At 69.3% G+C, this 52,599-nt stretch carries 46 protein-coding genes and 12 tRNA genes; 22 read left to right on the top strand and 36 right to left on the bottom strand.

The genetic code is table 11. The annotated features are described in order from the left end of the window. Positions 1–515: 515 nt before the first annotated feature. Positions 516–926: a hypothetical protein gene (locus VFZ09_RS23155; protein WP_329729818.1), complete on the bottom strand. Its 411-nt coding sequence runs from the start codon at positions 924–926 to the stop codon at positions 516–518. Between the two features lie 804 nt (positions 927–1,730). Here VFZ09_RS23155 and VFZ09_RS23160 point away from each other — a divergent pair. Beyond that, positions 1,731–2,288: a hypothetical protein gene (locus tag VFZ09_RS23160; RefSeq protein ID WP_329729819.1), complete on the top strand. Its 558-nt coding sequence runs from the start codon at positions 1,731–1,733 to the stop codon at positions 2,286–2,288. Between the two features lie 189 nt (positions 2,289–2,477). Here VFZ09_RS23160 and VFZ09_RS23165 read toward each other — a convergent pair whose 3' ends face one another. The 6 genes from VFZ09_RS23165 to VFZ09_RS23190 all read right to left on the bottom strand — a co-directional run bounded on the left by VFZ09_RS23165 (position 2,478) and on the right by VFZ09_RS23190 (position 14,015). Continuing rightward, on the bottom strand, positions 2,478–2,774 hold the full coding sequence (locus VFZ09_RS23165) for a hypothetical protein (protein ID WP_329729820.1): 297 nt from the start codon (positions 2,772–2,774) through the stop codon (positions 2,478–2,480). Positions 2,775–2,937: 163 nt separating this feature from the next. Then, the gene (locus VFZ09_RS23170; protein ID WP_329729821.1) at positions 2,938–4,149 is read right to left on the bottom strand and encodes a hypothetical protein; all 1,212 of its coding nucleotides are present in this window, start codon (positions 4,147–4,149) and stop codon (positions 2,938–2,940) included. A 184-nt stretch (positions 4,150–4,333) separates the two neighbouring features. Continuing rightward, positions 4,334–7,513: a sensor histidine kinase gene (locus VFZ09_RS23175; protein ID WP_329729822.1), complete on the bottom strand. Its 3,180-nt coding sequence runs from the start codon at positions 7,511–7,513 to the stop codon at positions 4,334–4,336. Further along, complete coding sequence (locus tag VFZ09_RS23180) at positions 7,510–8,061, bottom strand: response regulator (protein WP_329729823.1); 552 nt, start codon at positions 8,059–8,061, stop codon at positions 7,510–7,512. The genes VFZ09_RS23175 and VFZ09_RS23180 overlap by 4 nt, the downstream gene beginning before the upstream one ends. 120 nt (positions 8,062–8,181) lie before the next feature. After that, the gene (locus VFZ09_RS23185; RefSeq protein ID WP_329729824.1) at positions 8,182–11,361 is read right to left on the bottom strand and encodes an ATP-binding protein; all 3,180 of its coding nucleotides are present in this window, start codon (positions 11,359–11,361) and stop codon (positions 8,182–8,184) included. A gap of 263 nt (positions 11,362–11,624) precedes the next feature. Next, positions 11,625–14,015 carry a PQQ-dependent sugar dehydrogenase gene (locus VFZ09_RS23190; RefSeq protein WP_329729825.1) on the bottom strand — a complete coding sequence of 797 codons (2,391 nt, stop codon included), beginning with the start codon at positions 14,013–14,015 and terminating at the stop codon, positions 11,625–11,627. A gap of 388 nt (positions 14,016–14,403) precedes the next feature. On the opposite strand from VFZ09_RS23190, the gene VFZ09_RS23195 reads away from it, so the two are divergent. Further along, complete coding sequence (locus VFZ09_RS23195; protein WP_329729826.1) at positions 14,404–14,679, top strand: hypothetical protein; 276 nt, start codon at positions 14,404–14,406, stop codon at positions 14,677–14,679. A 4-nt stretch (positions 14,680–14,683) separates the two neighbouring features. On the opposite strand, the gene VFZ09_RS23200 is transcribed toward VFZ09_RS23195, so the two are convergent. Next, the gene (locus VFZ09_RS23200) at positions 14,684–15,424 is read right to left on the bottom strand and encodes a lysophospholipid acyltransferase family protein (protein ID WP_329729827.1); all 741 of its coding nucleotides are present in this window, start codon (positions 15,422–15,424) and stop codon (positions 14,684–14,686) included. A gap of 65 nt (positions 15,425–15,489) precedes the next feature. After that, a complete protein-coding gene (locus VFZ09_RS23205; protein WP_329729828.1) occupies positions 15,490–16,029 on the bottom strand; it encodes a hypothetical protein in 540 nt (179 codons plus the stop codon). A 144-nt stretch (positions 16,030–16,173) separates the two neighbouring features. On the opposite strand from VFZ09_RS23205, the gene VFZ09_RS23210 reads away from it, so the two are divergent. Next, positions 16,174–18,393: a kinesin gene (locus VFZ09_RS23210; RefSeq protein WP_329729829.1), complete on the top strand. Its 2,220-nt coding sequence runs from the start codon at positions 16,174–16,176 to the stop codon at positions 18,391–18,393. Positions 18,394–18,402: 9 nt separating this feature from the next. Here the strand turns inward: VFZ09_RS23210 and VFZ09_RS23215 are convergent, their stop codons facing one another. Beyond that, on the bottom strand, positions 18,403–19,566 hold the full coding sequence (locus VFZ09_RS23215) for an SGNH/GDSL hydrolase family protein (protein WP_329729830.1): 1,164 nt from the start codon (positions 19,564–19,566) through the stop codon (positions 18,403–18,405). A gap of 81 nt (positions 19,567–19,647) precedes the next feature. Here VFZ09_RS23215 and VFZ09_RS23220 point away from each other — a divergent pair, with 81 nt between their 5' ends. Then, complete coding sequence (locus VFZ09_RS23220; RefSeq protein ID WP_329729831.1) at positions 19,648–21,573, top strand: ATP-binding protein; 1,926 nt, start codon at positions 19,648–19,650, stop codon at positions 21,571–21,573. A 22-nt stretch (positions 21,574–21,595) separates the two neighbouring features. Here the strand turns inward: VFZ09_RS23220 and VFZ09_RS23225 are convergent, their stop codons facing one another. The 17 genes from VFZ09_RS23225 to VFZ09_RS23305 all read right to left on the bottom strand — a co-directional run bounded on the left by VFZ09_RS23225 (position 21,596) and on the right by VFZ09_RS23305 (position 27,599). Continuing rightward, positions 21,596–24,424 carry an AAA family ATPase gene (locus tag VFZ09_RS23225; RefSeq protein WP_329729832.1) on the bottom strand — a complete coding sequence of 943 codons (2,829 nt, stop codon included), beginning with the start codon at positions 24,422–24,424 and terminating at the stop codon, positions 21,596–21,598. Between the two features lie 94 nt (positions 24,425–24,518). Then, complete coding sequence (locus VFZ09_RS23230; RefSeq protein WP_329729833.1) at positions 24,519–24,719, bottom strand: hypothetical protein; 201 nt, start codon at positions 24,717–24,719, stop codon at positions 24,519–24,521. 150 nt (positions 24,720–24,869) lie between these two features. After that, a complete protein-coding gene (locus VFZ09_RS23235) occupies positions 24,870–25,409 on the bottom strand; it encodes a cytochrome C (protein WP_329729834.1) in 540 nt (179 codons plus the stop codon). A gap of 181 nt (positions 25,410–25,590) precedes the next feature. Beyond that, positions 25,591–26,133: an HNH endonuclease gene (locus VFZ09_RS23240; protein ID WP_043394176.1), complete on the bottom strand. Its 543-nt coding sequence runs from the start codon at positions 26,131–26,133 to the stop codon at positions 25,591–25,593. 26 nt (positions 26,134–26,159) lie between these two features. Further along, positions 26,160–26,234, bottom strand: a tRNA-Leu gene (locus VFZ09_RS23245). A gap of 120 nt (positions 26,235–26,354) precedes the next feature. After that, a tRNA-Thr gene (locus tag VFZ09_RS23250) sits at positions 26,355–26,428 on the bottom strand. A 16-nt stretch (positions 26,429–26,444) separates the two neighbouring features. Further along, positions 26,445–26,517, bottom strand: a tRNA-Phe gene (locus tag VFZ09_RS23255). A 9-nt stretch (positions 26,518–26,526) separates the two neighbouring features. After that, positions 26,527–26,598 (bottom strand) — tRNA-Met (locus VFZ09_RS23260). Between the two features lie 10 nt (positions 26,599–26,608). Next, a tRNA-Arg gene (locus VFZ09_RS23265) sits at positions 26,609–26,683 on the bottom strand. A 35-nt stretch (positions 26,684–26,718) separates the two neighbouring features. Beyond that, positions 26,719–26,792, bottom strand: a tRNA-Pro gene (locus VFZ09_RS23270). 23 nt (positions 26,793–26,815) lie between these two features. Further along, positions 26,816–26,891: transfer RNA gene (locus VFZ09_RS23275), tRNA-Pro, on the bottom strand. A 6-nt stretch (positions 26,892–26,897) separates the two neighbouring features. Then, positions 26,898–26,969 (bottom strand) — tRNA-Asn (locus VFZ09_RS23280). Between the two features lie 6 nt (positions 26,970–26,975). Further along, a tRNA-Gln gene (locus tag VFZ09_RS23285) sits at positions 26,976–27,047 on the bottom strand. A 6-nt stretch (positions 27,048–27,053) separates the two neighbouring features. Continuing rightward, positions 27,054–27,127: transfer RNA gene (locus tag VFZ09_RS23290), tRNA-Gly, on the bottom strand. A gap of 5 nt (positions 27,128–27,132) precedes the next feature. Continuing rightward, positions 27,133–27,203 (bottom strand) — tRNA-Lys (locus VFZ09_RS23295). A 74-nt stretch (positions 27,204–27,277) separates the two neighbouring features. After that, a tRNA-Tyr gene (locus VFZ09_RS23300) sits at positions 27,278–27,358 on the bottom strand. Positions 27,359–27,446: 88 nt separating this feature from the next. Further along, complete coding sequence (locus tag VFZ09_RS23305; RefSeq protein ID WP_329729835.1) at positions 27,447–27,599, bottom strand: hypothetical protein; 153 nt, start codon at positions 27,597–27,599, stop codon at positions 27,447–27,449. Between the two features lie 108 nt (positions 27,600–27,707). On the opposite strand from VFZ09_RS23305, the gene VFZ09_RS23310 reads away from it, so the two are divergent. The 5 genes from VFZ09_RS23310 (at position 27,708) to VFZ09_RS23330 (ending at position 31,659) form a co-directional block, all read left to right on the top strand. After that, on the top strand, positions 27,708–29,054 hold the full coding sequence (locus tag VFZ09_RS23310) for a P1 family peptidase (RefSeq protein ID WP_329729836.1): 1,347 nt from the start codon (positions 27,708–27,710) through the stop codon (positions 29,052–29,054). Positions 29,055–29,165: 111 nt separating this feature from the next. Next, complete coding sequence (locus tag VFZ09_RS23315) at positions 29,166–29,351, top strand: microviridin/marinostatin family tricyclic proteinase inhibitor (protein WP_329729837.1); 186 nt, start codon at positions 29,166–29,168, stop codon at positions 29,349–29,351. A 37-nt stretch (positions 29,352–29,388) separates the two neighbouring features. Next, positions 29,389–30,384 carry an MvdC/MvdD family ATP grasp protein gene (locus VFZ09_RS23320; protein WP_329729838.1) on the top strand — a complete coding sequence of 332 codons (996 nt, stop codon included), beginning with the start codon at positions 29,389–29,391 and terminating at the stop codon, positions 30,382–30,384. A gap of 19 nt (positions 30,385–30,403) precedes the next feature. After that, positions 30,404–31,378 (top strand): MvdC/MvdD family ATP grasp protein, encoded by a 975-nt coding sequence (locus VFZ09_RS23325; protein WP_329729839.1) that lies wholly within the window; start codon positions 30,404–30,406, stop codon positions 31,376–31,378. Between the two features lie 47 nt (positions 31,379–31,425). After that, entirely contained in the window at positions 31,426–31,659 is a 234-nt protein-coding gene (locus VFZ09_RS23330; protein ID WP_043394185.1) for a hypothetical protein, read from the top strand. A gap of 1 nt (position 31,660) precedes the next feature. Here the strand turns inward: VFZ09_RS23330 and VFZ09_RS23335 are convergent, their stop codons facing one another. From VFZ09_RS23335 to VFZ09_RS23345, 3 genes are all read right to left on the bottom strand, one after another. Continuing rightward, entirely contained in the window at positions 31,661–32,239 is a 579-nt protein-coding gene (locus tag VFZ09_RS23335; protein ID WP_329729840.1) for a HesA/MoeB/ThiF family protein, read from the bottom strand. Positions 32,240–32,251: 12 nt separating this feature from the next. Then, positions 32,252–32,497: a hypothetical protein gene (locus VFZ09_RS23340; RefSeq protein WP_329729841.1), complete on the bottom strand. Its 246-nt coding sequence runs from the start codon at positions 32,495–32,497 to the stop codon at positions 32,252–32,254. A 125-nt stretch (positions 32,498–32,622) separates the two neighbouring features. Further along, on the bottom strand, positions 32,623–33,576 hold the full coding sequence (locus tag VFZ09_RS23345; protein ID WP_329729842.1) for a DUF1684 domain-containing protein: 954 nt from the start codon (positions 33,574–33,576) through the stop codon (positions 32,623–32,625). Between the two features lie 238 nt (positions 33,577–33,814). Between VFZ09_RS23345 and VFZ09_RS23350 the strand changes: the two genes are divergently transcribed. After that, the gene (locus tag VFZ09_RS23350; RefSeq protein WP_329729843.1) at positions 33,815–34,474 is read left to right on the top strand and encodes a DUF2231 domain-containing protein; all 660 of its coding nucleotides are present in this window, start codon (positions 33,815–33,817) and stop codon (positions 34,472–34,474) included. Positions 34,475–34,492: 18 nt separating this feature from the next. On the opposite strand, the gene VFZ09_RS23355 is transcribed toward VFZ09_RS23350, so the two are convergent. Next, complete coding sequence (locus VFZ09_RS23355) at positions 34,493–34,759, bottom strand: hypothetical protein (RefSeq protein WP_329729844.1); 267 nt, start codon at positions 34,757–34,759, stop codon at positions 34,493–34,495. Positions 34,760–34,890: 131 nt separating this feature from the next. Between VFZ09_RS23355 and VFZ09_RS23360 the strand changes: the two genes are divergently transcribed. The 4 genes from VFZ09_RS23360 (at position 34,891) to VFZ09_RS23375 (ending at position 37,484) form a co-directional block, all read left to right on the top strand. Continuing rightward, a complete protein-coding gene (locus VFZ09_RS23360) occupies positions 34,891–35,268 on the top strand; it encodes a hypothetical protein (RefSeq protein WP_329729845.1) in 378 nt (125 codons plus the stop codon). Further along, positions 35,160–36,710: a TIM-barrel domain-containing protein gene (locus tag VFZ09_RS23365; protein ID WP_329729846.1), complete on the top strand. Its 1,551-nt coding sequence runs from the start codon at positions 35,160–35,162 to the stop codon at positions 36,708–36,710. Before VFZ09_RS23360 ends, VFZ09_RS23365 begins: the two co-directional genes overlap by 109 nt. A gap of 46 nt (positions 36,711–36,756) precedes the next feature. After that, positions 36,757–37,125, top strand: a complete 369-nt coding sequence (locus VFZ09_RS23370) for a hypothetical protein (RefSeq protein ID WP_329729847.1) — start codon at positions 36,757–36,759, stop codon at positions 37,123–37,125. A gap of 92 nt (positions 37,126–37,217) precedes the next feature. Continuing rightward, complete coding sequence (locus VFZ09_RS23375) at positions 37,218–37,484, top strand: hypothetical protein (RefSeq protein ID WP_329729848.1); 267 nt, start codon at positions 37,218–37,220, stop codon at positions 37,482–37,484. Here the strand turns inward: VFZ09_RS23375 and VFZ09_RS23380 are convergent. Genes VFZ09_RS23380 through VFZ09_RS23390 form a run of 3 tightly spaced genes read right to left on the bottom strand, consistent with a single transcriptional unit; the run spans position 37,464 to position 40,639 of the window. Further along, positions 37,464–37,838 (bottom strand): hypothetical protein, encoded by a 375-nt coding sequence (locus VFZ09_RS23380; RefSeq protein ID WP_329729849.1) that lies wholly within the window; start codon positions 37,836–37,838, stop codon positions 37,464–37,466. The two genes, VFZ09_RS23375 and VFZ09_RS23380, sit on opposite strands and share 21 nt — an antisense overlap. A gap of 52 nt (positions 37,839–37,890) precedes the next feature. Continuing rightward, positions 37,891–38,850 (bottom strand): hypothetical protein, encoded by a 960-nt coding sequence (locus tag VFZ09_RS23385; RefSeq protein WP_329729850.1) that lies wholly within the window; start codon positions 38,848–38,850, stop codon positions 37,891–37,893. 16 nt (positions 38,851–38,866) lie between these two features. Beyond that, complete coding sequence (locus VFZ09_RS23390; RefSeq protein WP_329729851.1) at positions 38,867–40,639, bottom strand: vWA domain-containing protein; 1,773 nt, start codon at positions 40,637–40,639, stop codon at positions 38,867–38,869. Between the two features lie 369 nt (positions 40,640–41,008). Between VFZ09_RS23390 and VFZ09_RS23395 the strand changes: the two genes are divergently transcribed. From VFZ09_RS23395 to VFZ09_RS23405, 3 genes are read left to right on the top strand one after another with little or no spacing between them, the layout of a single operon-like run. After that, complete coding sequence (locus tag VFZ09_RS23395) at positions 41,009–43,300, top strand: ATP-binding protein (RefSeq protein ID WP_329729852.1); 2,292 nt, start codon at positions 41,009–41,011, stop codon at positions 43,298–43,300. Continuing rightward, complete coding sequence (locus VFZ09_RS23400) at positions 43,297–43,761, top strand: response regulator (protein WP_329729853.1); 465 nt, start codon at positions 43,297–43,299, stop codon at positions 43,759–43,761. The genes VFZ09_RS23395 and VFZ09_RS23400 overlap by 4 nt, the downstream gene beginning before the upstream one ends. Further along, positions 43,758–45,275 (top strand): sensor histidine kinase, encoded by a 1,518-nt coding sequence (locus tag VFZ09_RS23405; protein ID WP_329729854.1) that lies wholly within the window; start codon positions 43,758–43,760, stop codon positions 45,273–45,275. Before VFZ09_RS23400 ends, VFZ09_RS23405 begins: the two co-directional genes overlap by 4 nt. 27 nt (positions 45,276–45,302) lie before the next feature. Here VFZ09_RS23405 and VFZ09_RS23410 read toward each other — a convergent pair whose 3' ends face one another. After that, on the bottom strand, positions 45,303–47,642 hold the full coding sequence (locus VFZ09_RS23410; RefSeq protein ID WP_329729855.1) for an acyl-CoA dehydrogenase: 2,340 nt from the start codon (positions 47,640–47,642) through the stop codon (positions 45,303–45,305). A gap of 72 nt (positions 47,643–47,714) precedes the next feature. Next, positions 47,715–48,860 carry a HAMP domain-containing sensor histidine kinase gene (locus tag VFZ09_RS23415; RefSeq protein ID WP_329729856.1) on the bottom strand — a complete coding sequence of 382 codons (1,146 nt, stop codon included), beginning with the start codon at positions 48,858–48,860 and terminating at the stop codon, positions 47,715–47,717. A gap of 230 nt (positions 48,861–49,090) precedes the next feature. Between VFZ09_RS23415 and VFZ09_RS23420 the strand changes: the two genes are divergently transcribed. The 5 genes from VFZ09_RS23420 to VFZ09_RS23440 all read left to right on the top strand — a co-directional run. Continuing rightward, positions 49,091–49,393 (top strand): PRC-barrel domain-containing protein, encoded by a 303-nt coding sequence (locus VFZ09_RS23420; protein ID WP_329729857.1) that lies wholly within the window; start codon positions 49,091–49,093, stop codon positions 49,391–49,393. A gap of 555 nt (positions 49,394–49,948) precedes the next feature. Beyond that, entirely contained in the window at positions 49,949–51,115 is a 1,167-nt protein-coding gene (locus VFZ09_RS23425; protein ID WP_329729858.1) for a serine/threonine protein kinase, read from the top strand. Between the two features lie 8 nt (positions 51,116–51,123). Beyond that, positions 51,124–51,546 carry a helix-turn-helix domain-containing protein gene (locus tag VFZ09_RS23430; RefSeq protein ID WP_329729859.1) on the top strand — a complete coding sequence of 141 codons (423 nt, stop codon included), beginning with the start codon at positions 51,124–51,126 and terminating at the stop codon, positions 51,544–51,546. A 7-nt stretch (positions 51,547–51,553) separates the two neighbouring features. Further along, a complete protein-coding gene (locus VFZ09_RS23435; protein WP_329729860.1) occupies positions 51,554–51,931 on the top strand; it encodes a helix-turn-helix domain-containing protein in 378 nt (125 codons plus the stop codon). A gap of 57 nt (positions 51,932–51,988) precedes the next feature. After that, the coding region (locus VFZ09_RS23440) for a serine/threonine-protein kinase (protein WP_329729861.1) at positions 51,989–52,599 on the top strand (611 nt) is incomplete at its 3' end.

Here is a 52,599-nt window from a genome sequence, read left to right on the forward strand (position 1 = left end):
GGGTCTTCGGTACGTCGAGTGGGCAGGGCCGAGGACCAGAGGCCGTGCGTATGGGGAGGATTTGGGGTTCACGGGTGTGCGGAGCCGAGCGATGGTCATGGGACGCAAGTCCCCGCGAGAGCTCGAGGCATGAATGAGACAGGGGCACGAGCTGGGGTGCCAGAAAGCCGCGGCTTTGCATGACAGAGCGCCTGGCTCCGCTGCCCTGCTGGCCGGGTGGCAGTCGAATCTGTCGGCGCTCCGGGGCTCGTCCCCAGTCGCCTGCTTCTACCGCGAGGGACTACGCCGCTACTGGCAGGGGCGGAGTGAACTCCATGCCCCCGCAGCACAGCAGTATCATCGCCCTGAGTGCCTTGGGATTGCGGAAGCCATAGGCGCGACGGATGAGGGCTCGAAGGGGGCTTGCACGCAATCAACTCACGACGGAGCGGTGGCGGTGCGGACGGACTCCACCGCCACCGTCTCATCCTGCACCGCGAAGACCGCAAGGCGGCCTCCGCAGCAACAAGGCTCTACTAGAAGACGTACCAGGTGTAGGGCCCGTACGCATTGGGAACCTGGTGGGTGCCAACGGACAGGTCCGTGTACGCCTGGGTGAAATTCCACCACACGTAACCCGCGGTGTTGACGGTGTACGAACCGCCCGGCGGAATGGACTGCGTGACGAGGTACTGCCAGCAGTTGGTGCCGTAGTAGTAGAGGTCGATCGACTGGCTCCGCCTGTTGACGAACGTAACGGTCCTCGCGATTCCGCCGCTGCCCGAGCACAAGGCCTGATCGGTCTGGCCAATCTCCGAGGGAGCAGCGGCCGCCACGGGAGCAGCGGACGCCCCCTCCACACCCTCCTGCTCGGAGCCCGGACCACAACCGGCATTCGTCAGCATGGCGAAGCCCATCAAAAACACAAACAAAGGCGTCTTCTTCATGTTCAGCTCTCCTGAAATGGTACTGGCGATGGGATGGGATTGAAGCGCAGCGCGTTGGCTGCAGGACGAAAACTAGTGGCTGATGGTCATTGAATCAATGTCAAATGGTTGGATTTTTCTTGTGACGATGTCTGTTATCGCGCTGTGATGATGTCTGTGATTGTGCCGTGACGGTTCCTGTCACAGCGTCACGCCGGATGCCAGCAGGGCTCGGGCGGGTACCCCTTCCTACGGTGAATCCGCCAGCCCCCGGCTGTCTGGTGCACCGGAGGCTTGAAGCTCGTCGCTCGGGTGCGCCGTGAAACTCCTGGGGAAGCTGGAGGTGCACCATCACAGCGGCGTCACAGGCGTGTGTGATGCAGCCGTGATGGCGGGCATGTACAAGATTTCAAACACACTGTGCTCCCGGAAGGAGCCCCCGCATGTCACCGCATTTCCGTTTCCCCCGTGGCCGTCACCCCCTGGCGCTCGCGATGCTCCTGCTCGCACCGGCCCTGGCCTCGGCGCGTACCGTCTCCAACCCTGTCATCAGCGTCAGCGTCAGCGGCGGGCGCGGCGGTAGCATCGACTCGCTGCGCGTGCTGGGCGTGGAAACGATCGATACCACGGACCTCGGACGAGAAATCCAGGCATCCCTCTTCTTCCCGGCGCCCGCGGGCCAGAGTGGCTGCAACGGTGCCGCCGCGCCCACCTGGTTCAATCCCCAGGAGGCTGGCGACATCTGCGGCCGTGCCTCCCCGCTGTACGCCCTCAACAACGCGGACCCCGTCAGCACGGGGGAAATCCATGTTGGCGTCTATCCGTATGACTGGGCGGGCCGCGGGGCTGCGCATGGAAGGACACCACAAGGTGGGCCCGCTCCCCTACGCCCCCGTCAACGAGGTGGTGAAGCTCGGCTACCTGTTCATCAACGGGAGCGGCGCGTCCCAGCCCTTCATGACGAGCGTGTACGACAGCGCGGGTCAGCCGACGCCCGTGCCCTTCGTGCCCGCCATCTACTTCAAGGCCTCGGTGCTGAACCGGCTGTTCGGCTTGCGCTTCGACGGGGTATGGGAGGAAGTGGCCGTCAATTCCTCCAATGGCGCCTACACGCCGTCGAAGTACCGCTACTTCGCCATGGCGTGGATGAGGCAGGACCTGGGCTGGGGCGTGGGCCTGTATTCGCGCGCCACCCTGGGCCAGGCCACGAACTTCGTCGCGCAGCGCTTCAGCGCCCAGGGCACCAACAACCTCTCCGTGGTGGACCAGACGCTGGGGACGCTCGGCCCGTATGCCTCCGTGGGCCGCGAGCCGCACCTGGCGGTCGGCAACCTGGGGACCATCAAGAGCATCTTCGACCAGGTCTACAACTCAGGCAAATGAGCGGTGGCTGACAACCCGCCTCACGCCCATTCAAACAGGGGGAGCCGCGCCAGTGATTGAGGCCCGCGCGGCTCCCTCCCGGCTTCCGTCCGTCAGCGGCGGGGCCAGCCCGGCGGTCACGGGGCGGGACGTGGAGCACGGCCTGCCGTCCTCATGCCAGCCGTGCTTGCAGCCGTTCGTCATGGGCCCTCAGCGGGGCGGCTGGAGGCGCTCGCGCAGCCAGGCGTCCCACGTGCGGCCCAGGGTGGCAATGCGCTGGGTGTAGCACAGGCCCGCGCCAAGGCAGGGTGAGGGGGAGCGCTCGGACAGCGAGCGAGCCGTGTAGCGGTAGCCCAGGTTGGAGGTGAGGGCGATGAGGGAGTGGCGCTCGTTCCCCCGCAGGCCGCGGACGATGCCGGCGCCGCCGCCCAAGCCCGAGGAGAGACCCGTCTTGTGGGCGAAGCGCACCTCGGCCTCGGCGTTGCACGGGCGCACGTCGGCCGTCATGGGAGTGCCATCCACCATCACCCCGTGATTGGAAGGCAAGCGCTGGCGAACATTGGAGTGGGGGCGTCCACCACCCGCGCCACCACCGCCTCCGTCATTCCGCGGACACAGTACGGGGCGGTGAGGCAATGGCCGCCCCGTGCAGTTTTATGCGTACCGGGACTCAGCAGCCGGTGTTGCCCTGGCAGTACGGGATGATGCCGAGCTCGTCCTGGACGGCGGCGAGCGGGCTGAACGCGAAGTTCCACGGGTTGGAGCCCGCGCCCCACATGAGTCCCGCCAGGATGGCGTTGCTGCCCGAGAGGAAATACACCGGGGAGCCGCTATCACCGCCCTGGCCGTTCTGCGTGGAGTTGGTGGCGATGTAGTTGCAGTAATAGGTGTGCGGGGTGCCACCGGAGTTGATGGTGGCGCAGGCCCACTGGATGGTGCCGCTGGTGGTGCCGCTGGTGCGGCCCGTCTTGAAGACGGTCTGCCCCTGGGCGAGGGAGAGGGTCTTCGAGGGCACCGACAGCCAGCTCGAGACGCTGAGATTGAAGGCGCCGGGAGTCGCGGCGATGAGCGGGTTGATGGTGGTGTCGGCGCGGAAGAAGGCGCTGTCGCTGCGGCGGCAGATGCGGCCCGCGGGGCAACTGCCGCCGGAGCTGTAGAGCGGATCCACCAACTCCGTACCCGCCAGGTTCGAGGTGGCCATGGTGGGCTGGTAGGCCTGGGTGTTCTCGACTCCGCCCTGCGTCTGGGTGCAGTGGGAGTTGGTGACGAAACCGAGCGTGGTGCCGCGCAGGGCCGGGAACCCCAGGGTGCAGTACTTGCCAGGGGTCTCGATCTGCAGCCCGCCCGTGATGGGGCGCCAGCCGGCCTGCACGGTGCTGGTGGGCAGGAGGGGACTCATCTCCACCACCTCCACCATGTCCTGCGGTACGCCCAGCGCCTCCAGCCGCTTGAGGATCCGCTGGCGCACCTCCGGGTTCTCGACGCCGACCACCACCCGGTTGCCCTTCTCGTCCACGTCGGTCATCACCACGCCCACATGGGAGAGGACGTCCGGAGTGACCCGCTCCTGGAGCGCCTTGAGGCTGGCGAAGGAGAACCGGGCCGGGGCGTAGACGACGCCGGCCGCGGGGAGCATCTCCGGGCCGAACACGGCGGCGATGGCGCGCTGGGCCGCGGGACCCTCGAAGTCCCGCATCAGGCGGATGACCAGCCGGCCCTGCTCGTCATGGTACAGGCCCCCGAAGCCGGGAACGGTGGCGGACACCTCGAGCAGCGATTCGTCCAGGGTCCTGCGGACCTGGGGCCCGCGCGCACCCGAAGCCACGGCTGGCGGCTCCGGCTCCGCGGCGGCGGTGCCGCCGCCCGCGAGCGAAAGTGCCATGGAGATTCCAACAGCCCGCCGCATCCACTTCATCGACATATAGAGGCCTTTCTTGGGCAAACACGGGAGGGACGTGTGCCGTCCACACGCCTCGCCTATTGAACAGGATATACCGGGACTGCATCACGCCATCGTCACGCGTACCGTCACAAGAAACGCCCCTGCGCTTTTTTCTTGTGACGCTCTACGCCGAGCGCACCCGCGAGGGAGGGGCGGGCCGGGGCAGCGTGAGGGTGAAGCACGTCCCCCGGCCCGGCGCGCTCTCCACGCGGATGGTGCCGCCATAGAGCTTCACCAGCTTGCGCACGACGCTCAGGCCCAGCCCCGTGCCCTCATCCGGCTTGGTGGTGAAGAAGGGCTCGAAGATGCGCTCGCACACCTCGGCCGGCATGCCCGTGCCCGTGTCCTCCACGCGCAGCACGGCCCACTCCGGCTCCTCCCGCCACGTGATGCGAATCTCCCGCGCCCCCGGGCCGCTCTTCTCCACCAGCGCGTCGCGCGCGTTGAGGACGAGGTTCTTCAGCACCGAGTACAGGTGGATGGGCTTGATGGCCACCGTGCAGTCGCCGCTCCCCTCCTGGTGCGGCGTGATGGCCTGGGCCGCGAAGTCCTCGCGAGACTCCTCCAGCAGAGGCGTGAGCACGTCCACCACCCGGGTGGGCTCCGGGCTGGGCCGCTCCCGCCCGAGCCGCGCATACTCCAGGATGAGCTGGGTGACCGAGAGCGCCCGGCTGAGCGCCTCGTCCGTGTCCTGCATCACCTGGTCCATCCGGGCTTCGTTCCCGTTGAGCTCCTTGAGCACGGTGGCCACGCGGGGCCGCGCCTCGGGCGGCAGGTGCTCGCGCAGCCCCACGTACAAGTCCTTGAGCAGGGCGCCATTGCGCATGCACAGGCTTCGGCCGGGCTCGCCGCCGACGCTCAGTACCGTGCCCAGCAGCATCTTCGCGCCCGTCAGCGCATTGCGAATCTCGTGCGCGAAGCCCCCCGCCATCTGCTGCTCGGTGGTCTCCCGCTCCATCTGCACCAGCTGCGCCTGGGCCTGCTCCAGCTCGCGCGTGCGCTGGGCGACGAGCGCTTCCAGTCGCGCGCGCTGGCGGCGCGTGGCGCGCTCGCGGATATGGATGGCCAGGGAGAAGAGTCCACCCAGCCCCAGCAGACACCCGGCATAGAACCACCAGGTGCGCCACCAGGGGCGCAGCACCACGAAGGAGAAGCTCGCGGAGGGACCCCACTCCCCGGACGCGTGGCGGGAGCGGGCCTGGAACACGTACGCACCGGGAGCGAGCGCGGTGTAGCGCGCCTGGTGCCCCTCCAGCTCCCGCCACTCCGGCTCGAGCCCCATCAGCCGCACCTGGTGTTGGACCTGCCGCTCGTTGAGGAAGGTGTGCGCCCGCACCTCCATTTCCAGCGTGTTGCGCGCGTAGGGGACTTCGTGCGGCCCCCGCTCCTGCGCCAGCCCCCCCGCGCGGACGGCGGCCACCACGGAATCGGGAGGCCGTGGGGGCCCGGTGTAGTGTCGCGCCAGGAACTGGCCCAGCCCGGTGCTCGTGCCCACCCAGACGTCGCCGTTGGCATCCACCCAGAAGGCGCGCGCGTTGGTGTCGTCCCCTGGCATGCCGTTGGCCACGTTGAAGTGGTCCCGGCCCTCCGGACCGAACACGTCCACCCCCTTGCCCGTCCCCACCCAGAGCCTCCCCGCCGAGTCCTCGCCGAGCTGGTAGATGCGATCGCTCGCCAGCCCCGTCGTGGAATCCAGGTGGAGGAAGTCCCTCGGGCCGTCTCCGTCGTAGCGGAAGCAACTCACGCCTCCCGCAACCCGGAAATAGGTGACGCAGAGTTGTCCATCCCGACGCGCCAGGAGATAGCTCGCGGAGTCACGGCGGAAGCCATCCGCCACCTTGAAGCGCCGCATCACGTCGCGCTCGACGACGACGAGCCCGGCCTGACCCGCGAGCCACACCCGCCCGCGTGCGTCCACCAGCACGTCGAAGACGGCCTCGCTCGGGGGACCGCCGGGCAGGAGGACGGAGGCGAAGCGCCACCCGTCACCGTGCCGCTTGCCGCGGAACGCCCCCGCGTTCGTCGCCACCCACAGTGTCCCTTCTCCATCCAGGACCACCTTCAGGGTGACGGTTGCGCCCAGGCCCCGCTCCGGCCCGAAGCGCTCGAGCTGGCCCGTGCGTGGCTCGTAGCGCAAGAGCTCGGACCAGCCACCGCTCAGCCACAAGGCACCACCTCCGGGCTCCTGGAAGATGCCACGCACGGCCTTGGGCGGCACCGTCTCCACCGTCACCCAGCCCTCGTTCGTGGCCCTGGCCAGCCCATTGCCCGTGCCGGCCCACAACCGCCCACTCGCATCCCGATGGACGGCCCACACCTCCTGGGCGGGCAGCCCCTGCCGTACGGAGTGCGTGCGCCACAGGCCGACGCCCGTCAGGCGGAAGAGCCCGAGTCCGCCTACCCAGAGCGAGCCCTGGCGATCCTCGAAGGCCGCCCACACCCGCTGCGTCGGCGGGCCCGTGACGCCGCGCGGCCGGCCGTCCTCGCCTACCTCCACCAATCCCTTGTCCGAGGTCAGCCAGAGCGTGCCATGGCGATCTCGCATGGCGCCCCACAGCGCGCGGTTTGCCTCCAAACCGGGGACCGCCTCGAACGCGCTGGCGCCCGGCAGCAACCGCCACAGGGCGTAGCTGCCCCAGATCCACACCCGGCCCGAGCCGTCGCGCGCCACATGGAGGAGGCCCTCGCGCGGGACCCCTTGCGCCTCGCCCCAGGTACGCCAGCGGCCCGCGGGATCGCGGTGGTGGAGCGCGCCCGGAGAGACCGCGTACACGTCCCCGCTGGACTCGAGCCAAAGCCACCGGGTCCCCCCGCCCGGCCACCCGGGGACGCGGGCGAAGCGCCCATCCTCCTGTTCCTGGAAGAGCCCCTGGTCCGAGGCCACCCAGGCGAGCCCGGTGGGGTCCACTCGCAGGTCGCCCCAGGCGCCGGGCGCGCCCTGGGCGGCGCCATACCGGGTCCACCTCCCCGCGTGCCACCGCGCCCACCCATCCAGGGTGCCGCACCACATGTCGCCGTTGGTGCCGGCCACCAACCGGGAGATGTGGGTCGACGGCAACCCCTGATGCTCCGCGCGCCGGAAGCGGTAGCCGTCGTACAGGTAGATGCCATCGTCGGTGCCCACCCAGAGGACGCCGTGCGAGTCCTGGGCGATGTCGCGAACCGGCCACTGGCCGAAGCCCACCTCCGCTCCATACGTCACGAAGGGCAGCGCTCCGGGGGGCGTCTGGGCCCGGGCGGGGCTCACGGCGCAAAGGGTGGCCAGCAGGACCAGGAGCAGCAGCCTCGCCAGCGCCCCGCTCATCGGCTCGTGGGGCGGCCCTTCTTCCGCGGTGGCTGCTCCTGCGCTGGCGAGGGCGCGGGGTCCCGCCGCCGCTTCAGTTCCTGCTCCAGCCGGGCGACCAGCTTCTTGTTGTCCAGGGTCATCTTGTGGAGCCGCACGGCGATGTCCAGCGCCTCCAGCAGCCGGCTGGTGGAGCCGTCCTTGGTGATGTAACCGAAGGGCCGGTGCTCATTGATGATGTCGTAGGGATCCTTCAGATCCTGGTAGGCCGAGTAGAAGATGATGGGGAGCTCCGGATGGCTCTTGCGGATCTCATTGCAGGCCCAGAAGCCGTCGTAGCCCTTCATCTTCACGTCGAGGATGACGGCGCATACCTCCTCGGTCACGGCGGCCACCCCTTCCCGGGCGGACGCGCCGAGGATGACCCGGTAGTTGGGAGACAGCACGGCCTGGAGGGACTTGCGCATGGTGGCGTCGTCGTCGACCACCACGATGAGCGGGCGCTGCTCGGCGCTGAGGCCGGAGGGCGCATCGTCCGCGAGGAGTTCATCGAGCTCGTTGAAAGACATCGGCTCTTTCTTGGCAACGAAGAGAGGTCCGGCGCGAGAGACCCAGGGAGAGCCGGACCTGTTCGTGGAAGGCAATCATGGAGGGGACCCGGGCAGGACTTCAAGCCAGGAGGGAGTGGCTCATGGCGCGGTCGCCAGCACGTCGGCGACGAGGGTAGACAATTCGGGAGCTGGGACTCCAGGGCGCGGCGCGGACCCGGACGCCAGGTCAGGGGTGAGCAGACGAGCCACGCGCTCCCGGGTGGAACGCTCCGCGGCCGGATGAGTGGCGATGAGCCGCAGGGCCCGCTGTGTCCGGGGAGGCTGAGCCACCGGAGCGAGGAGCTCGGCCAAGCCCACCAGGGCGTCGAGCACCTGGGACGTGGCGCCCACCTCCATCCCCATCTCGAGCGCGGCGTGGAGGTGGCCGCGGGCACGCTGGGGCGCACCCGCCTCCGAGGCGAGGCGTCCCAGGCAGATGAGCGACTCGGTGATGCCCTGGCGGGCATTGAGCTTGCGGTAGAGCGCCAGGCTCTCCTCGAAGAGGCGCCGGGCCTCCGCGCCGTCCTGGCGCCGGTGGGCCACGAGCCCCAGCCCGTGGAGCGCACGCGCCTGGAGCTCTGGGTGCTCCAGTGCGCGGCCCATGGCGAGTTGCTGCTCACAGCAACGCCGCGCTTCCTCGAGGTCATCGCGCAGGCAGAGCACGCGGGCCCGGCTCCCGAGCAGTTCCGCGGTGCGCAGGGGTTCATCCAACTCCTCCAGGAGCCGCAGCCCGTCCAGGTAGGCGCGGTTGGCGCCCTCCAGGTCCCCCTCCTGCGCGAGCAGGTACCCCAGGCGGCCCAGGCCCGTGGCCACGTCGCGCCCGTCTTCCAGGGAACGGAAGGTGTCCAGGCTCTTCTCCAGGAGCTGCCGGGCCGCCCCGGCGTCTCCGTCGCTCATGGCCACCACAGCCAACTCGCTGAGCGCGTGGGCTACACCGCGCCGGTCCTCGAGCGTCTTGCTGATGGCCAGGCTGCCGCGGAAGCACCAGCGCGCCGCTGCCTGGTTGCCCTGCAGGACGGCGAGCCTTCCAGCGGCATCCAGGGTGAAGCGCAGTTCCTCCGGGACCTCGAGCTCGCTCAAGAGGCCCTGGCTCTCCGCGAGCAGCCCCGCCGCCTCGCCCTGGGTCTCGCCTTCGAGGCACAAACGCCCCAGCCGTGCCAGCAGCCGGCCCAGCAGCAGGCGCGGCTCCCGGGCATCTGGAGCGCTGAATCCGGTCTCCTCACGCACTCGGACAATGGCCCGCCGCAGCGCCGCCGAGACCTCCGCTCGGTGGCCCCTCAGCGCGTGGATGAGGCAGAAGCCGTCGAGCGCCCGCTGGATTACATCGAGGCGGCCATGCTCCACGGCGTGAGCCCAGGCGGCGCGAAAGTTGTCCAGCTCCGGCTCCAACCTTCCGAGCGTCGCCCGGGGGGATGGACCCTGGAGTGCCGGCTGACACTCCAGCAGGAGCACGGCATACCAGGTGGCATGGAGATCGCGGGCGCGCAGCTCTTCTTCGGGCACGGCATGGAGTTGCTCGGCGGCATACTGGCGGATGAGCTCGTGCAGCACATAGCGCCCGGACTCGGTGCGCCGCACGAGGAACTTGCGCATCAGCGCGGCGAGCAGCTCCAGGGAGGCGCCCGCCACCTCGCGGGCAGCGGTCTGGGTGAAGCCACTCCGGAAGACGCTCAGCCGGCGAAGAGCCCCCTGCTCGCCATCGGACAGCAGCTTCCAGGAGTACACGAAGGTGGCGCGCATGCCGCGCTGCCGCTCCGGGGCATCGCGCGGCCCGGAGAGAAAGTCGAGATCCTCCTCGATGCGCGAGGCGATTTCCTCGAGCGGCATGAGCCGCACCCAGGCGGCGGCCAGCTCGATGCCCAGTGGCATGCCGCCGAGCCGCTGGCAGATCCGCTTGACACAGGCCGCGCCGGCAGGTGTCAGCGAGAAGGAGGCATCTGCCTGAGTCGCGGAGCGGACGAAGAGCTCCACGGCCTCGGTGCCATCGATGGAGAGGCCCTCCAAGGCCAGCTCCCACTCACCCCGCAGGTTCAACCGCTCCCGGGAGGTGACGAGCAGCCGGAGCGCGGGCGCGCGCGCCAGCAGGCGGGCCACCCACGGGGACGCCTCGAGGAGGTGCTCGAAGTTATCCAGGACGAGCAGCAAGGAGCGGGAGCACAGGAACTCGAAGAGGCGGGCCTCCAGGGCCTCGGGCGCATCGGAGGGCGAAGCGGGCAGCGCGAGGGCATCCGCGATGGCGGAGCCGAGCAGCCCGGGGGCGTCCACCCCGGCCAGGGAAACCAGACAGGCACCACCGCCATGGCGCCTGGCGTAGGCGCGGGCGGCTTCGATCGCCAGGCTCGTCTTGCCCACGCCGCCGGGCCCCACCAGGGTCAGCAACCGACACTCCGCGGACTGCAGCCGTTGCGAGATGAGCTCCAGCTCGCTGCCGCGCCCGATGAAGACCGTGGTGGGGGAGGGGAGTTCCGCGGGCACGGTCAACGGCGTGGGTGCTGGTGCTGCGCTCGGTGCATTGAGGGGGACGGAGCCTGCCCTGATGGCCTCCTGGAGCCGCCGTGTGTCCTCCTGGGGCTTGACCGCGAGCTGCTCGGAGAGAATACGCGCACAGCTCTCATACTGCTCGAGGGCCTTGGTGCGCTGGCCGCCCTGGGCGTAGAGGTTCATCAGGTGCCGGTGGGCCGACTCGTTGGTGGGCTCGAGGGCCAGCAGCCGCTGCGCGCAGGCGATGGCCTGGGCGGGCTGCCCCTGCTCGATTTGAAGTTGGATGAGCTGCTCCAGAATCTCCGTCATCCGGGTGCGCAGGCGCTCGGCCTGGAGCTCGCGCCACTCGTCGAACGTCTCGGTGTCCCGCAGGGAGAAGCCCTGGAGGAAGGGCCCGCGGTACAGGGCGGCCGCCTCGGTGAGGAGGGCACTCACCGTGGCGCGAGGCACCTGCTGGGAGGAAGAGGAGCGGGCCTCCTCTACGAGTTGCTCGAAGCGGACGACATCCACCCAGAGGCTGGCGCCGGGGCGGAGCCGCACCGTCTTCCGGTCCGCCTCCAGCCAGTCCTTGCCCAATAACTGGCAGCCCTCCCAGAGCGTGCTGCGCAGCACGGCCAGACCCTTCTGCCCATCCAGATCCGGCCAGAGCAAAGCGGCCAGCTCGCCGCGGCCATGCGGCCGGTTCGACAGCGCCATGTAGGCGAGCAGGGCCATGAGCTTTCGTCGCACCACCTCCTGCGGCTTCTCATCGAGCGTCAGGAGCGGACTTCCGAAGAGGTGCAGGGCGAGGCGGCTCATGTGCGCGGTATTGATGTCCCACCATAGCAGAGGTTTTCACCACCCGCAGCGCTGGATTTGTACGATTCACGGATTTAACGCATTCCGGGTGCTCCATGCAATCCAGACAGTTCACGCCGCCGGGATGCTCCTTGTTTCTGGGCGCCTGCACTCCAATTCAATCTGGCTCTGCTTGTCGCCCGGTGTCTGTGATTGAGGAGCTGCAATGCCATATGACGCCTGCTACGCGCTACCGCACCTCTGGCCGATTCGCCGACAGGCGGCTAGGGAGCCGCTGGCCGCAACTGCTCCGGGGGGATGAGCTGCTTGCGCTGGCTGGGGCTCGACCAGTGCAGCCGCATGACGGCCAGGCCCGTCTGCTCGAAGAACTCCAGCTGGAGGGAGTAGGCCCGGCCCGCCTGCAGCGTGACGGTGCCGCGGTTCTCCGTGGTGGAGTGGACCGTCCAGTCGTCGATGAGCAGCTGGCCGTCCACCCAGAGGCGGACGCCGTCATTGGACTGGGTGTGGAAGGTGTACGTCTCCGAGTACAGGGGCACCACGCTGCCCGTCCAGCGCACCGAGAAGGTGTTGCTGTCCATGGCCGGGTCCGGTGAGCCGGTCTCCCAGCGGAAGTCCACGGTGGGGTCCACCCGCTCCAGCTTCAGGTCCTGGAAGCCGGCCGTGTCGAAGTACTGCGCCCGCAGGCCGTGGACCGGGGTGCGCTCCTCGCGGAACACCGCCGTGTACCGCGAATCCACCGTGGGCCGGACCTCCTGGTTCGCCCCGCCCCCGTGGCTCCAGCGCTCGAAGACGTACGTCTTCCCATCCTTCTCCTGGGGCGAGACGGCCCCGAGGGTGCGCACCACGCCCGCCACCGTCTCCACCTCCAGCGGCGCCGGCTGGGGTTGCCCGTCGAGCGTCACCCGCAGCCCCGCGGGCTCGGTGTTCATCCGCAGCTTCACCTTGCGCGGCCGCACGTCCCGGAAGAGCTCGTGGACGGCCCCGGCGGAGTCCTCCACCCGCAGGTGGATGCGGTACCACACGTTGGCGGCCGTCTCGCCCCGCTCCGGCACGGTGAACCTTCCACTCCTCGCTCCGCGCGTGGCCGGCACGAAGGGGTGCAGGTGGCCGTCATGGTGGAAGTCCACGCGCCAGGTGAAGGCGCTGTCCGGCAGTGTTCCGTCCTCGGCGTCCGTGCCCCGGCCCTCGTAGGCGAGGGTGTTCCCCGCGCCGTAGAGCGTCCCGTCCACGGGCAGGAGGAAGGCGGCGACGGGCGCGGTGTTGCTCCGCACGGTGAGGGTGACCGGGTTGCTCAGCACCGAGCCGAAGTCGTTGGACACCCGCACCCGGAAGTGGGCCCCCGAGTCCGACGGCCTCACCGAGGGCAGCGTGAGGCTCGGGGAGGTCTGCCCCGCGAGCTCGGTGTCCTCGCGCAGCCACTGGTAGCGCAGCGGCTGCGTGCCGGAGGCGGACACCGTGAAGGTGGCGGGTTGGCCGGGGGGGACCGTCTGGCTCGCGGGTGGGCTCGTGAGGGTGGGCGCCTCGTTGGACGCCGAGTAGCGGATGCGGCGCACCGCGTCCTCCGCGCGGTCCAGGTAGTAGAGGCTGCCGTCCGGCCCCACGTCGAGGTCCACGGGCGCGCTCAGGCCCGTGGCGAAGACGGCGACGGCGCCACTCCCCGGGTCATACGTGCGGATCCACCCGTTGCAGTAGTCGGAGAAGAAGTAGCGCCCCGTGTACTCCGGGGGGAACTGGCGCTGGGCCGGGTTGTAGAAGACGCCCGCGGTGATGGCGCAGCCGGCGCCGGTGCCCGAGCCGTGCGGGTAGGCGAACAGCGGGGCGCGGTAGCGCGCGTCCGTCGTGGGGCCCTCGGTGTCCGGCCAGCCGTAGTTCGCGCCGGCGATGCCCTCGTTGAGCTCCTCCCACCGGGTGGCCCCCACGTCGTTGATGAAGATGCGGCCGGTGCCCGGCTGCACGGCGAGGCTGTAGGGGTTGCGCAGGCCGAGCGCCCAGATGGCCCGGAAGCTGCCCGGGGTGCGCGAATAGAAGGGGTTGTCCGTGGGGAGGGTGCCGTCCTTCTCCAGCCGCAGCACCTTGCCCAGCAGCGAGTCGAGCCTCGGCGCCTGCTCCGAGCGCGTGTTGTCGCCCACGGCCACGTAGAGCTTGCCGCCCGGCCCGAAGTGGAGGGCGCCTCCGTTGTGGTTGTTGGCCCCCAGCGGCGGGAGCTCGAACAGGATGGCCTCACTGCCGGGCACGGCCTGGTTGCCATTCGCGGTGAAGCGGCTGACGCGGTTGTGCACCTGGGGCGTGAGGGCCGTGTAATAGACATACACGTACGGCTGGCGGGGGAAGTCTGGATCCAACGCCACGCCGAGCAGGCCCCGCTCCCCGCTGTCGTCCGTGTCCACCGTGAGGAAGGGCGCGCTCAGCAGCCTTCCGTCCTGGATGAGCCGCAGCCGGCCCTCCTGCTCGCAGACGAAGAGGCGCCCATCCGGTGCGATGGCCATGGAGGTCGCCGCGTCGAGCCCGTCGGTGACGAGCGTGTCCGTGAAGCGGGTGGGCACCGCGGCTGCCTCCGTTTGCCGCGGCGGTGGGCTCGTGGGGGGCTGCTCCACCTCCGTACAGCCCCACAGCAGGAGAAGGCAGGCGAGTGCCCGAAGAGCCTCGAGACGCATGGCGCACGCTCCAGTCCGGGAGGTCCGTCGCCTCCCTTGAAGTGCGGCGCGAAGCTGTGGCGGCTACTTCCCTTCTGCTCAGCAGGACACGGGGGCAGCGGTTCCTCGTCCGTCCGCTGCCAGATGATGCGGGAGGCGAGTGCGCTTCACCCGGCAGGTCCCCCCCTCTTCGGGGCGGTGGGTGTCACGGCGTCTCCGGGGGGGAGGCACCCCGGGTGTGGGTGCTCGCGCACGTGGAGGAGAGTGGAAATTTCTTCTGTCCACCGTCTGGTGCGAGAACCGTTCACCACTGAACCCGCCCTTCAGGGGGCTGGACTTCTGGGGAAGTGGACTGGCCTTGTTTGTGCTCAAATAATATAGAAGGAGCAAATCCACAGGCGCTCGCACCGTGTACACCGTCGAAATCAGTCCACCCGCGTGGAATCAGCTCGCCCACCTGTCGCTGGAGACGTACCGGCGCATCCGGGAGGAGCTGGATGCTGTCGCCGTGGCGCTCGCCGAGGGGCTGCACCCAGGCCGCTCCGAGGCGGTGAAGGTGGCCGGGCACCCGGTCTCCGCGCCCTCGGTGGTGGTGGATGACGCGATCGCGGTCTACGACGTGGACCACGAGCGCCAGCGCGTGCTGCTGCTCGAGGTGGCGCGCCGGCTCCCCAGGGAGCTCTAGCCCTTCACGGTGCGGCGGCCCCGGACTCGAGGCGGGCCTTCTCCTGTTGCATGAGGCCGAACACGTGGTCGCGCAGCGCGGCGGCATCCGGGAAGGCGCGCGGGTCCACGGGCTCGAGGACGCGCACCTTGCAGTCCGCGCGGAAGCGGATGAGCCAGCCGTGCTTGGGCAGGGTGTCGCCCGTGCCGGTGAGCACCATGGGGATGAGCGGGCAGCCCTTGGCGTGGGCCAGCCGGAAGGCGCCGTCCTTGAAGGGCTTCATCTGGTTGTCCGGTGAGCGCGTGCCCTCGGGGAAGATGAGCACCGGCACGCCCCGCTCCAGCCAGCGCTCGCACGCGGCCATCATCCTCGCGATGCTGTCCTTGTCCCCGCGCACCAGCCCCACGTAGCGGTTGAGGTACATGTTCCAGCCGAGGAACGGCAGCTTGAAGTTGCTGGCCTTGGAGACCCACTTGAAGGGCCGGTAGAGGCCGAAGAGCACGAGGATGTCGCCCACGGACTGGTGGTTGGACACCAGCACCGCGGGCCCGTGCCACGGCAGGCGCTCGCGGCCCTGGATGCGCAGCCGCCAGCCGGGGTTCACCCAGAAGTAGAGCTGCGCCCAGCCGCAGGAGAACAGGTGCAGGACGCGGCCGTCGCGGTCGAAGGGCCACGTCACCAGGAAGAGGACGAGCGCCACGCAGAAGAGGACGGCGGAGCTCGCCACGAAGAACGACCAGAAGAGCAGCGAGGGGAGCCAGCGCATGTCCCCCCATCATCGCACGGCCGGTGAAGAATGGAGGACTCTCCGCACGCGGGCCGCGCGAGCGGCTACATCGGCTTCTGGCCGGCGACGGCGGGCGTGCTGGGGAGGGACGGCGTGGCGGGCGTCTCCTCCTCGGCCTGGAGCTCGTACTCGAGCGGGGCGGGGGAGATGGCCATGTCCTGCGTGACGACCCAGGAGTTGTAGCGCTTCTGGGAGACCTCCATGAGCTTGCCGTCCTCGTAGCAGACGACGTGCAGGACGAAGGAGGGCTCCTTGATGGTGGGGCGCCCGTACTGGTAGCACTCCTGGGTGCCGCGGCGCTCCTTGCTGGTGGGCTGGCCGAGGATGCCGGAGACCTCCTGCGGCGACATGCCCTTGTTCACCTGCCGCAGGCCCCAGGCCGTCTCCACGCGGTAGGGAGTGGCCTCGGGCTGCAGGGCCACGAACCACTTGCCGACGAGGAAGAGGAACAGCGCCGCGGCGGGGTACAGCAACAGCATGCGCTTGGAGCGGCGAGGCTGTTGGTTCGAATAGGCGCTGAAGAAGCCCTCGCCCTGGGCCGCGCCCGCCCCTTCCGCCCCGGTCTGCTGGTGCTCTTGGCTCACACCCCGAGACATGCCCCGTGCGGGGGAGAGATGCAAGAAGGTCGAGGCATGGTGGGAGGGCGAGGAGGCAGGGGAGCGAACAGTCACTCCCCGGAGTGAAACCGCTTCCCCACCAGGCGGGCAGCTGTGCTCTGGTGGACAGCCATGACGCGCCCCCTCGTGTACCGCCGGTATGGCGGCTCGCTGCAGGTCTCCATCCCGTCCTTCGAAGTGCTGGTGGATGCCGTGAAGATTCCGGAGACCCAGTGGCTGGCCACGGCCTGCCCCCTCGAGGGACTCCACTGCGATCCGCGCTTCCTCACCTTCGTCGACACGGATGGGAACAAGCGCATCCGCGTGTACGAGCTGCGCGCCGCCGTGGAGTACGCGGCGAAGATGCTCGAGTCCTACCAGGGGGCGGACGCGGCGAGTGACGTGCTCGCGCTGGACGCGCTCTCCGAGGCGGGCACGAAGCTGCGGGACGTGGCGGGCATCCTGCTGGAGACGCTGAAGGCGGGGGACCGGACGCGCATCACGTTGGAGCAGGTGCGCACCAGCGAGAAGGCGCTGCGGGAGGCGGGGCAGAACGGGGATGGGATCGTCGCCCCGGCCTTCCTGCCCGAGCCGTTGCGCTCGCTGGCGGTGAAGCTCATGGCCTGCTTCCCGGAGGTGAAGAACCGGGCGGGGCAGGCGGGGGTGGACCCGGCCATGCTCCAGCGCTTCCGCGAGGAGCGGAGCGCGCTGCTGGTGCACCTGGCGCAGAAGGGGCCGGTGCTGGCGTGGGGCGAGCGGAGCGTGGAGCACGCGCGGCGCATCCAGGAGATCCGGCCGCTGCTGGACACGTACTACCTGCAGTGCCGGCTGGTGGCGGCGCAGCCGGAGGCCGTCGCGGGCCTCAAGCTGGAGCCCGGGCGGGTGCAGGGCGCGCTGGGGGACACGCAGGCCCTGGCGCGGGTGGTGTCGGAGCTGCCGGTGGCGCCTCCGGAGCCTGGAGGGGCGCTGCGGTGGTCTCGGCTGTACCGGGGCCAGGCATTCGAGCGGCTCGAGGCGTTCCGCAAGGACGTGTCGGTGCCGATCACGGGGGACCTGGCGACGCTGGGGGACGTGGCGTGGCGGGACATGTGCGCGAAAGCCGATGCCATCCTGGCGTGGCAGGCCCGGCTGGAGACGAGCCCGTTGCGCGGACTGGTGGACGGGTTGGCGGCCATTGCCGAGTCCCAGCTCGAGGCGCTGGAGGCGGCGTGCCGGGCGGACCTGGCGCTGAAGGACAAGCTGGACGCGGTGGACGAGCTGGAGCGGTTGATCCTCTACCAGCGCTGGCTGCTGACGTTCGCCAACAACTTCATCAGCATGCCGGACCTGTACCAGACGAAGCGGCGGGCGCTGATGGAGAGGGGGACGCTCATCCTCGGAGGGCGGAGGTACAGGCTGTCGGTGCTGGTGACGAACCGGGCGGCGCACGCGGCGCTGACGAGCCAGGGCACCACGTGTACGCTCTACGTGCAGGTGGTGGCGAAGGAGGGCGGGGAGAGCTACGAGGTGGCGGTGCCCGTCACGCGGGGGCGGAGCGATGGCCTGCCGGTGGGCAAGCGCGGCGTGTTCTACGACGTGGAGGGCCGCGAGTTCGACGCCGTGGTGACACAGGTCATCCGTCAGCCCGTGTCGCTGTGGGAGGCGATGACGATGCCCTTCGGGCGGATCGGCCAGTTCATCTCCAAGAAGATCGAGGGGATGGCGGCGGCCGGGGAGAAGTCGCTCGATGAGTCGTTGGAGAAGAGCTACGCGCAGGGGACGCTGGCGGCGCCGGGAGCACCGGCTCCAGCCGCTGGGACGCCCACGGCGGGACCGGGGGGCTTCATCGCGGCGACGGGCATTGCCTTCGCGGCGGTGGGCTCGTCCCTGGCGTTCATCGTGACGCAGGTGCGGTCGCTCACGGTGTTCGATGTCCTCTCGGCGGCGATGATCGTGGCGGCCGTGGTGATGCTGCCCTCGGGGTTGCTGGGGTGGCTCAAGCTGCGCAAGCGCAACCTGGCGTTGCTGCTGGAGGGCTCGGGCTGGGCGCTGAACGACCGGTTGAAGCTCACGAGGGACCTGGCGGTGCTCATCACCCGCCGGCCGAGGCTGCCGAAGAACGCGAAGGTGGACCGGACGGACGTGCTGCAATCGGTCCTGGCGACGGCGCGCGAGGACGACGAGGAGGAGCCTCGCTCGATGGGCACGTGGCTGCTCATCGGTCTCGTCATCGTCTTCGTGGTGCTCTGGCAGTTCCGCGAGCCGCTCATTCGCGAGGCCTGCAGGCGCCAGTGGATGGCGGGCGCCACGTGTGACTCGCTGATGACTCCGGGCTCCTCGCCGGCCGTGCCGCCCGCGCCGCCGGCTCCGTGAGGGCCGGGGCTACTTCCAGCCAAGCAGATCGCGCAGGAAGGGCGTCATCTGCTCGGCGGTGCGCTGGTGGGTCTTCCGGCTGGGGTGCCAGAGACAGCCGAGCCCCTCGTCCCCGGGATTGGGAGGCACCTCGACGAAGTGGACGCGGGAGTCTCCGGACTGACGGAGGGTCTCCACGACGCCGGAGATGAGGGCGCGGGCGTGTCTGCGCGCCTTGACGTCCTTGGGATGGGTGTCGGTGATGCCGGAGCCCAGGACGCAGACGATGTGGGCGCCGGGGTAGCGGGCGCGGATGCCGTCCACGAGGGCACGGTAGGCATCGCGGAAGAGCTCCTCACCGGGGTGCTCCTTCCAGAAGTCATTGGCGCCGAGCTGGATGACCACGGCGTCGGGCACCCAGGAGGAGAAGTCCCAGCGGCTGTCCTCGCGATGGGGGAGGGTGCGCGGGTAGAGCTGGGGCAGGGTGGGAGTGGGGTCGTTGGCGTAGTTGACGGCCACGCCCTTGCCGGAGAATGCGACGATGGAGGCCTCGGCGCCGAGGGCCTGCGCGGTGAGGGCGGGCCAGGTGAGGGAGCTGCGCTGGGTCTCCACGTTGAAGCTGCACGACTCGTTCTTGCCCTCGATGCCGAAGCCGGTGAGCCCCGAGTCGCCGACGAACTCGATGCGGCGCGTGGGGGCGGGAGGCGCGGGCAGCAGCCGGGCACCCGGGTCGAGCTCGAGCCCGAGGAGCTGGGTCTCTCCGACGACGGGCTCGGTCTCCTTCTCCAGGCGCAGCAGGTGCTCGCCCGCGGGGAGACCCTCGGCGACGCGGTAGAGCATGCGGCCCTCGCCGACGTAGAGGTCACGGAAGGGCGCACCGTCCACGCTGAAGCGGAAGCGGTTGGGGGCGAGCTCCTCGACCTTGGGCAGATCGAGCAGGCGCAGCCCGAGGGAGGTGCCGGTGAAACGCACGGTCAGGGACGTGCCACCCCAGGAGAGACGGGGGCCACCCGGGTCTCCATGGTCCACACGGCCACCGAAGCGCAGCTCGGGGGCCTGGGGAGACACCTGGACGGGAACGGTGCGGCAGCCACTGAGGACGGCCAGGGCAACCACCACGCCCACCAGACTCCAGGGCGTGCTCATTGGCCGGGTAGAGAAGGTGTTCTTCCGGTCCGTAAGCCCTCCAAGCAAGCACCCTTCCTCGGGATGTAGGGGATGCGTGACGCGCTGTCCCGAATGTGGTGAAAGGAGCCCATCGTTCAGGGGTCGATTATGAAAGTGAAGCGCATTCATGACCATCGGAATCTCGTTCGCGAGCTTCGCGAGAATAAAGTCGACGCGCTCGAGATCGTCCGTGAAGCACTCTCGAATGCGAAGGACCACGGCGCGCGGCGGGTTTGGATCCGGACGTGGCGCCAGTCAACCCCTGAGAAGCCGAGCATCCTCTTCATCGACGATGGCGAGGGCATGAACGATGAGCGGCTCGGCGCCTTCTGGGGCGTCGGGGCGTCCAGGAAGGCGACGGCCAATCAGGCCATTGGCTACAAAGGCCATGGCACGAAGCTCTTTTTCGCGAGCGAGCGGCTGACCGTGGTGACGAGGTGTAAAGGTGAGCCGGCCTGGCGCATCTGCTCTGTTCCTCGCCCTTCAGAATTGGAAGCGGACGCGGAAATTCCTGTCCACCCACTGGAGCAGACGGATCCGAAATCAAAAGAGCTTGGAGAGCTTGGCCTTTTGAAGCTGGAGAGTGGAACCGCGATCTGGGTGGAGCAGGTGCTTTTCGGTGATGCGGAGATGCTCCTGCGTCGCCGTCGTCTCGAGTCGTACATTGATTGGTTCACTGTCATTGGGGATCTGCGGAGCGGGTTGTTCGAAACGCGCCTCTCCTTCCACGAAGCCGTTGCTCAGGGCCATGTTGAAGGACTTGGTACTCAAGAGGTGAGCCTGCGGCCGCTTCGGGTTGATCTGCGAGTGAATGGTGAAACGAGCTACTCGCACCTGTACGAGCGCGATAAGGAACTGCTCGCCGCTTGGGGAAAGGACGTGCAGCAGTTTGCTCAGCGACCGGAACTCCGGGTGTTCGGACATCGGTTCGCCGATGTCAATGAGAGCTCCGGCGCAAACAAGCGCGGTGCGAGGGATGACCTGACCGCCTTGCGTCTGACCACCCCGAACAATTGGATGCTCGAGGATGGTTACGGCATCATCGCGCGAGTCGAAGGAAATCGTCGCCAGCGCGAAGTCTACATCGAAGCGCGCTGGCAGAACCACCAGGGCCTGTATGGTTTCGAGGAGCGATTCGGGCTCTGGTTGTGCCGCGATTACATTCCGGTGGTCCGGAAGAACGAGCTTCTTGAAAAGGCATTGATGCAAGCCTCTCCAGATGGGCTTGGATATGACCTCGGAAACCTTCGGAACTGGCAGGTTTTCGTGAATCATCAGCGATTCTTGCCGACAGCCAACCGTGGTGACATCTCGAATTTCGCCGAGCATGAGCCGAAGTTGCTCATGCATCTGTCAGAGTGGCTGCGCGAAAAATTGAAGGAGGAGTCATTCGGGGATTGGATTGATCGGTTGCGCTCTGCCCGCCATGCGGGGCTTCGTGACCGGGAGGTCCAACAGATGGACCGTCGCCGCGAAGATGTACGGAGTTGGCTTGACAAGCCGAAGAAGGGGGACGTGCTCGACCCATCCGATGTCGCGGGGCTGACAGCGCTCGACCCGGATGAGTCAATCCCCATGAAGGCGCCCCGCTCCGAGCAGGAACTCTTCTATTTGTATGGACTGTTGTCGGGGCGTTACCGGATGCCCCTGCACGTACTCGAGTACAATGCACGGCTCGGCGTGGATGCGATCGCGAGCGTGGCACACGATGCCCAGCGTTTGTTCGTTCCGAAAACAGCGCTCGCGCGAGTCGAGTTCAAGTTCGAGGTGTCGGCAGGCAACTCGCTCGACCACTTCTTCAAAGCCATCGATGCCGTCGTCTGCTGGAAGGTTGGTAAGCCCGGAAAGCTGTTCGAGCAGACCGCGGGTGAAACGACGGGGCTGCTGCAGAAGCGCAAGCAGCCTGTTCTCGCTCCAGCACTTGATACCTACGAAATCGAGTACGAGGATGATGACAAGAAGCGTGTCATTCCCGTTCTCGAGGTGTCGGCGCTATTCGTTCCGGTATGGGCGCCACGCGTGAAGAAGCGCTAGGTCGATATCCGTCGAGCCTGAATCAGCTCGCGGCGCTCGTGGGGCCCGAGGTGGGCGGACGGGAAATCCACGCGGCGATGAAGACGTCCAGCTCGCCGCGCAGCACGTCCTTCACGCGCGGCGTGCCCGCACCCGTGCGCGGGTCCTCCACCCGGGCGCCACGGCCCAGGTGGTAGCGCCGGGCCTCGTCCGCCGTGTTGCTGCCGCCCTGGCCCTTCACCACCCGCGAGGCGATGTCCTTCATCTCGCCCAGCTCGCCCGCGCCCGCCAGCGTCATCATCCGGCCCGTGGTCTCGTCCTTCACCGTCACTTCCGTCTTCACCCGCGCCAGGTACGTGCCCTCGTGCCGCCTCACCTCGCGGCCCTCCACGTCCAGGCTCTCCTCTTCCTCCACCGGTCCGCCCCGGTGCACCCGCACGTACGCGCGCTGGCGCTTCTCCTCGTCGATGCGCCGGTGCAGTCCCGCCTCGCCCGCCAGGTAGCCGTACGCCCCGGGCCCGGCGATCCGCACCACCACCCGGAAGGGCTCTTCCGCCTCCGCCACCGCCATCGCCTCGTAGCCGCGGCGCTCCGCCCAGCCCAGGTACATGGTCGCCAGCTCCTGCACCCAGGCGTCCTGTCCCTCGCCCGTCTCGCTCGCGCAGATGTCAATCAGCGCCTCGTCGCCGTGGTCCGACGTCCCCGCCGTCCCGAGCACCTCGGCCATCTGCACCTCGCGCGCGACCTCCTCCACCTGCTTCGCCGCCGACGCCAGCTGCGCCTCGCCCTTCGCCTCGCGCACCAGCCGCCGCGCGAACGTGGTCCGCTCCTCCATCCGGTCCAGCTCGTTCAGCTGCGCCTCCACCGAGCGGAACGCCCTCAGCGTCGACGCCGCGCGCTGCGGGTCGTCCCACAGGTTGGGCGCCTGGGTCTCCGCCAGCAGCTCCGCGCGCCGCTCCTCCAGCCTCGGCCGGTTCGCCGACACCGCCAGCGCCCGCGCCCGTCCCACCAGCCGGTCCATCTCGTTGAGCAGCGACTTCTTGTCCAGCCGCCGCTTCACCGCCGACACCGACTTCTCCGTGGGCAGCGCGAGCTGCGCCGTCTCCTCCCGCGGACGCGGCGAGAGCTCGGCCACCGCCACCACCTTGCCACCCGGCCGCGTCTCCACCCGCACCGGTGCTCCCGGCGGCAGCGGCCGGCGGGCGATCTCCACCGCCAGCGCCGCCGTCAGCGTCTTCTCGATCTCCCGCTGCAGGTAGCGCGCGCCGAACTGCGGCGAGTAGCCCCGGTCCACCAGCAGGTCCACCACCGCCGGTGTCACCTCCACATCCAGCCCGCGCGCGCGGATACCCTCGCGCTCCAGCACCCGGCCCACCTCGCGCTGGGCAATCTTGCGGATCTCCACCTTCGACAGCGGCTGGAAGTGGCAGATGGCGTCGAAACGGTTGAGGAACTCGGGGCGGAAGGCCTCGGCGATGCGCCGGTCCACCTCGGTGATGAGCTCCTCCGGACGCCGCGAGCCCATGAAGCCGATGGACGGCTCCCGGTACACCTCGGCGCCCACGTTGGACGTGGCCACGATGACGGTGTTGTTGCAGGAGATGGTCTCCCCCGCCCCGTTCACGAAGGTGCCCTCGTCGAAGAGCTGCAGGAAGCGGTCGTGCACACTGCGCGCGGCCTTCTCGAACTCGTCGAGCAGCAGCACGGTGAACACCTTCCCCTCCAGCAGCGCCGTCAGCTCGCCGCGCTTCGTCTCCACCGCCGGGGCCCACGAGGCGCCAAAGGGCACGCTCTCGTCGCCGTCGTTGGGGAAGTCCGCCATGTTGAGCCGGACGAGCCTGTCCTGCGAGCCGAAGAGGTACTCGGCCAGCAGCTTCGCGAGCTGCGTCTTGCCCACGCCCGTGGGGCCGGCGAAGAGGAACACGCCCAGCGGCCGGCGCGGATCGTTCAACCCCGCCTTGAGCAGCGCCACCGAGCGCAGCACCGCCTGCACCGCGTCCGTCTGCCCGAGCAGCCGCTCGCCGAAGAAGCGCTCCGTCTCCTCCAGGTCCAGCGGCATCGCGTCGTCCACGACGAAGCGCGGCAGCCGGGTGGTGGCGCAGAAGCGGGTGAGGACGTCCTCGGGACCCACGCGGTCCTTGGCGCCTCCGGAGGCCTCCGCGGCCGTCTCCTTGAGCAATTCAATCGCCTTGCGCGGCAGCCGCTGGGCCAGCAGGAACTTGGAGGCCAGCCGCAGCGTCAGGTCGCACGCCGCTGGATCAATGGGCAGGTGCAGCTCGCGCTCCAGCTCCTCGGCCACACGGCCCAGTATCCACCGGGCCCGCTCGGCGGGCGGCTCGTTGAGGGGCACCAGGTGGAGCCGCTCGGAGAAGGCCTCGTCCGCGCGCAGCAGCTCCTGCACGCGCTTGGGCTCGGTCTCGAAGATGAAGCGGATGCCTCCCGTGCGCAGGGCGCGGAAGGCCACCGGCGCCAGTGGCCCGCCGATGACCGCGGGCAGATCCCGGATGTAGACGATGGGGCAGGGGTGACGGCTGAGCCAGGCCAGCAGCTCCTCGAACGTCTCCGCCGCCTGACGCTGGGTGCTGCGCGCCAGGATGTTGGCGACGGACACCTCCACCATCCGCGCGTTGGCGAGCTCCGCGTCCACGCGGCCCTCGATGATGCGTCGAGCCACCTCCTGCACCAGGGCGGACTTGCCCACGCCCGGTTCGCCGGAGAGCAACGGGTGCTTGCCCCCTCGCGACAGGAGGCCCAGCACCTCCATCACCGGACCGTCCACGCCGTGCGCGGCAGGGAGCTTCCCCTCCCGCGCCAGCGCGGTCAGGTCCCGGTCGATGAGCCTCTCGTTGTCCTCGCTCTTCCTGGTGGCCATGGTCTGGAACGCCTCGGGGGGCGCGGCCGCACTCTAACGTGCTGAACCGCAGTGGTGGACCCCGGCCTTCCGTTCCTGGCCGCCCGTGCGGGTTTCAGCACTCCGCGACCGGGTGCCCCCAGGGGTTGGAGGCTGGGCACTGACGCAGCAGGGCCTCGAGCCGCCGGGCCCGGGCGCTGGCGCTCTCCTGCTTCGGGGAGGGGGGCGGCCGCACCGTGGCGCTCAGGCGCGCGGCCTGGTCCGCCAGGAGCTGCTCCACCTCCGGAGACAAACGATCGAACTCGAGCCACTCCATGGGTTTCCTCCCTGTGGGGATGGTGTGAGCGCGCATCCATGCGCCCTCCGCCCGTGTGGGTTCACTACGCCCCGCGTCAGCGGAGGGCCGCAATGACGGGTTCCCAACTTTTCCCGGTTTACGGCCCCTTTACCCGACGCTTTCCTGCCCTCAGGGCCCGGGCTGGGCGGAGGGGATGGCGCGCAGGTACTCGTAGATGGCGCGCAGCTCGCGGTCGCTCATGTTCCGGTAGATGGGCCAGGGCATCACCTGGAGGAGGCCACCGTTCTCCTCGCGGCCGGTGCGCATGTAGCGCTCGAACTCCTCGAAGTCCGCTCCCGCCGGCCTGCCCGAGGCATCCGGGGTGATGTTGGGCGAGACGATGGGCCCGAAGGCCATGCCGCCCGCCAGGAAGTGCTCCGAGTTGATCCGCTCCGGCTCTCCCTTGAACGGGTCGCCGCCCGGGGAGAAGGGCGGGTGGGTGTGGCAGTCGTTGCAGGCGGCCTGCGCGTTGACGATGTAGCTGCCCAGGCCCACCAGGTCCCGGTCCTTGCCGTTCAGGTTGAGGGGCACGGGAGAGAGCGTCAGCCCCTTCTCGATACGCTCCTTCTCCGTGTCGTTGCCGTCATCGTCATTCCCGCAGCCCCCCAAGGGCGAGGCGAGCAGGCTGAGGCCGAGCACCACCCAACGTCCGGGCTTCGAGTCACGCATGCGTGTCCACTCCTCTCCCGGCAAGGGAACACCGGGGCGCGGGACACTAGGGGCGGAGCGGGAAGTCCTCTCCCGTCCCACGGTCCCGCGGCACCGTTGGGAAGCGGTCAGTCGATCTTCCCGCTCCCGTCACGGAGCGGGGCCCGGGAGCCCCCTCTGGAGGCCCCCGTCTACCCGCCGCTCACTCCTCGAGCTCCGTGTGCCAGTACGCGACGTCACGGAGGAACTTGCGCCAGGAGATGGGCATGCCCTTCTCGTAGGCGAACGTCAGCTGCACCGAGCCGGGGAGCTTGCGCGGCTTCTCCGGCGTGGAGAGCAGCTTGAGCCCCGCCTGCACCGGCGTGCGGCCCCCCTTCTTCTGGTTGCAGGGGACACACGCGATCACGATGTTCTCCCAGGTCGTGCGGCCACCCTGGGCCCGGGGCACCACGTGGTCGTACGTGGCCTCGGGGCGCGACACCTTCCGGCCGCAGTACTGGCACTTGCAGCCATCGCGCATGTACACGTTGTCGCGGCTGAACTTGATGCCACGCCCCTTGCGCCGCTCGCCGCGCAGGAAGCGGATGACGGAGGGCATGCGGATCTCCAGGGTGACGGAGCGGACGAGGCGGTCATCGTACTCCTCGACCACCTCGACCTTCCCCTGCCACAGCAGCATCATCGCGCGCTGCCAGGAGATCCGTGCCACGGGCTCATACGACTGGTTGAGGACCAGCGTCTCCATGACTCGGGTGTCCTTCTTGGGGGATATGTCCGCGGCGAGAGTCGAACTCGCACCTGAGCTGGGTTTGAGCCAGCCGCCTCTCCCGTTTGGGCCACGCGGACGGGTTGGGGAGCCTGTTGCAGTACACGCCCTGGGGATCGAACCCAGCAGACCTGGTGTGTGGGACCAGTGCCGTCTCCAGCTGGCTCGGCGTGCAGGAGAAGTGGGAAGAAGGTGAGGAGTGCCCCCGGTCGGGATCGAACCGACGACCCCCGGTTTACGAAACCGGTGCTGCTGCCAGCTGAGCTACAGGGGCAAAACGGTGCTGCGAGTGCCGACCCCGGGAATCGAACCCAGTCCTCCCGTTCTTCAGACGGGCGCGCGGACCACCTACGCCAGGACGGCTTGAGACAGTTGCGGAGCAGGGAGTCGAACCCTGCGGCCCAGGCTTATGAGGCCCGGTGGGACGTCCGGTCCCACTCCGCATCGAGACAGATGCCCCCGGCAGGACTCGAACCTGCGGCCTCCCGGTTCGGAACCGAGCGCTCTGCTCCAACTGAGCTACGGGGGCGAAAATGGCGGCTCCGAGCTATGGAGCCAAAGACATCTGGGTGACAGGATTTGAACCTGCAACCTCGCGGACCCGAACCGCGCGCTCTACCAAATTGAGCCACACCCAGGAAAAACGACTGCGATAAGAGAGTCGGGATGGCCGGATTCGAACCGACGGCCTCGTGCACCCCAAGCACGCGCTCTCGTCCAGGCTGAGCTACATCCCGATGATGCTCCACAGGAGGGATTCGAACCCCCAACCTGACGCTTAACAGGCGCCCGCTCTTCCCTTGAGCTACTGTGGAATGTGTTTCCGGGAGCAGGGTTCGAACCTGCATTTGCGGGGTCAGAGCCCGCCGTCCTGCCGATTGGACGATCCCGGAGTGAAGTGGAGCGGGTGACGGGATTCGAACCCGTGTTTCCGGTATGGGAGACCGGCGTCCTGCCACTGGACGACACCCGCGTGAGTACCTCCGGAGGGATTCGAACCCTCGCCACCCGCTTAAGAGGCGGGTGCTCTACCGATGAGCTACGGAGGCGTGTGCCGCCTCGCGTGAGGGCAGGCGGCGCTTCACCACTGCGATTCAGTTGTCAGAGAGCTGCGAACTGCGAGTGGGGACGCTGGGAGTCGAACCCAGCGGGCCAAGGCTCCGGCTCTACAGGCCGGCGCGTCTCCGTAACGCTCTACGTCCCCAGGTGGGTGAGGCTGGAAATGCGAGAGGCCGGGAACCCTTTCGGGAGCCCGGCCTCCGTCGCACCGCCTCACGTCTGGAGGCGGAGCATCAGAAGAGGCTCGGGTATGGCACGGGGTACTGGCGATACCGCGGCTGCGAGAAGGAGGCCGGCAAGTTGCTGACGCGCACGTCGCGGAAACCGGCATGGCTGTTGTGCTGCTTCGGATTCATCGTTCCCGGCTTCATCGTCGTGGTCCGCATCGTCACCGCTCCTTTCATGATGAAGAGACGCCACGCCCCGGGTTTCCTGACGGGGTATTTTCCGGTGGATTTCCTTTCCCCCGCCGGACCCGTGTACTTCCGCCCTCCATGAGCCCCTTCCTTCCTGCCCGCTTCCTCTCCGCGCTTCTCCTCTGTGTTCCCGGGATGGGCTGCGCCGCGTCCTCCCAGGCCGCCGCCACCCGCGCCCCCGCTCCCGCGAAGCCCGCCCCCGCGGCGTCCGCTCCAGTGGCGTCCACTCCGGTGTCGCCGGGTCCGGCGAAGCCCCGTGCCCGCGACCTGGGCATCACCTTTGGAGGGACGGCCGGCTCCCTCAACGCCATCACCGACGTGCCCGGGGTGGAGGTGGGCCACACGACGCTCATCTCCGGAGAGGGCAAGCTCGTGGTGGGCAAGGGGCCGGTGCGCACGGGCGTCACCGCGGTGCTGCCTCGCGGGCGCGAGCGCATGGCCGAGCCCGTCTTCGCGGCCTCCTTCGCCCTCAATGGCAACGGGGAGATGACCGGCACCACCTGGGTGAAGGAGTCGGGCCTGCTCAACGGTCCCGTCATGCTGACCAACACCTCCAGCGTGGGCGTGGTGCGTGACGCGGTGGTGGACTGGGGCGCCCGGCATGGCCTCGGGTGGGAGCTCGGCCTGCCGGTGGTCGCGGAGACCTATGACGGCTTCCTCAACGACATCTACGGCTTCCACGTCAAGCCGGAGCACGCCCTGCGGACCATCGACGGTGCGCGCACGGGTCCGGTGGCCGAGGGGAACGTGGGCGGCGGGACGGGGATGATGTGCCACGGTTTCAAGGGCGGCATCGGCACGGCGTCGCGCAAGCTGCCCGAGGACCAGGGTGGCTACACCCTGGGGGTGCTGGTGCAGTGCAACTACGGCAGCCGGCGCCTCTTCACGGTGGAGGGCGTCCCGGTGGGCGAGGAGATCCGCGACCTCAAGGGCTGCTACGTGGGCAGCGAGGCCCCCGCGTCACCGTTCGCCCGCAACATCCGTCCGTGCGCCCAGAGCGCCAGCCTGGCCGCGCCCCCCCTCTCCGAGGGCATGGGCTCCATCATCGTGCTGGTGGCCACCGACGCGCCGCTGCTGCCCCACCAGTTGGATCGCATCGCCCGGCGCGTCCCGCTCGCCATCGGCAAGATGGGCGGACTGGGCGAGGACTCCTCGGGGGACATCTTCCTGGCCTTCTCCACCCAGCCCACGAAGCCGCCGGCCGACAGCCCGGTGGCCCGGGTCTCCTCGCTGGACAACGAGCACATCACCCCGCTCTTCGAGGCCACGGTGCAGGCCACCCAGGAGGCCATCCTCAACGCCCTGCTCGCCGCCGACACCATGACGGGCGCCGATGGCATCCGCCTCTTCTCCCTCCCTCACGACAGGCTCGTCCAGGCGCTGCGCAAGTACGGCCGGGCTCCCGCTCCGGTGAAGGCAGAATGAAATTCGCCAGGTAGTCTCGAACGTGGTAACCCAGGGTCGTGTCATGCGCCTGACCGCTCGGGTCCCCCCCTCGTCGTCAGGCCAGATCTCCCCCCCACAAGGAGGCGGCAAATGAAGAAGGACATGACCCGGAAGCCGTTCTTCGCACGTCTGCTCGAGGAGCAAGAGCTGGAGCTGGTGTCCGGTGGCACGGACAACACCCTGCAGTACCCCTCGGACGGCTCCGCCACCCTCCAGGAGTCCAACAGCGAGGGGACGTTGAAGTACCCCTCGGACACCGACGAGCGTGACCTGTAGGAGGCCCCTGGCGGCCTGTTGAGCGTCTGGTTCCGCCATGCCCCCCGCCCGCGACATCGTCCTGCTCTTCACCCACAGTGCCGACTTCTACACAGTCGACCGGGTGGCGGAGGAACTGTCGCGGCGGGGGGTTCGTTCCGTGCGGATCGACACGGACGGCTTTCCGGCGCGGCTGGAGCTGACGTCGAGCCTGGGGCCCGGTGCGGACGAGGTGGTGCTGCGGACGGCGGCGGGCGAGCTGCGCGGCGAGGACGTGCGGTCGGTGTGGCTGCGCCGGCTGGTGTCCCCCTGGCTCGATGAGTCGCTGGACCCCGGCTGGCGGGAGAGCTGCGTGCGCGAGTCGAGGGCCGCGCTCGAGGGGTTCCTCGACGGGCTGCGTGCCGCGGGCTGCCCCTTCATCAACCCGCTCGGCGTGGAGCAGGCGGGCAACAAGCTGCGCCAGTTGCGGCTGGCCATGGCCCAGGGGCTGGAGGTGCCGCTCACGCTGGTGACCAATGACGCCGAGCGCGTCCGGTCCTTCTTCGCGCGCGTGCGGGGCCGCATGGTGGCCAAGATGCAGACGCCCCTGACGCAGTCCATGGCGGGCGGGCAACCCTTCGTCTACACGTGCGCGATCGGCCCCGAGCACCTCGCGGAGCTGGAGGCGCTGCGTCACAGTCCCATGATGTTCCAGGAGCGGCTCGACAAGGCGCACGAGCTGCGGGTGGCCGTGGTGGGCGAGCGGTGCTTCGTGGGAGCCATCGACGCGTCGCGCTCGGTGGAGGGGCAGGTGGACTGGCGGCGCGCGCGGCCGGGCGAGGTCCACTGGGAGAAGGGCGAGCTGCCCCCCGAGGTGGCCGGGCGCCTGGTGCGTCTGGTCGCGGAGCTGGGGCTGGTGTACGGCGCCGCGGACTTCATCGTCACACCCGAGGGACGTCACGTCTTCCTCGAGGTCAACCCCGGGGGCGAGTGGGGCATGCTCGAGAAGGAGCTCGGCCTGCCCATCGCCGCGGCCCTGGCCGACGCGCTCGCGTCCGCGGGCCCTCCCCCCTGACGGCACACGCGGGAACGTCATGGCCATCCTCATCGTCACCCACTCCCAGGACAACGAGGCGCCTCACGCCGTGCGGCGGGCCCTCGAGGCGCGCGGCGAGCGCGTCTACCGCTTCGACTCGGATCTGTTCCCCACCCGGCTCCAGCTCTCGCTCGACGAGGCGGGGGCGGGGCGGCTGTCGGGGCCCGATGGGGAGATCTCGCTCTCGGACATCTCCGCCATCTGGTACCGCCGCAACGCCACGGGCGCGGGCATTCCCAAGGACATGGATGAGCAGCTGCGCAAGCCCTCGGTGGAGGAGAGCCGGCGCCTGGTGTTCGGGATGATGACGGCGCTCGAGGTGTTCCAGCTGGATGCGCTCGACGTGGTCCGGCGCGCGGAGCACAAGCCGCTGCAGCTCAAGCTGGCGCGGGCGCTGGGCATGGAGGTGCCGCGCACGCTGATGACCAATGATCCCGAGGCGGTGCGTGCCTTCGCCGCGAGCTGCCCCGGCGGGGTGGTGACGAAGATGATGTCCTCCTTCGCCGTCTACGACGAGCGGGGGCGGGAGCAGGTGGTCTTCACCACGCCGCTGGAGGCGCGCGAGCTGGAGGACCTGGAGGGGCTGGACCTGTGTCCGATGACCTTCCAGGAGCGGCTGGCGAAGCAGGTGGAGCTGCGGGTGACGGTGGTGGGGGAGCGGGTGATGGCGGCGGCCATCGACTCGCAGGCGCTGCCGAAGGCCCGGGAGGACTGGCGCCGGGAGGGCGTGGCGCTCATCGACGCGTGGAAGGCCTATACGCTGCCCGAGCGGTTGGAGAAGCAGGTGGTGCGGCTGATGGATGCGCTGGGGCTCAACTACGGCGCGTTCGACTTCATCGTCACGCCCGAGGGCCGGCACGTCTTCCTCGAGGTGAATCCGGCGGGCGAGTTCATGTGGTTGATGCGCCACCCGGGGTTGCCCATCGACGAGGCGCTGGCGGACGTGCTCTCCGGACGCGCGGCCCGCCGGTGAGGATCCAGTGGTCCGGCCCGAGCCCCCGGTGGTACGGTGCCGGCCCCATGGCAAAGTCCCCGTGCCCCGTGACGCTGAAGCAGTTCCAGGAGAAGGCCGAGCCGTTGAAGGTGGTCATCAACGGCCAGGAGATGCTCGCCGAGGTGAAGGCCTTCTCGACGGGCTCGTTCGGCTGGAACATCAACGGCAAGATGACCATCACCGTCGATGGCAAGCCGGTGTCGGTGCAGATCGGCATGAACATGACGGTGGTGGGCTCGAAGGAAGCCGCCCGGGAGTGACTCACGACGCCGTGGGCGTCACCGCCACGAGGCTCACCATCGCGTCGCGGCGGGTGCCGTGCTTCACGAAGTCCTGCACCACCCGCGCGAGCGTGGCGCCGAGCTGGCCGATGAGGGGCAGGTGGGCCCCGCCCTCGCAGGTGGCCTGACCCGCGGTGTCCTCGGCGTCCGGGACGAAGCGCTCGTCCCAGCGCACCAGCCCGAAGGTGCCGTCCGCCGCCAGCGCCCCGTGCACCAGCGGCTTGCCCGCCGTGCGCGCGAAGTCGCTCAGCAGCACCCGGCTCGCCTGGTTGTCGAAGCAGTCGACGAGCAGGTCCGCGCTTGTGCACAGCGCCGCCACGTTGTCGCGCGTCACCCGCACGCCGAAGGCCTCCGCCTTCACCCCGTGCAGGTTGAGCAGCTGGAGCTTCAGCGCCTCGGCCTTGTTCTTCCCCACCGAGGGCTTCACGAAGGCCTGCGCGAGCAGGTTCTTGGACTCCACCCGGTCGAAGTCGACGAAGACGAGCGAGGCCTCCAGGTTGCGGCACAGCACCGCCGCCGTGGAGCCGATGGCCCCCACACCACAGAAGAGGATGCGCATGGCCGGCCCTCCTCAGGCCCCGAAGGGCACCTTGGGACGCAGGTAGATGCGCTCGTCCCCGCGGGGGCCGCGGAACCGGTCCACCACGTAGTGGACGAAGGCGTCCTCGCGCAGGTGGGCGATGTGCAGCCCCGGCGCTCCACCCGAGCGCACCACCTCCACGGCGATGCGCCGCACGTCCACGTCGGACACGTGGCCGTCCAGCTCCAGGGGCAGGTCCGAGGACAGGCCGTTGTAGGTGATGTTCAGCGTCGCCATGTCACGCCTCCTTTGGGGGCGGCCCGGTCCGGGCCTCGTGGGGAGGCTCGCGGACCGGGCTCATGGCCCTGGGGACGCGGGAGGGCGGGTCTTCCTGACGCTCTTCCTGACGCTCTTCCTGACCCTCAATGGTCGCCGTAGCGCTTCTCGCCGGCCTCCACGCGCAGCTTCAGCCGGTTCTGCGGCGGAGGCAGCGGGCACGTGGCATAGGGCGAGAAGGCGCACGGGGGGTTGTAGGCCCGGTTGAAATCCAGCACCACCCTCCCGTCCTTGGGCGGGTCCGCGTAGAGGAAGCGCCCCGCGCCGTAGGAGTCCGTCCGGTTGGTCAGGTCCCCGAAGATGATGAAGAGCGGCTCCGTGGGGCTCTCCTGGACCGGATCCAACCGGTACTCCTCGCCATTCACCTTGAAGAAGAGGGTGCCCGGCGACGTCATCTCCTCCACCGTGCCGAGCACGTTGGGCACCGGCACCTTGCGCGGGTTGGCCGCCGGCTCGAAGCGGCCCTCCACGCGCCAGGTGGCGCTCACCGGCCAGGTGGGAATGCCGTGGAACTGCTTGCGAGCGGGGGCCTCCGCGTCCTTCACCCGGAGGCCCAGCTTCTCTCCCCGGCGGATGACGTAGAAGCGCAGCGAGCCCAACGCGAGCACGTCCGCGTCGGACTCGGTGGCGCCCAGCTCCCCGCCCTTGAAGGGCTGGCCCGCGCGGGTGAGGGAGACCCCGGGCTGCACGGTCATCGTCACCGTGCCACCCTTGCGCGTGAGGGTGCCCAGGTGCGCGGGCGTCCCCTGGGGGAAGACGACCTCGTTGTCCTCGGCGGAGCCCACGCGGTTGTCTCCCTCCTTCAGCCAGTGCAGGCCCACGAGGCTGAGCCAGCCGTCCTCGGACGTGAGGTTGGCGATGCGCTTCTGGTGCCAGGCGCGCGTCTCGGCCTCGAGGTCGAACGGCTTCTCTTCGGTGGGCCTGGCTTCGGCGGGCTTCGTGGTGGCGGGCTTCTTCATGGCGGGTCGGGACGGGGGCGCGGCGACCGAGGGGGTCGCGAACGCCAGCGTCGACAAGGTGAGCAGACGTGCAATGCGCATGGCCCGACCATGACAAGACCTTCGGGGCCCGTCCACCACCCGCGAGGCGGGGAAGCGAGGAGGCGCGCGGGGAGTGCTCGCGGGGTTGGCGGCGGCCGGTGGTCTGCCCATGGCCAGACGGGTTGGCAAGAGGCTCGCCACCTCGTCCGTCCCTCCCCGGAGGGCCTCGTGGAGTCCGGTGGGGCGGGTTGTCCGCCGGGCGGTGCGCCCCAAGCTTTCCAGGACGAGGAGGACTGTCATGGACATGCGCGTACACGAGCTGCACCCGACGTTGATCCACGCGCCGTTGGCGTTGTTGCCGTCCACGGTGGTGGTGGACCTGACGGCGGCGCTCACCGGGAACGAGAAGCTGGACAGCGCGGCACGGACGCTGTGGTGGACCACGGCGGCGAGTGGGCTGCTGGCCGGGTTCGCCGGGATGGCCGCGTCGCAGGAGGTGAAGGCGGACCGGCACTCGCGCGACATGATGTTCCTGCACGGCCTGGGCAACGTGGGCCTCGTGCTCGGGGCGTTCGGCGTGGCCGCGTGGCGCACCGGGCACCGCTCGTCGCTGTTCTCCAGCCTCGTGGGGCTGGGCGCGTTCGCCATGGCGGCCTACACCGGCTGGCTGGGCGGCGAGATGGTATACACGCACGGCGTGGGCGTGAAGGAGCTGACCATGAAGGGCGAGGACCTGGATCTGCTCAGCCCCTCGCTGGCCTCGCGCCAGGCGCCCGCCCGGTTGCTGCGGGATGCGGTGAAGGGCCTCGGGTGGCTGCTGGGCCGCGCCCGCCAGGTCTTCTCCGGCCGCGAGCAGCTCGACCCCAGCGCGTTCGGCGTGACGGCCGTCGAACAGAAGCTGGAGCAGCAGCCCGCGGTGGAGTCCGGGGAGTCCCGTCCCGAGTTCCGTCCGGTGTAGTGCCGCTGCCCGGGGCGCTCAGCGGCCGCCCTGGTGCACCAGGGCGCGCCGCAGGGAGAGGAGCATGCGCCGCACGGCGTAGCCCTCGAAGTCCTCCACGGGATCCACGCTCGAGGGGAAGGTCTCGAGCAGGCTCTCCAGGTAGCGCAGGGCGTGCGCGGCCGCTCCCGGGCCATCGACGGGGACCTCCTTGGAGTCCAGGGTCTCGTCGAGATGGAAGGCGCCCGCCACGAGGCTCTGCCAGCGATCCGTCCGTCCTCTGTCTTCAGGGTTGTCCGTGCTCACGGGCCCCATCTTAGACCATGCGCCTCGAAGACCTGTCCGTAGAGCCCACCCGTGTCACCTTCTGGGGCCCGCGTGCCGCACTGCAGGTGAGTTGTCCCCTGCCCGGAGTGTTGCGGTTACGACACCTCCCGGTGTTCAAGCACACCGCGCTGGGGCCTCGCGAGCTGCCGGTCAAACAGTCCTGGGCCGTGGTGGAGCAGCGGGAGCTGCCGCTCTCGGTCCGCCGCGAGGAGCAGGGCGGGGTGGCGGTGGTGGTGACGGAGGCGCTCTCGTTGGAGGTGACGCTGGCCCGGGGCACCTGGCGCCTGCTCGACGCCGCCGGCCGGGAGCTCGCCCGGTGCGAGGACGTCTCCGGCGAGGTCATGCCGGACTATCCCGTGGACCGCTTCCGCTGGACTGCGTGTCCCTCGATATCGACTACATGGAGGGCTACAAGGTCTGGACGTGGGACCGGACGCGCTACCCGGACCCCGCGGGCCTGGCGCGCGAGGCGGCCGCGCAGGGTGTGAAGCTGGTCCCCATCATCGATCCGGCGGTGAAGGCCGAGCCGGGCTACCGCGTCTATGACGAGGCGCTCGCTCGGGACTTCCTCGTGCGCAACGACCGGGGCAGCGTGCTGCTCGGCGAGGTGTGGCCCAAGCCCGCCACCTTCCCGGACTTCACCCGCGAGGAGGTGCGCACGTGGTGGGGCCGGTGGCACCAGGGCCTCCTGGAGGCGGGCATCGCCGGCGTCTGGAACGACATGAACGAGCCGGCGTGCTTCTCGCTGCTGAATGGCCGGGAGACCTTCGACATCAAGACGGCCCCGGCGGTGCATCTGGGCAAGGTGGAGGGACCCACGCTGCCGCACGACGCACGGCATGGCCACAGGCGCCACCTGGAGGTGCACAACGTCTATGCGCTCGGCATGGCCCGGGCGGCGTACGAGGGCATGCGCGAGCTGGCTCCCGAGCGGAGGCCCTTCATCCTGACGCGCGCGGGCTCGGCCGGGATTCAGCGTTACGCGGCGGTGTGGACGGGGGACAACTCCAGCTATTGGGCACACCTGGAGCTCTCGCTCACCATGCTGCTGGGGCTGGGCCTGTCCGGTGTGTCCTTCGTGGGCGTGGACGTGCCTGGGTTCCTTGGCCGCGCGAATGGGGAGTTGCTCGTGCGCTGGATGCAGATGGGGACGTTCTACCCGTTGATGCGCAACCACTCCGGGAAGGGGACGCCTCCGCAGGAGCCCTGGCGCTTCGGCGAGCCGTACCTGTCCCTCGCGCGCGAGTGCCTGGAGCGGCGCTACCGGCTGCTGCCCACGCTCTACACGTTGTCACACGAGGCCTCCGTGGAAGGGCTGCCGGTGATGCGCCCGCTCGTCATGTACGCGCCGGGAGACGAGGAGGCACTGCGCACGGATGACGCGTTTCTCTTCGGGAAGGACCTGCTCGTGGCTCCGGTGGTGCGCCAGGGCCAGAGACGGAGGCTCGTGTATCTGCCCGAGGGCCGGTGGATTCCGCTCTTCAACCTGGGGGTTCCAGAGGAGGCCATGGAGGGGAATCAGCACGTCATCGCCGAGGCGCCGCTGGGCACGGTGCCGATGTGGCTGCGGGCGGGAGGCGCGCTGGCCCTCACCGAGCCCGCGCTGCACACCACCTCGGCCAACTGGTCTCAGCTGACGTGGCATGTGCACGTGGCGGAGCGGGTGGAGGCGCGGTTGTACGAGGACGCGGGCGAGGGCTACGGCGAGTCGCGGCTCACGCGGTTGAGTGGAGAGCGGGGAGGGGAGCGCTTCGTACTGGAGCGGAGGACGGAGGGCTCGCTGCCGCTGGCGCGTGACACGGAGACGCTGCGGCTCTACGGGGTGCCAGTGCCGCGTGAGGTGGTGGGCGCGCGGGAGCACCGCATGCGGGACGGGGTGCTCGAGCTCACGGTGGACGCCAGGTGGCAGCGGCTGGAAGTGCGGCTCTGAGCCCCACCGCTTTCAAGGTGCTATCTCGATTGGATACACTGCGGGCATGCGCGTGCTCTGCAGGTTGCTCATTTGTGGACTCCTCTTGGTGGCACGCCTTGGTCATGCAGGGAGTGCGGGACAACCCTCCCTCTCGCCGGCCACGATGGTTCTGGCCGCGGCTCTGCCAGATTCGATTCGCTTCAAAAACTTTGGTGGAATGCCTGAGTATGTCCGCATCTCGAGCAGCCAAGGCCAATATCTCTCGTGGCAGAATCGCGCCATCATGTCCGACAACAATTTTCATATTGCAGTCCGGTATGGGGGGAGGATTTACGATGCATTCACGGGGTCCGGAGGAATGCTCGAAAAGGATTACCTCCAAAGCATCATCATGGCTGGTGAGCCCATCATCAAGACGGTGGTGTCTCCTTGAGTCACATGCGTCCACCCATGGATTGGAGAGGCCGTCATGTCAGCACTCTCGACATCCTGCTGTTCATTCGGGATGAGCTTCGCGATGGCACCATGCTCGAGATGTTCATCGGGGCCGTGGACATCCATCGCTTCAACGCCTTCGTCCAAGGTAGCGAGCTCACCCTGTATTACAACCGTGTACCCAATGACTCCTACCAGGAGTTTCTCGCTTGGCTTCGCGACGTGAAGCAGGAGTTTCCGCAGGAAGGCGGATGGGCCAGGAAATGCCTTGAGGATTGTGGCGGAGACCACCTCCGTGCCATCCAGAAGTTCCTCGAGCTCGCCGCTGAGTTCGCGTCACAGCACAAGGTTGTCTGACCGTCGGCGCATGCCGGAGTCCGCGCGGAGGCTCCTGGTCCACGTGGGCTCCTCGGTGACGCGCACGTCCCGGCCGCCCTCGCGCACGACCATGCCGTCCGGCGCCACCACCGAGAAGCGCACCGGCCGCCCGAGCGCCTCGGTGAGCGCGGCCATCGTCGTCTCGTCCTCGGCGCTGAAGCCCAGCGGACCCACGGGGTGGCTGTGCGAGATCTCCTCCAGCTCCCCGCGCAGCCGCCAGATGGCCTCCCAGCGCGCTCGCGAGTCCGGCAGCCACACCGGGCTGTCCGAGGCATCGCTCCACAGCACCGTCCCGTCCCGGCCAATGAGCAGGCAGACCTCACGCGGCTTCATGGGAAGACCCTCACCCCCGCCCCTCTCCCAGGGGGGAGAGGGGCGTCTCGTCTCAAGCGTGCCGGGTGATGACCAGCACGTCGTCCTCAATGGCCTCGCGGATGACCGATGGCAGGCTCTCCAGGTTCACCTGCCGGTCCGACCCCGCGAGGCAGATGCCCGCGTCCACCACCTGCAAGGTGTCCGCCTCCACGATGCTGATGAAGCGCTCGCCCATGAAGCCGAACGTCACCTCGAGCCGCTCGCTCCCCAGCCGCCGCGTGTCGAGCAGCCGCGCTCCCGCCGACTCCAGCACCCGTTCCACCCGCGTCGCCCCGTGCGCCTGCCGCGAATGCCTCGCGTCCAGCCGCGCGGCCTCCTCCACCCGCCGCCGCTGTGCCTCCAGCGCCAGCAGCCGCGTCTCCACCGCCCGCACGTGTACCTCGCGCTCGGACGCCAGCGCCCGCAACCGGGCCTCGGCCGCGGGACGGCCTCCCTCGGACACGGAGAGCACCTGCCCACGTACCTCAACGGGAGAGAAGCGGATGCCGAGCGCGCGCGAGGCACCCTCCAGCACCGCATAGCCAAAGGCCGCCCGCAGCGAGGCCGGCACGGCCTTCACCTCCGCGAGCGTCCGGCCCTCTTCCAGCATGAGCCGCGCCGTGCCCTCGGCCTCGCCCTCGAATTCAACCTCCTCGAAAACGAGCGAGCCGTCATGCCAGCGCCGGGCGCGCACCGGCGAGAAGCGCGGCGGCTCCTCCTCGGGGAGGAGGTGCACCGGCTCGGCCACCGCGCCCTCGCGCACCAGGCGCGTGCCCCACAGATGTCCACGAACGAGCGGGAGCCCGTCGAGCCCTTCCGGCCCGGCCGGCTCCCGCGCGGTGGCGGTGCGCCCCTGCACCTCGAAGCGCCACCAGCCCGGAGCGGGCGGCGTGGACACGCGGAGCCGCCGCGAGGGCGCATCGACGGACGCCCCACCGAAGTAGGGCAACACCGCCGACTCCACCTTCCCGAGGAACTTCCGGTAGTCCACGACACCCACTCCTTTCTCACGCCACCTTCAGCAGCGGCGTACGCATCACCCGCTCGACCCAGCCGGACTGGCTGGCCCCGGCCGCCGTCGGCGCGTCCATCAGCGCCTTCAGCACGCGGGGGACCTGGTACGGGTCATCGAACTGATCCACCGACACCTCACTGAACGGCACCTTCATCTGCCCCGCGCACGTGCGCACGGTGTTGCCCCGGTTGGCGGCGCTGGCCACACTCACCAGCATCGCCATGGCGGCCACGGTGTAGCCGCACTCGCGGAAGGCCCGGGCGAACTGGTCACCCGCCTCACCCGCCTCGTCACCCACGACGATGCAGATGAGCTTCGCCTCCTCCGGCACCCGCATCCCCGCCCGGTGCAGCGCATGCACACCGGCCGCGTGCGCCGTGCCGCCCGACGCCTTGATGCCCTGCAGCATGTGCTGCACCGCCGCACGGCTCGCCGCCTTCGGCTTGAGCACCGTCCCCATCGTGTCGAACGTCGCGATGTGCAGCTTCTCCAGCGGGAAGCCCGCGAGGATGCGCGACAGCGCCTCCTTGGACTGCTCGATGGCACCCTCCATGGAACCGGACTTGTCGATGAGGAACATCACCCGCACGTCCGTCTCCGCCGTCGCCTCCGCCACCGCCGCCTTCGCCGCGTTGTCGCTCGCCTCCTCCAGCTTCGTCTTCAGCTCCTGGCTGCGCACGTTCTTCACGATGTGGAGCGCCCGCTGGTCCGTCGCCGTCCGCACCGCCTTCTCCCACCGCGCGCGGATGGCCGCGTCGGACATCAACCCCAGCTCCTCGAGCGTGGGCGTCAGGATGCGCAGGTCCCGGTCGGACAGCGAGGGCAGCAGCGCCGCCATGATGGCCGGCGTCAGGCCCAGGTCCTTGGGCAGCCGGCCCACCACCTCCTTGTAGGAGAGGCGCTCCAGCTCGATCCACTCGCAGATCTCCGCCTCCGAGAGCCCATCGAAGCGCTCCCGCTTCACGAGGTGGAGACCCTCCAGGCCCACCGAGCGGTGGCCCGCGGCCGCCTGCTTCTGCTTCCAGCCGAGCACCTCGAAGAAGGCCTGCGTCACCGGCTTGTAACCGGCCTTGCGGGCGATCTTCTTCAGCGTCTCCTTGTAGCCGGCCTTCACCAGGCCCTGGAGCATGGGCACGTTCTGCTCACGCAGCCGCAGCCACTTCGTGGCGACGGTCTTCCACCGGCCCATGGGCGCCTTGCGGGACGCGGGGTCCCCGAAACCGGCCTCGCGGTTGAGGCGGGCGATCTCCGGCGTCTCGAGCAGCTCGGCCACCCGCAGCACCGCCTTGGGCGTGAGCATGCGCGTGGACTTGCGCTCGTAGTGGAGGATCATCGCCTCACCGATGGAGCGGAAGTCGTCGTCGAGGAACGCGATGGAGCCGTCGTCCTCGCGCACGGGCTGGCCGGAGTGGCTCTGCACGAGCATCAGCGCGCACGTGGCCACCTTCAGGTCACGCCAGTCCGTCTGCGTGAGCGCGTAGGACGCGAAGTGCGCCATCAGGTCCGTGTTGAGCCGGTAGATGTCGAGCAGCTGGCGGTAGAGCTTCACCGCGGCGGGCACGAAGAGGCCGGGCTTCACCGGGGTGGAGCGGCGCGCGAGCTCCGCGCTGGCGCCCTGGGCCGCATGCCAGACGCCGTTCACGTCCAGTCCCGGGCGGTTGTGCCACAGGTGGGCGGAGCCCCCGAGGACCAGGTCCAGGAGCTTCTCCGCCGGGCCGCGCTGGGCCTCGGGAAGCGTGGGGTTGGCCGGGTTGTGCGTCGTCATGTGCTGCCCCTCCAGGAAAGGTCGCGCCCGAGTGACCCGGCCATGGATTTGACTTGGATGGTCAAATTGACGTTTCAGGTCAATGGGGCGTGTGGGGCCGGGTCGGCCGGGCGCGATGTTCTCGTTCTGCCCCGAAGGACGACGCTTCCCGAGGTTCCTGACGGGGGGATTTCAGGCGCGAGATTCCTCCAGGGGCAGGTCTCCTGGCAGGTGAGCAGACAGGTGACGGGAGATGAACACTCCGCTGGCGAGCGGGTGCCGGAGCGAAAGGCGGGTGGGCAGCTTGGACGGCGGATCGATACGTTGCGCCGCCGTGGCCGGTTGGAAGGCCTGTGGCTACCGGCTGTGGGCCGTGGTGGAGGACGTGAAATGCAGACCGACGGGGCCAGGCCCGGGCAGGTGGTGGACCTGACCAACTGTGACAAGGAGCCCATCCACATCCCCGGGGGCATCCAGCCGCATGGCGTGCTGCTGGTGCTCCAGGAGCCGGCCCTGACGATCCGCCAGGTCAGTGAGAACGCCGAGGCCCTGCTGGGCGTGTCCGCGCCCTCCCTGCTGGGGACGCCGCTCGAGTCCCTGCTGACGGAGCCCCAGTCCGCGAGCATCCGCGCATGTCTCCTCTCGGAGCGGCTCGAGGAGAACAATCCCCTCGAGCTCACCACGCGCGCGGGCGGCCGGGAGCGCTTCTTCAATGGCATCGCGCACCGGCACCAGGGGCGGCTCATCCTCGAGCTGGAGCCCACGTCCGGGCAGGAGGCGCTGCCCTTCTTCGGCTTCTACCACCAGGCGCGCCGCTCCATGTCCCGCCTGCGCAACGCGAAGGACCTGAGCGCCCTGTGCCTGGAGGCCGTGCGTGAGGTGCGGCGGCTCACCGGCTTCGACCGCGTCATCGCCTACCGCTTCGACGAGGAGTGGAATGGCGCGGTGCTCGCCGAGGATCGGCTGGAGACGATCGACTCGTACCTGGGCCTGTGGTTCCCCGCCTCGGACATCCCCCGCCAGGCGCGCGAGCTCTACACCCTCAACTGGCTGCGCATCATCCCGGCCGTCGACTACGTGCCCGCGCGCATCCTCTCGCTGCCGGAGGACGCCGGGCAGGGCCCGCTCGACATGTCCTTCTGCGTGCTGCGCAGCGTCTCGCCCATCCACCTGGAGTACCTGCGCAACATGGGCGCGCCCGCGTCCATGAGCATCTCGCTCCTCAAGGAGGGCCGTCTCTGGGGCCTCATCTCCTGCACCCACGTGTCGGGCGCCAGGTACGTCCCCTACGAGGTGCGCAAGGCGTGCGAGTTCGTCGGCGAGTTCATGTCCTCGCTCCTCGTCACCAAGGAGGGCCACGAGCACTATGATCAGCGCATCCGGGCCCAGTCCATCCAGGTGCGGCTGCTGGAGCGGATGACGCGCCACCCCGACTTCGCCGTGGGGCTCACCCAGCCTCCGCCGGAGCTGCTGGAGCTGACCGGGGCCACGGGCGCGGCCGTCTACTTCAACGGCAGGACCACCATCATCGGCCAGGCCCCCAGCGACGAGCAGCTCCAGGGCCTCATCGACTGGCTCGCCGCCAAGCCGGATCCGCGGGAGCTGTTCTGCACCGCGTGCCTGTCCAACCACTACCCCGAGGCGGCGGAGTTCAAGGACGTCGCGGCGGGCCTCATCGCGGCCTCCATGTCGCGCGGCCGCCACAACTACGTGCTGTGGTTCCGCCCCGAGGTGGTGCAGACGGTGGCGTGGGGCGGCAATCCGAACAAGCCGGTGGACATCGACGGTGACCAGCCGCGGCTGCACCCGCGCAAGTCCTTCGCGCTCTGGAGGGAGACGGTGCGCGGCAAGTCCCTGCCCTGGAAGGACTACGAGGTGGAGGCGGCACGGGAGCTGCGGCGCAGTGTCATCGACATCGTCCTGCAGCGCAGCGAGGAGCTGCTCAAGCTCAACATGGAGCTGGAGCGCAGCAACGTGGAGCTGGACTCCTTCGCCTACGCCGCCAGCCATGATCTCAAGGAGCCGCTGCGCGGCATCCACAACTACACCAGCCTGGTGGTGCGCGAGCAGGCCGACAGCCTCTCGCCCACCAACCTCAAGCGCATGGACACGGTGGTGCGGCTCACCCAGCGGATGGAGAGCCTCATCAACTCGCTGCTGCACTACGCGCAGGTGGGCCGCACCGAGCTGTCCCTGCGGGAGACGGACCTCAACGAGGTGCTCTCCTCGGTGCTGGAGGTGCTCAAGCCGCGCATGGACGAGTTCCTGGTGGAGGTCCGCGTCCCCCGGCCCCTGCCTCCCGCGCTATGTGACCGGGTGCGCATGGCCGAGGTCTTCACCAACCTCCTCACCAACGCCATCAAGTACAACGACAAGGAGAAGAAGTGGGTGGAGATTGGCGCCATGGGCACGCCTGACGGCGGTACCACGTACTACGTGCGCGACAATGGGATTGGCATCAAGCCCGAGTACCACGACACCATCTTCCGCATCTTCAAGCGCCTGCACGGACGCGACAAGTACGGCGGTGGCACCGGGACGGGGCTGACCATCGTGAAGCGGCTCATCGAGCGGCACAACGGGCGCCTGTGGCTGGAGTCCCAGCCGGGCGCGGGCACCACCTTCTTCTTCACCCTGGGCAGCGAGAAGGCGGAGCCCGTCACCGAGGTGGAGGCGAAGTGAACCGCGGCCTGCCCATCCTCGTCGTGGAGGACAACGACGAGGACTTCGACATGCTCCAGATGACCTTCCAGGGCGTGTCCATTCCCAACCCCCTGTACCGCTGCACCGAGGGGGAGGAGGCCCTGGAGTTCCTCCACCAGACCGGCCGCTACGCGGACCCGGAGCAGGCCCCGCGGCCGGGCCTCATCCTGCTGGACTTGAACCTCGCCGGCCTGGACGGCAGGCAGGTGCTCGAGCACTTGAAGAACGAGCCCCAGCTCAAAAGCATCCCCGTCCTCGTGTTCTCTACCTCTGACAACCCGAAGGACGTGCAGAGCGCCTACGCGCATGGAGCGAGTGGCTACCTCCTCAAGCCGGTGGACCTGCCCAGGTTCGAGAGAATGATTCAGCTCTTCAAGGATTTCTGGCTGGAGCACATCGTGCTCCCGGCGGGTGAGGCCCGCGAGGGTGCCCGGAGATGAGCCGGCGGGCCCTGACGGTGCTCCTCGTCGAGGACAGTCCGGAGGACCGCGATGTCTTCCAGACGTACCTGCGCGAGACGGGGGAGTACGACTTCCGCTTCCTGGAGGAGGAGGACGCGGAGGTGGCGCTCCAAGTGTGTGCGAGCGAGCACGTGGACTGCGTCCTGCTGGATTACGACCTCCCCGGCATGAACGGCCTGCAGTTCCTCCGCCGGCTGGAGGACGAGGAGGGGTACCTCAGGCCCCCCGTGGTGATGGTGACCGGCCGGGGGAACGAGCGCATCGCCGTCCAGGCGCTCAAGAGCGGAGCGTCCGACTACCTGGTGAAGGCGGAGGTGACGCCCGGCAGCCTCTACCGGGCCTTGCGCAACGCGGTGGAGAAGGAGGACATCCGCCGGCGCTTCACCGAGCAGCGCACGCGGGCGGGGCGCGCGGAGGATCGGCTCCGGCTCGCCCTGGAGGTGCTGGAGCACGGCGATGCGATGCTCGTGCTCGACAAGGACTTCCGCGTCGTCTTCGCCAACAAGAGCCAGGAGCGCCTCGCGGGCAAGCCGATCCGCGAGACCCTGGACCGCAACTTCTGGGAGCTCTGGCCCGACGCCGCGGACCCGAGCCGCAAGTATTGGATCGAATACCACCGCGTCATGCGCGAGCGGGTAGCGGTGCACTTCGAGGAGTACTACCCGCCCCTGAACCGGTGGACGGACGTGGGCGTCTACCCCACGCAGGATGGGGGCATCGCCATCCTCTACCGGGACATCTCCGACAAGAAGCGGGCCGAGGAGCTGGTCCGGGCGGAGGAGCGGCGGCGCGCCGAGTTCGAGCAGCAACTCATCGGCATCGTCAGCCACGATCTGCGCAACCCCATCACCGCCATCTCCCTGGGGGCGGCGAGCCTGCTGCGCCGCGAGGACCTGGATGAGCGTGCCCTCAAGACGCTGGTGCGAATACAGTCCTCGGCGGAGCGGGTGACGCGGATGATCCGCGACCTGCTGGACTTCACGAAGGCCCGCCTGGGTGGAGGAATCGACTTGCTACGGATGCCCATGGACCTGCACCACCTCACCCGGCTCGTCGTGGACGAGGTCCAGATGTCGTTCCCCGAGCGCGAGGTCCAGGTCGTCTCGGACGGAAACGGCGAGGGCGAATGGGACGGGGACAGGATGGCGCAGGTGCTCACCAACCTCATCACCAACGCCTTGAAGTACAGCCCGGCGGAGACGCCCGTGCTGGTGCGGACGTTCGGCGGGCCCGGGAGTGTGCAGCTGGAGGTCCACAACCAGGGGCCGCCGATTCCGCCCGCCGTGCTCGCCCACCTCTTCGAGCCCATGCGGCGCGGCGTGGCCCAGACCCGGGCCGACCGGTCGGCGCGCAGCATCGGCCTGGGGCTCTTCATCGTGGACCACATCGTCCGGGCACACGGGGGCAGCATCCACGTGCGCTCCACGGACACGGATGGCACCCTGTTCGGCGTGCGGCTGCCTCGCAAGCCGCCGGCCGCCCTGGGACCGTGAGGCCCGGAGCGGCCCGCGCTCTCGGGCTCAGGGCGACGGCTTGCCCAGGGCGATGGGGGCCGCCAGGCACGTGTCGGGGATGCCGAAGGCCTTCGTGAGCGCCACCGCGTCGGGGCGGAGCTCGGCGCACAGCCGCGTCACCTCCTTGCGGATGGCCTTGGCCTTGGCGCCCTCGAGGTGATCGTTCTCCAGGAACCAGCCGCTCGCGTCCTGCAGGCAGCCCAGGCCGTACACGTCACACAGCCGGCCGAGCACCGCCTTGAGCGCTGGATCTTCCACCTCGGCGACGCCCAGGAGGAACTGCTCCAGCACCACGCGCTCCACGTGCGCGTGCGCGAGCGCCAGCAGGTGGTCCTGGCATTGGTTGAAGGCCTCGAACGAGTCCACTCCGGAGCTCAGTCGCTCGCGCAGCCGCCGCGCCGCCGAGGCCAGCAGGTCCGACTCCCGGAAGCGCAGCGCGCGCAGTTGGAAGTCGCCGTCGCGCAGGTGCTCGCTGCCCGTGCGCCGCACCGAGAAGGGGTTGCGGTCCCCGAGCGCCCCCGCCGCCCGATCCACGATGAGCCGCATCACCGTGAAGACGCGGTCATCCTCGAACTGCTGCCGGTAGCCGGTGAGCAGGCTCTTGGCCACCAGTTGCAGCAGCACCGTGTTGTCGCCCTCGAAGGTGGCGAAGACGTCCGTGTCCGCCTTGAGCGAGGGCAGCCGGTTGGCCACGAGGTAGCCCTGGCCTCCGCATGCCTCGCGCGCCACCTGGAGCGTGCGCGTGGTGTGCCGCGAGGCATACGCCTTGAGGCCCGCCGCCAGCGCCTCTACCTCCAGCGCGTCCTCCTCGGTGCGTCCCACGTAGCGCTTCACCAGGTACTTGAGCGCGAAGTCCAGGGCGTACGTGGTGGCCAGCGGACGCAGCAGCCGGAGCTGGTGCGCCTGGTAGTCCAGCAGCCGCACCTCCTGCGCACCGGCCGGGCCGAACTGCCGGCGCTCGTCCCCGTAGGAGATGGCGATGCTCAGCCCGCTCTTGGCCGCGCTCAGCGCCGCGCACGCCACGCTCACCCGGCCCGCCACCAGCGTGCCCAGCATGGTGAAGAAGCGCTTGGAGACACCGGTGATGGCGCTGCTGTACTCGCCCTCGGGGCTCACCTGGGAGAAGCGATCCAACAGGTTCTCGCGGGGCACGCGCACGCCGTCGAACCACAGCCGCCCGTTGTCCACGCCGTTCAGCCCCATCTTCAGGCCGCAGTCCTCCACGCGCACCCCGGGCAGCAGCTGGCCCTCCTCGTCCCGGAGGGGGACGAGCAGCGCGTGGACGCCGTGGCGCTCGCCCTTCACCTCGAGCTGCGCGAACACCGTGGCCATGCGCGCGTGCAGGGCCGCGTTGCCGATCCACTCCTTGCGCGCCGACTCCGAGGGCGTGTGCACCACGAACTCGCCGCGCTCCGCGTCGTAGCGGGCCAGTGTCTCCACGTCGCGGACGTTGGAGCCGTGGCCCAGCTCGCTCATGGCGAAGCAGCCGGGCAGCTCCACCGAGGCCACGCGATGCAGGTACTCGCGGTGGTGCCGCTCGGTGCCGAGGAAGTAGATGCTTCCGCCGAACAGCCCGAAGTGCACGCCCGCCTTCACCACGAGGCTCAGGTCGAAGAAGGCGAGCGTCTCGAAGGCGGCGATGAAGCGGCCGAGGTCCACCTTCTCGAGGTTGTCCGGGTACGCGAGCTGGCCCAGCCCGCGTGCGGCCAGCTGCTTGAGCCAGGCGAGCACCCGGGCGCGGTAGCCGGCGGTGTCGCGCTCGTCCACGTAGCGGAAGCCCGGGTCGGCGAGCCACTCGCGGACGCTGGCGCGCTCGGCGGAGTAGGTGCGCTCCAGCACGGCGCGCAGCGCGTCCACGCTGAAGGAGTGGGGCTCGGGCGGCTGGACGGCGTGGAGCCTGGGGACGGCGACGAGCGTGCGCACGGCCTCGGCACCGGACACGCCGAGCGCCGTCTCCACGGGGGCGAGGCTTCGGGCCAGCTCGGGCATGGGCGCGGGCAGGGCGTCCTGGCCGCCCATGGCCTCGGCGAGCTGGGCCCCGAGCTCCACGAGGCTCTTCTGGTCACTGCGGGAGAGGCGCTCGGCGGTGCGGCGGATGTGCTCGCCCACCTGGGCGAGTGCGCTGGGGCTGGGCGGGTTGAGGGGATCCAACCAGTTCGCCAGCACGGCGGTGGAGCGCAAGTCCAACCAGTGCTGCGAGCGGGCCGCGGCGCCCAGGGTGCGAATCTCCTCGGGGGTCAGCTCGCCGTCGGTCCATGCGACGTAGAGCATGGGGACGAGGGGGGCGAGGCGGGGGAGGGACAGCAACTCCTGCGCGGATGGGCCCTGCACATCATCGATGGCCATGAGCTTCTCTCCAGGGGTTCGGGCGGAGGGGCAGCTTGCCCGCGAGAGGGCCCTGGCGTCGAGCGATGTCGGCTAATGCACCGTACGTGAGGCGTCATTCTCGAGGGAGCGCTCCACGCGTCCCTCGGTGTGCCCCTCCCGCGCACGCACGGCCCGGGGCAGGCACAGACGGAAGGTGCTGCCCCGGCCCGGCTCGCTCTCGAGTTCCAGCGTCCCGCCCTGTGCCACCGCGGAACGGAAGGCAATGCTCAAGCCCAACCCAGCGCCACCGGGTTGTTCTGGCCGCACGGGCCGGAAAAGCTGCCGCTGGCGCTCGGGGCTGATGCCGGGGCCGGAGTCCTCCACCTTGAAGACCACCTCGTTCTCCCGCTCCTCCAGCGTGACGCGCACGAAACCCTTTTCGGTATACTTGATGGCGTTCTGGATGAGGTTTCCGAGCGCGTCCACCAACAGGTCCCGGTCCACCTGCATGCGCGCGGACCGGTTGGCGGAGATGTCGAGCCGCAAGCCCTTGCGGCTGGCATCGTGCTCGTAGTCCGCGACGAGCTGGTCGATGACCTGGGCTGGGGCGAGGGTCTCCGGATGGACAGGCAGCTCGTCGGGTTTGAATCGCTCCAGCCGGAGGATGCCGTCGACCAGCCGGCTCAGCCGGTCCACCGTGCGGCGTAGCCGCTCCACGGCCTGGGGGTCCGGCGCGGCCTTCCCACCTTCCAGCTGCTGGACATACAAGCCCAGCGTGGAGACAGGCGTGCGCAATTGGTGCGCGATGCCCGCCACGTACTCCGCGCGCTCACGGGCCACCTGTTCCGCCTGGCACCTTGCGAACCGGCGCGCCGACTCGGCTGCGAGCTCGAAGATGGCGATGGAGAAGAACGAGTAATCCTGGACGGACACCTGCTCGTCCCGCTCGTCGAGCCAGAGCCGGACGGCCTCGATGACGTAGGCGTACTCGCGCACCACTTCCTCGATGGGCTCCTCATCGCGCACACGCTGCTCGGGGTCCAACCGTCCGGGCTGCTCCCACAGCTTCCGGGGAGATTCAGAGGTTCCTCTCTCTCGCAGGGATTCGCCGATGACCCGGAGTTGGACGGCCAGGTGGTCCTTGATCGCGGCCTCCGTCATTCCGGGGATCGCGGGCCCCTCCTGCTGCCACCGCTCGTACCACCGGTGCACGAGCTCGTCGGTATGACTGCAGAGCAGCTCTCCGAGTGAGGCCATTCCTCGCGCTCCCATGGACACCATGCCTCGAAGGAAGATGGCGATTGTGGCCGGTAATGCCCACACCGCCCCAGTGCCTCACCGGGTGGGGAGCAGCCGAGCGGTCCGGCGCCAGCTCCTGGACTGACTCCTTCCTGCCAGGCGCCGGGTCTGCCCTTGCGAGGTCGGCCGCGCGGCTCAACCGTTGCAGGAAGCCAGGTCCTGCCTGGCTTTGTGATGGAGGATGGGTGATGCGGCTTTCTGACGACAATCTGCGCGGGCGAACCGTCATTTCATCGGACGGGCTGGCGATCGGGGAGATCTCCACACTGTTTCTTGACAGCGAAGCCTGGCGCGTGGAATCGCTCCAGGTCAGGTTGCGCAAGGAGATAGCCGACCGGCTTGGCGCGGAGCGCAGCGTGTTCCACGCGGGAGCACTGGAGATTCCGATCCGGATGATCCACTCCGTGGGTGACGCGGTCGTCCTGTCGGTGGAGGTCGATGGGTTGCGCCAGGTCCTCCCAGGTGCGAGCGAACCGGCGCCTGCTCACTGATTCGGTTTCGACAGGAGGAACGCAATGGCTGTCAAAGCCTGCCCCGCGGATGAGGTGAGCTCGCCCGCGGAGGTCGGACACCGGGGCGCGGACGGGCACCGGAGCCATGGCGCGGTAGACGTCCACGGTGAAGGCCGTGGTGGCCAGCGAGAAGCCCAGCCGCGCCACCACGGCCAGCTGCGCCACCAGCAGCGCGCGCCAGGCCGCGAGCCGCGTCTTGCGCTGGTCCCCCTCGCGGGACGGCCCTGGCGTCGAGCGATGTCGACTCAGTGGAGGGGCTGGCCGAGGGCGTCGAGGACGGGACGGCGGGAGGGGAGGGCGCGGCGCTCGGGGTCGTAGGGTCCAGGGGTGACACTCCATTCTCGTAGGTCATTTTGTCTCCATGACCTGCGCGGTTGGACAGGGCTTGCCATGAATTGCGCGCCGTGCTACCCGTCTGGCCGTTCTCCGTGGGAAACCCATGGAGTCACCGGGGTGCCGTCATGCCGAGCGAAAGCCATTCGCTTCGGAAGAGGGCCCGTCTTTTCCACTGCCATCTCCTCCCTGGAGTCACGAATGTCCGAGCCGACGGATTCCGACAGGCCCTTGTCCCCACTCGACTTCGAGGCAAACGAGTACCGCTACTCGATTCAACGCCCCCTGGTCTCCCATCCGGATTACGACACCCTGCTGATCGCCTCCCGCCAGTCCCTTGAGGGCGGCGCGCTCGAGCGGGTCATCCTCAAGCCCATCGTGCTGGGGGATGAGCGTGCGTGGCGCACCCGGGCCATGGAAGAGGTGCACCTCTCCCGTTGCCTGCGCCACCCCAACATCGCCCGCGTGCTCGGCCCCGCGCTCGACGACGAGCGGGCCTATGTGGTCATGGACATGGACCCCGGCCGTTTCCTGCTTTCCATCATGGACACGGCCATTTGCGTGCGGCGCAAGCTGTCCCACGGCTTCGCGGCCTACGTGGCCGCCGAGGTGGCGGATGCGCTCGACCATGCCCACCGCGCCGTGGATGACGAGGGCAGACCGCTCCACCTCGTCCACCGCGCCGTGGGGCCCATGCGCATCCGCCTGGGCGACACCGGCCGGGTCCAGCTCACCAACTTCGGCGCGGCCTGGTCGGAGTTGATGGGCCGCATCCGCACGCCGCCCGGGGTGCTCCGGGGAGACCCGGCCTATACCGCTCCGGAAATCCTACGGGGTTTCGAAAAACCCGAGACGGGCCAGCGCGACCCGCTCACCCCCCTGGCCCTGGACGGACGGGCCGACATCTTCTCCCTGGGGCTGGTGCTGCTGGAGATGCTGCTGGCCCGCTATCCGCTCGACCCGCCCGACACCCTGTGGCTCGGCCTCGAGCAGCGCTTCCCGCCCGAGGTGCGCTGTGAGCGGTCTTCCTCCCTCCTGCCCCTGGAGACATTGGCCAACCGCCTCCTGCACTTCGGTCCGGAGGAGGTGCGACAGGCGGCCCGGGAGTTGCCCGAGCCGCTGCGGCGCATCGTCACCAGGGCCCTGCGTCCCGAGCCCGCCGAGCGCTATCGGACGGCGGGCCAGATGCGCGACGAGCTGCGCGATTTCCTCCAGGCAGACGGACAAGCCCCCTACGGTGCGAAGCAGGCGCGGGCGGAAGTGAAGCAGCTCTTCGCGCAGGCCCCGGCCCCCTCCGAGCTTCCGGCCTATTCCGTCGTCGAGATGGGCGCCCTGCCCGCGCCTCCGGACATGAACCTCGAGGAGTGAGACCCGCCATGAGGGAGCGACACAAGACACGGGATGCAATCGCCCGCGAGTTCTCGAAGCAGGTGCGGGAGGCACGCGGCGAGGCGGGGCTGACCCAGTGGGAGGTCGCCGAGCGCATGGGGATTGCGACCGAGGTATACGGCCGCATGGAGCGGGGCCTGTTGCTTCCGAGCCTGCCGATGCTGCTGCGGCTCTGCGGTGTGCTCATGGTGGATGCCAACGGGTTGCTGGGCCTTTCCGGCAAGCGGGCCCCCGAATGGCTGGTGAAGCCCGTTGTCCTGGAGAGCGAGCCGCCCGCGATCCGGCGTCTGGTCCGCACGGCACGGCAACTGCAGCCGAGGCAGCTCCGCGCGCTGGGCACCGTGGCCAACGCCATGTTGCCCTCTCTGGAGGAAGGGCAGGGACGCGACCCCGGACACCCCACGGGTTGAGGGCTCGGTGGAAACCGGACAGCTCTCCAAGTCCCTGGGAGACGTGGCCCGGGCTGCCCGCGAGAGGCTGGGACTCACCCAGGCCCAGGTCGCGCGGCAGCTGGGAATCGTCCCCAATGTGTACGGCCGCATCGAGCGGGGCCACATGATGCCCGCCGTCCCCACGCTGCGCAGGCTGGCCCTGGTGCTCGGCCTGTCCGCCGACGTGCTGCTGGCCCTGGGCCGCGCGGACGTGGCGCCCTCGTTGGAGGCGCCTCCTCCCGAGGACAACCTGTCCCCGGAGCTGCGGCGGACGGTGCGCATGCTGCGCGGCTGGTCCCCCGCGAGGGTGAAGTGGCTCAACCGCATCCTGAGGGCCATTGAGAACGCGCCCGAGGACGCGTGAGCGGGACGGGGGCTGTCAGGGCCGCGGCCATGAGCGGCTGTGCTAACCTCCGAGGTCATGAAGCCGGCACGACTCACGGAGACGGTGTGCTTCCAGCCTCTCGCCCGTGGAGACAAGGTGGGGGAGTACGAGGTGGAGGCCCCGCTGGGCGCCGGGGGCCACGGCCTCGTCTTCAAGGTGCGGCGCGCGGGGCTGCCCTTCGCCCTCAAGCTGCTGCGCGGCCGGAGCCTGGAGGCCCGGGGGCAGCGGGAAATCAGCATCCTGCGGCGCATCCAGCACCCCAACGTGGTGGGCTTCCACGCATGTGGCAGGTGGCCGCACCCGGTGCACGGTCCGCTCTACTTCGTCATGGACTTCGTCGAGGGCCGGACGCTGGAGCAGTGGGCGCTGGAGGACAACCCGTGCGCGCGCTGCGTGGCGCGCGTGCTTCTGGAGCTGGCGCGGGCGCTGGCGCACATCCACACCCGGGGCGTGCTGCACCGTGACCTCAAGCTGGAGAACATCCTGCTGCGCACCTCGGACGGGGCGCCGGTGCTGGTGGACTTCGGAATCGGCTGGCTGGCGGAAGAGCCCCCGCTCACGCATGGCACACTGCCGCCGTGCACCGCCGAGTACCGCAGCCCCGAGGCGCTGCGCTTCGCGCGCGCGCACACCGGCGGGCAGGCGCG

Source organism: Archangium sp. (assembly GCF_036277355.1).
Taxonomy (GTDB): domain Bacteria; phylum Myxococcota; class Myxococcia; order Myxococcales; family Myxococcaceae; genus Archangium.

Coding starts and splice junctions, on each gene's coding strand:
- VFZ09_RS23155 (WP_329729818.1), bottom strand. CDS start 926: ATGAAGAAGACGCCTTTGTTTGTGTTTTTGATGGGCTTCGCCATGCTG.
- VFZ09_RS23160 (WP_329729819.1), top strand. CDS start 1,731: ATGACTGGGCGGGCCGCGGGGCTGCGCATGGAAGGACACCACAAGGTG.
- VFZ09_RS23165 (WP_329729820.1), bottom strand. CDS start 2,774: ATGACGGCCGACGTGCGCCCGTGCAACGCCGAGGCCGAGGTGCGCTTC.
- VFZ09_RS23170 (WP_329729821.1), bottom strand. CDS start 4,149: ATGGCACTTTCGCTCGCGGGCGGCGGCACCGCCGCCGCGGAGCCGGAG.
- VFZ09_RS23175 (WP_329729822.1), bottom strand. CDS start 7,513: ATGAGCGGGGCGCTGGCGAGGCTGCTGCTCCTGGTCCTGCTGGCCACC.
- VFZ09_RS23180 (WP_329729823.1), bottom strand. CDS start 8,061: ATGTCTTTCAACGAGCTCGATGAACTCCTCGCGGACGATGCGCCCTCC.
- VFZ09_RS23185 (WP_329729824.1), bottom strand. CDS start 11,361: ATGAGCCGCCTCGCCCTGCACCTCTTCGGAAGTCCGCTCCTGACGCTC.
- VFZ09_RS23190 (WP_329729825.1), bottom strand. CDS start 14,015: ATGCGTCTCGAGGCTCTTCGGGCACTCGCCTGCCTTCTCCTGCTGTGG.
- VFZ09_RS23200 (WP_329729827.1), bottom strand. CDS start 15,424: ATGCGCTGGCTCCCCTCGCTGCTCTTCTGGTCGTTCTTCGTGGCGAGC.
- VFZ09_RS23210 (WP_329729829.1), top strand. CDS start 16,174: ATGACGCGCCCCCTCGTGTACCGCCGGTATGGCGGCTCGCTGCAGGTC.
- VFZ09_RS23220 (WP_329729831.1), top strand. CDS start 19,648: ATGAAAGTGAAGCGCATTCATGACCATCGGAATCTCGTTCGCGAGCTT.
- VFZ09_RS23225 (WP_329729832.1), bottom strand. CDS start 24,424: ATGGCCACCAGGAAGAGCGAGGACAACGAGAGGCTCATCGACCGGGAC.
- VFZ09_RS23230 (WP_329729833.1), bottom strand. CDS start 24,719: ATGGAGTGGCTCGAGTTCGATCGTTTGTCTCCGGAGGTGGAGCAGCTC.
- VFZ09_RS23235 (WP_329729834.1), bottom strand. CDS start 25,409: ATGCGTGACTCGAAGCCCGGACGTTGGGTGGTGCTCGGCCTCAGCCTG.
- VFZ09_RS23240 (WP_043394176.1), bottom strand. CDS start 26,133: ATGGAGACGCTGGTCCTCAACCAGTCGTATGAGCCCGTGGCACGGATC.
- VFZ09_RS23305 (WP_329729835.1), bottom strand. CDS start 27,599: ATGCGGACCACGACGATGAAGCCGGGAACGATGAATCCGAAGCAGCAC.
- VFZ09_RS23310 (WP_329729836.1), top strand. CDS start 27,708: ATGAGCCCCTTCCTTCCTGCCCGCTTCCTCTCCGCGCTTCTCCTCTGT.
- VFZ09_RS23315 (WP_329729837.1), top strand. CDS start 29,166: ATGAAGAAGGACATGACCCGGAAGCCGTTCTTCGCACGTCTGCTCGAG.
- VFZ09_RS23320 (WP_329729838.1), top strand. CDS start 29,389: ATGCCCCCCGCCCGCGACATCGTCCTGCTCTTCACCCACAGTGCCGAC.
- VFZ09_RS23325 (WP_329729839.1), top strand. CDS start 30,404: ATGGCCATCCTCATCGTCACCCACTCCCAGGACAACGAGGCGCCTCAC.
- VFZ09_RS23330 (WP_043394185.1), top strand. CDS start 31,426: ATGGCAAAGTCCCCGTGCCCCGTGACGCTGAAGCAGTTCCAGGAGAAG.
- VFZ09_RS23335 (WP_329729840.1), bottom strand. CDS start 32,239: ATGCGCATCCTCTTCTGTGGTGTGGGGGCCATCGGCTCCACGGCGGCG.
- VFZ09_RS23340 (WP_329729841.1), bottom strand. CDS start 32,497: ATGGCGACGCTGAACATCACCTACAACGGCCTGTCCTCGGACCTGCCC.
- VFZ09_RS23345 (WP_329729842.1), bottom strand. CDS start 33,576: ATGCGCATTGCACGTCTGCTCACCTTGTCGACGCTGGCGTTCGCGACC.
- VFZ09_RS23350 (WP_329729843.1), top strand. CDS start 33,815: ATGGACATGCGCGTACACGAGCTGCACCCGACGTTGATCCACGCGCCG.
- VFZ09_RS23370 (WP_329729847.1), top strand. CDS start 36,757: ATGCGCGTGCTCTGCAGGTTGCTCATTTGTGGACTCCTCTTGGTGGCA.
- VFZ09_RS23375 (WP_329729848.1), top strand. CDS start 37,218: ATGCTCGAGATGTTCATCGGGGCCGTGGACATCCATCGCTTCAACGCC.
- VFZ09_RS23380 (WP_329729849.1), bottom strand. CDS start 37,838: ATGAAGCCGCGTGAGGTCTGCCTGCTCATTGGCCGGGACGGGACGGTG.
- VFZ09_RS23390 (WP_329729851.1), bottom strand. CDS start 40,639: ATGACGACGCACAACCCGGCCAACCCCACGCTTCCCGAGGCCCAGCGC.
- VFZ09_RS23395 (WP_329729852.1), top strand. CDS start 41,009: ATGCAGACCGACGGGGCCAGGCCCGGGCAGGTGGTGGACCTGACCAAC.
- VFZ09_RS23405 (WP_329729854.1), top strand. CDS start 43,758: ATGAGCCGGCGGGCCCTGACGGTGCTCCTCGTCGAGGACAGTCCGGAG.
- VFZ09_RS23410 (WP_329729855.1), bottom strand. CDS start 47,642: ATGGCCATCGATGATGTGCAGGGCCCATCCGCGCAGGAGTTGCTGTCC.
- VFZ09_RS23415 (WP_329729856.1), bottom strand. CDS start 48,860: ATGGCCTCACTCGGAGAGCTGCTCTGCAGTCATACCGACGAGCTCGTG.
- VFZ09_RS23420 (WP_329729857.1), top strand. CDS start 49,091: ATGCGGCTTTCTGACGACAATCTGCGCGGGCGAACCGTCATTTCATCG.
- VFZ09_RS23425 (WP_329729858.1), top strand. CDS start 49,949: ATGTCCGAGCCGACGGATTCCGACAGGCCCTTGTCCCCACTCGACTTC.
- VFZ09_RS23430 (WP_329729859.1), top strand. CDS start 51,124: ATGAGGGAGCGACACAAGACACGGGATGCAATCGCCCGCGAGTTCTCG.